The sequence below is a fragment of the Paenibacillus sp. R-74696 genome (assembly GCF_055814915.1).
In genome coordinates, this window is the sequence record NZ_JBPULM010000018.1 from 230,686 (window position 1) to 285,955 (window position 55,270).

Sequence of the window (55,270 nt, forward strand, 5' to 3'; positions counted from 1 at the left end):
TCGTTGGCGAAATTCGCGATGAATTTGATGCTGACGAGCGCAAGGATATTGAGAAGCTGGATGACAACTCCTACCTGCTTGACGGTAAAGTATCGCTCGACGAATTAAGCGAGCTGACAGGCATCAACCTAGAGCATGAGGAAGTCGATACGGTAGGCGGCTGGCTGTACAGCGAAATTCAAGATCCACGCATTGGCAAGGAGCTCCATCACCTGAATATGCGCTTTATTATTCGTGAGATCGGCAAGCATAGAATCAAGAAGGTCGAGCTGATTATCGAAGCCGATGATATAGATGCACAGGTTGTAACAACCGCATAAGACTCATAAGTTAAAATCGGGGCGCTTCTCTTTAAAATAGAGAGGCTCCCCGATTTATTTGTATCCCCTACATGCTCCGTCGTCCTAATATTAGTTTGCTGTCTGCTCCCGCTTGAACAACTGCTTCATCAGCGGCGGCGTAACCAGCGTTGTCACCATTATTACGAGTACAACCGGAGTAAAATAAGCCTGCGGCAGCAGGGCCGACTGCAAGCCGGCTGCAGCGATAATAAGCGCTACCTCGCCTCTGGAGATCATCCCCGCACCAATTCCTATGGAAGAACGCATATTGAAGCCTGTGAGCCTTGCTCCGGCTGCAGCGCCGAACAGCTTTGTCAGTATAGCCACAATGGAAAGCAAGGCGATAAACAGCAGCTGCTCGCCGATTCCGGCAAAAGTAACATTAAGTCCGATGCTGATGAAAAAAACAGGCACAAACAACGAATAGGCTATAGGCTCGATCTTCGTTTCGACCGTATGGCGAAGCGGTGTTTGCCCAATCGCAATTCCCGCAGCAAAGGCACCGATAATACCAGCTACGCCCATTGCATCTGCGAAGTAGGCAAACCCAAAGCAGATAACAAGCGCAGTGCTTATCGCCGCCTCTGTAACCGGAAAGCGGGACAGCCGCTTCATGACGAAGGGCACCAGCCACCAGCTCGCAGCGATGACAACAGCAAAGAACAGAACTTTTTTCCCGAGCAGCAGTGGAATAGATACATCTCCTCCTGAACCGAGCACGCTCATGACAACAGCCAGCAAAACAACGACCACCACGTCATCTACAACCGCTGCTCCGAGTATGGTCGTGCCCTCTCTGGAGCTGAGCTTGTTCATCTCCTTCAACGTTTGAACCGAAATGCTGACCGAGGTCGCCGAGAGCAGCAGCCCGAGAAAGATCGCCTGCCCAGAGGATAAACCGAACAAGACAGCTGCCCCGTATCCACCGGCAAATGGCAAAATAATGCCCCCCAGCGCCACCGAAAATGACGCTTTCCAGTCTTTACGCAGCTGCTCCAGATCCGTCTCAAGCCCAGCGATAAACATGAGCAGCAGCACGCCTATTTCTGAGAAATGAGCGAGCCAGTCGCTATTGTCGACCCAGCCAAGCAAAGCAGGACCGACGACTATTCCTGCAAGCAGCTTTCCGAGTACAGCAGGCTGACCGAGCTTAACGGAGATCGCCCCTGCGATTTTGGACACCGCAATAATTAGCATTAACGTTAAAATAAATTCCATTTCATCCTCCTCCTTTTGCAGCAAAAAAACGTAAAGAAGGAGCCCGCATATATACGGGCTCCTTACAAGCAGACAGAGAAATCCCGTTGTTGACAGACTCCTCCAAAAAACATCTTTTTATTCAATTACAAGCTCAATGCTTTTATTATACCTGAAATGAGCCTCTAAAACCATACTTTCAGCCCATTAACTTCCGCTCAAGCTCTCGCGTACCGCCTTCGGAAGCGACTTCACCACCAGCTCATAGGAGTGGGTGATCATGCTTTCGACCTCTTCCGGCTCCAAGCTGCCGTCCAGCAGCACCGTATTCCAGTGCTTCTTGTTCATATGGTAGCCGGGAATAACCGCCGCATGCTGCTCGCGTAAATTTTCTGCAATGATGGGGTCGCATTTGAGCGATATCGATTTCCGGTCGTCTGAAATCAGGGCAAACATCTTTCCTTCTACCTTCATAACCAGCGCTTCCGGCCCGAAAGGATAATCTTCAAAAGCGCCCTTCTTGCCCAGGCAATATTCAACATAATGCTCCATAGCCGTTGTCCCCCTTTCTTCTTATCGTACCATCTTCCGTTGAAAAAAATAAAGTTCCCGCCCAAACAGCTGCTGCCGTTTAAACGAGAACTTATTATGGTTATTCATAATTAAATTAGTAAACGAGCGAGAACAAGCCGTTAACATGCGTCAAGTAACGAACGTTACTTGCTTCCTTCATCAGGGAAGCTGCAGTGCCTCTCAGACGAAGCTGGCTTGCGCCAATTGTTCCGATTGCATCTTTGCGGCCAAGGCTCGCAAGAACGCCGGAGTTAACGAATTCAAACGATTTTTGCGGCAAGCCTTTGGATTGCGCGAACAAGTTATAGCCGATTGCTTCGCCCATTTGCCATGCGATTTGTGCACTTGGCGGATATGGACGACCATCCGGGCTAAATACAACTGCGTTGTCGCCAGCCAGGTAAACTTCAGGATGCGAAGTCGATTGCAGGAACTCATTCACAGTCGCACGGCCACGGTTCACTTCGATACCGCAGTTTGCTACGACAGGGTTGCCTGTAACGCCGCCAGTCCATACGAATGTGTTAGCCACAAGCGTTTGACCGTCTTTCAAAATAACTTCGTTGCCTTTTACTTCTGTAACCGCAATACCCATCAGCAATTGAACGCCGCGTTTCTCAAGGCTTGCTTTCGCACGGTCAACAAGCTCTGCAGGGAAACCAGCCAGGATCGACGGGCCTGCTTCAACATTGTATACCGATACTTCGCTGATGTTTACGCCGCTTTGCTCACACCATTTTGGCAGCATGTCGGCAATTTCACCGATCAGCTCAATACCAGTCAGGCCGCCGCCGCCAACAACGATCGTTGCGTCAGCTTTGTTTTTCGATTTTGCATACGCAGCAAGGCGCTCTTGAATGTGCGCGCTCACGCGGTTAGCTTCCTCAACCGATTTCAGCGTCAGGCTGTTCTCTTCAAGGCCTGGAATGCCGAAAAATGCCGTTTCGCCACCAAGAGCGATAACAAGCGTATCGTAGGAAGTTTTTGCACCGCTGGAAAGGTGAACTTGCTTCTGGTCCGGATCAATTTTGTCGACAGTGTCGATAACCAAATTGATGGATTTATCTTTGAACAGCTTCGTCAGCGGCAAAGCAACGTTGTTCTCATGAACGCCGCCAACAGCCAGACGATGCAATTCAGTTACGATTTGGTGCGATGGAATACGGTTAACAACGGTAATGCTTGCTTCCTCGGGGGATAAATGTTTGCGAGTTGTCAATGCGCTCAGCAAACCACCATATCCGCCACCCAAAATCAAAATATGCTTAGACATACTGTTCCTCCGTTCTCATTCTGATCCGATCTTAACGTTGTTTGTTGCGCTCAGCCAATACATCCAGGAACGATTGCGCGAAACGCAATGTTTGTTGAACCTGAGGATCTTTCAGCATTTTGAGAATGCCGAACAGACCGATTGTCGTAGGCTCTGCTTGTGCACGATCATTTGCTTCTACAGCAGCCGATGCAATGCCTTTAGCCTTGTCCGTAATCGGCTTAACGAATTCCTCAATACCATGCTTCATGTCGCCCATAAGTACTTGATCATTCGCCACAGTTGTTGCTACATCATAAGCTTTGGTCATCAAAGTAACCATTTCAGCAAGCTTAGGCAAGCTTTCTACCAGCTGATTCAGCGAGCTTTGGATTTCCGGTTTAAGCAATTGCTCCAGAACGTCCAGTTCACTACGTACAGATCCCGTCTGTACTTCTTGCTCTGTTAATGTTTCCGACATACGAAAAATGCCTCCCTTGCGTTGTTTGTTGCATGATTAGTTAAACGCCGTTACAACGGCAAGCCGCCTCTGAAAAAAGCCTGAAATTGTGAAATGTTTCACAATAAGGGCGCATTATTAGAGGGACTTGACCACACTCATGTTCATTTTATTCCTTTGCGACAAAAACTGCAATTACAACTTTTAGATCCTTTATTATATTTTAATAAAAGGACTGCTTATGCCAGCAGTCCTCCGTTTTATAATGCTTATATTATAGCTTAAAATCATTATCCGCATTCACTTCCTCCGCTGCGTAAAGCGGGGAACGCGCCTGCAGCCAGTGGAAGAAATTCGTTGCGATAACCTTCAGCACAGCATAGCCTGGGACGGCTAAAATAATGCCCCCTAATCCAAACAAATTTCCAGCGGTCAAAATGACGAAAATAATCGTAATGGGATGAATCTTCATGCTTTTCCCCATAATTTGCGGAGAAATAAACTTTCCTTCAATCAGCTGGACAATCGTCCAGATCACAATCATTTTAAGCAGCATGACGGGTGAGGTTACCATCGCTACAATGAGAGCGGGCGTAATCGCGATAGCTGGACCCAGATACGGAATAATAGCTGTACAAGCAGCGATCAGCGCCAGCACTAGCGAGTACTCGAGCCCAATAATCAAATAACCGATATACAGCAGCAGGCCAATACAGAAGCTCACAATAATCTGCCCTCTTATGTAGCTGCTGATTTGGCCGTTCATTTCGCCCATAATACGCTTCGTGTGTGCTCTCATGTTCGTTGGCAGTATAGCAGCAATATAATTCGGCAGCTTCTTGCCATCCTTCAGTAAGTAGAACAGAATAAATGGCAGTGTAATGACCGCAAGCACAACATCTTTAAGCGCTCCCACGAAAGACCCTACACTTTGCCACACGCCATTTAGCAGCTCCGTTCCCCGCTTCGTAATATTGCCGCTCAAATCTGACGGATTTATATTGAGCCACCGCCCAATTTCCCGCAGGTCGCCGCTGTGCATCAGCTCATCAAACTTCGTTCGCAGCTGATCCGCATAACCCGGTAAATTTTCGACCAGACTTACGACCTGTGTGCTTACAATTGGAATAACCACCGTCAGCAAAATCGTCAGCAAGCCCAAAATGACCGCAAAGATTACAAAAATAGAGTAAATGCGCGGAGCCTTCTTCGTCTCCAAATAGTCAACAATCGGATTTAGCAAATAATAAGCTACACCAGCTAAAATAATCGGCAGCAGCACCGTCTTGAACAATACGGTGAGCGGCGTGAACACGTAGGAGATTTTGCTCATGACGAAAATATTCAAACTTACCAGGAGCAGCACGAGCAGAAATATAACAAATTTATTATTTAAAATAAATTGTACAAACCGCTCTGTTCCTGTTTTAAAATGGTTCATCCGCTGTTCCTTCTTCCTGCTTTTGATGTTCTCAGCTTTCCGCGGTAATTTCCCCGGTACGGGTTAAATCATACCCTTCGATAGCTCCCAGCTCCTGCTTGAAGCTTTGCGACTGTAAAATGCGAATGACCGCATGAATAAAAACTTGATTGTCCGGCTTCTTCAACATAACCAAGTCATATTGCTCCTGAACAAGCGGAATATAGGTAACGCGGGAAACGTTCGCTGCAGCCCTCTCCGTTCCAATACCCACATCGGCCTCGCCTGACGCAACCTGCGCAGCTACTCCAAGATGATTCGTCTGCTCCTGGTCATAGCCCGTTATGGAAGCTGCCGGAATATGGTGCAGCCTCAGCTGCTCATCGAGCAGCACGCGTGCGCCGGCACCGCGCTCGCGGTTGATAAGGCGCAGTCCCGGCTTCGCCAAATCGGCCCAGCTTGCCAGCTTAAGCGGATTTCCCTTTTGCACGAACAAGCCCGCGCTTCTCGTCAGCAAATGCACAACGATATAAGGTGCTCCAATCAATAGTTTACGAATATAGGGAACGTTATATTCCCCTGTATCGCCATCCAGCAAATGCGTGCTGACAATGTCAGATTCTCCTCTATACATCGATACTAGGCTGTCCATACTGCCGACGTAGGAGCGCAGCGGGCGCAGCCCCAAGCCCTCCCGCTCGATATGCTTGGCTAGAATATCTAGGCTCATATCTTGTCCGGTAATGACGATAGGACGTCCCCCGCCAGCAGCTGCTGAGGCAGCGCTTCTGTCCGATAAATCCTGTGCGTACACGTGTGGAGTACCTTGATGCTGGGAAGCTGTTGACTTGCTGGCAGGCATATTAGCCTGGAGGCCTTTAGCCCGCAGCTTGTATGCTTCCAGATCGGAAGCATCAATTCGCATCTGCTTCCCTACCCGGTAGGACGGCAGCTCTCCTTTTTTAATTAAATCGTATACCGTGAGCTTGGAAATTTTTAATAGCTTGGCGATTTCTTCAGTTGTATATGAGATGTCAGCGGACATATTGGATCTCCTTAGCCTCGCTCAGCCTAGGTTGCGGGCTGAATTTGGTCATTATTTTCATACCTTTAATTGTAGCATAATATATTTCAAACATCCCATCTCCCTTTACAGTAGAATTGACACCAGTCTATAATGATATTTAGATATAAATAGATATAACAAACCATATTTGGAGGAGAGTTTATGTTTACACATTTCAAGAAACCTGCTGTACTATTTTTCATGTTGGCTGTGCTGCTAGTATGCGCGGCGTGTGGCGCGAACAATACCGGAACGGCTGCAACGGATACAAGCACAAGCAGTCCTAGCCCTGCTGTTGTAGAATCGGCATCGCCGCAAGCGAGCGAAGCTGCCGCACCTATCGAAAACGTAGCTTTAACGATTTCCGCTGCTGCCAGCTTGACGGATGCCCTGCAAGAAATCAAGCAAGCTTATGAAGCTGCAAATCCATCTATTTCCTTAAACTTTAACTTCGGCGCTTCTGGCGCATTGCAGCAGCAAATCGAGCAAGGAGCTCCCGCTGATTTGTTCCTTTCGGCTTCTTCCAAAAACCTGAAGGCGCTCGTTGAAGGCGGCTTTATTGGCGAAGATCAGCAAAAGAAGCTGCTGGCCAATGAACTCGTTATTGTAACGGGAGCTGACAGCAAAGTTCAAGTAGCAGCTATTGCTGATCTCAGCCAGGATACCCTTGGCAAAATCGCAATCGGTATTCCAGAAAGCGTTCCTGCCGGCAACTATGCAATGGAAGCTTTGACGAACGCTAAGCTGTGGGATAGCTTGCAATCCAAGCTTGTCCAAGCGAAAGATGTGCGCCAAGTACTGCAATATGTAGAAACAGGCAATGTAGACGCTGGTTTCGTCTATCGTACAGATGCTTTGACTTCCGATAAAGTCACAATCGCTGCTGCTGTTGACCCGGCAACTTACACACCCATTGTATATCCAATCGGTATTGTAAAAGAAACAAAGCATCAAAGCGAAGCAGAAGCTTTTTACGCTTACCTGCAAACAGCCGATGCGATGAACGTATTCACTAAATACGGGTTCTCCGCAGCGCAATGATTGGGGCAGGCATAGATTGGCCCGCATTTTGGACGCCGATCCGGCTTTCTCTTCAGGTTGCCTTACTATCGAGTGTTGTAACCCTTTTGCTTGGAGTCGTCATTGCAAAATGGATGTCGAAAGCAAAGTTCAAAGGCAAGCTGCTGCTTGAAACGCTATTCATGCTGCCGCTCGTGCTGCCGCCTACAGTCATTGGTTTCCTGCTGCTTGTGTTGCTGGGCCGCAGGGGCTGGATGGGCAAGCTGATTGAATGGGTATTTCATGCACCGGTCATTTTTACCTGGTGGGCGGCGGTTATCGCTTCCATTGTCGTTGCCTTCCCCCTCGTCTACCAGACGATGAAGGTTGGCTTCTCAGGAGTAGATCATCATCTTGAGGATGCGGGCCGCTCCATGGGCGGCCACGAATGGCAGATTTTTCGCTATATTACGCTGCCGCTTGTATGGCCATCACTTATCAGCGCTTATATACTCGGCTTCGCCAGAGCGCTCGGTGAGTTTGGCGCTACGCTCATGATTGCTGGCAACATTCCAGGTGTTACGCAGACGGTACCAACCGCGATCTACGTCGCCGTAGACGGGGGAAATATGACGATGGCCTGGGCATGGACGATGGCCATTGTTCTAATTTCCTTCCTTATGCTGGCGTTCACCCGAAGAAAGACCGAATAGCCGTATAGAAAAAATACACATAAAACAAGCCGTGCTTCTCTTCAGTAGAGAAACACGGCTTATCTTACTGTTAACTGGTAACCGTTCACTGTTTATCAGGTATCCGTATCCCTCTGTATCCCGTAAGCAGTTAGGGCTAGCGTATAAAATGCTCCAGCGCCTTATTCAAATCCTCCAGCGTTTTCTTCTCCCCATGGTGAATCGCATCCACCACACAGCTTTCCAAATGATCCTTAAGCAGCAGCTTGGCCGCATTATCGAGCGCCTTGCGCACCGCCGCGATCTGCAGCAAAATATCCGAGCAGTCGCGTCCATCAGTCGTCATTTCCTTCACCGATCGAACATGCCCTTCAATACGAGCCAAGCGATTAATAATTTGTTTGCGATGCTTATGTTCATGCGTATGTGTATGCGTGTGTGTATGATCCTGCTCCAATGTACATCCTCCTCTACTCACCTCGAGGGATCGCCTGCTCCGCATGCAGTCGAGACTTGAAACGCTGCATCAAATAAACAGATCGCATCAGTTGATCAATCGCGCTGACCAGCCAGACGCCTGCAATACCCATCTGAAAATGCAAGCACAGCACATAAATGCCCAGCACTCGTATTCCCCATATACCAATGATTGTACTATACATGGGGCTCTTCGTGTCGCCTGCCCCTTGCAGAGCTCCTGCAATGACTAGGCTTATCGCCAGAAACGGCTGAGCAAACGCATCAATTCCGAGGGCAGTACGAACCATCTCAACGATGACGATGTCGCCTGTAAACCAACTTGCAGCTATTCCTGAGCCAAGCCAGAATACAATGCCTATTAAGGTCATGAACACAACGGCTATCCATGCAGTCAGCAGCCCATATTCATAGCTATCCCGCGCTCGCCCCGCTCCCAATTGCTGACCGACAAGCGTTGTAGCCGCTACCGCCAAGCCATAACCGGGCAAATAAGATAGCGCAATGACATTGCCTGCTATCAAATGCGCAGCATATACTTCGGTACTAATCCGAATAACGAGTCCTAAATAAAACATTTGTCCGACGCGCATAATCAGCCGTTCTGCAGCGGCGGGCAAGGCTAAGGCTAATAGCGGATACGTGTAGCTCTGCGCAGATTGTTTTTTAAATAGGGAAAAAGAAAGCTTTGATTTCTGTATGTATTTGTACAACACCACTGTTCCAATAACGCGGACTATGGAGGTCGCCCAGCCTGCACCGGCAATTCCCCAGCCTTGCCAGCTCCCAATGCCAAATATGAGCACATAATCCAGCACAATATGAATGAGATTGACCCATATGCCAACGATCATCGGTGTTCTCGTATCGCCCGCAGAACGCAAAATGCTGCCGAAGATCGCCATAAGTGATATAAACAAGGAAGGCACCGCGACAATTTGAAAATAGATGACCCCCTGTGCCAGAACATCCGGTGCCGCTCCCATTAAACGCAAAATAGACTCCGCGAAAAATAAACTAACGAGCCCTAACGCTAGGCCTGTACACGCCGATATCCATGTCGACTGCCTTGCAATGGCCTTCGCTTTGGCGAAATCCCCTGCTCCTACTGCTCGGGCTATTAGAGAGGAGGTGCCAATTCCCAAAGCTATAAATAACGCTATATAGACGGCTATAACGGTGTTGCCAACCCCAACGGCAGCCACCTCATTCAGACCGATTCTAGATACAAACAACGTATCGATAAATCCAACTATAGTGAGCAAAAAATTCTCAATCATCGTCGGCACAGCAAGCGCCAATATGATCTTTATTTTTTCCCGCCGTGTCGTTATTCCGGTCTGATGAGCATCCAGCATCACATCTCAAGCCTCCCGTTTGTTTCGCATATTCTCCTCATCTTATCCCCCTAGGGGGGTTATTGTAAAGAAAATCCCACCTCACTCCTTCTTAAAATTAAAGCTTTACTTATTACTTGCCAATATGATAGCCTTATTTCTACAGATATAGAAATACTATTGGAGGAGGGGCTAGACCGTGGAGGAACAGGAAGCGGCGCAAGCCGCCGTAAAAGTTTATAAAGCGCTCGGAGAGCCGACTCGGTTTAAAATCGCTCAACTGCTCGCCAAGCAGCCTGACCAGTGCTGCAGCATGCTTGGACAGCAATTAGAGATGGTTGCAAGCTCTACGCTTTCTCATCATTTGAAGCAGCTGTCCGAATGCGGCCTGTTAAAGATGCGCAAGGAAGGTACGTTTATTTACTACAGCCCGGATATGGACGTTATACAGAAATACGCTCCTTATTTGCTGGCTTAATTTCTTTGATTTTAATTTCTATATTTTTAGAAATATAAAAATATAAGTGGAGAGGACTATCATCATGCTGTCAAACACATGGAAAATTTATTTGCTTGCTTTAATTAGTTTTTTGGTTGGAACTTCGGAATACGTCATTGCGGGGATACTGGATAAAATCGCGGAGGATATTGGCGTATCAGTCAGTGCCGCAGGCCAGCTCATCACCTTCTTCTCACTTACTTACGCGCTTGGCACCCCTATTCTGATGGCCATGACGGGACGGATTGAACGCCGCAAGCTGCTCATGTATGCGATGGTCGTCTTCGTGCTTGGCAACTTGCTTGCCATCGCTCTTCCAGGCTTCGGCTATTTCATTGCCGCACGCATCATTATGGCGCTTGGGGCAGGCGTCGTCGTTGTAACATCACTAACACTTGCTACAAAAATGGCACCGCCAGGCAAACAGGCCAGCGCACTCGCTACCGTCGTAACGGGGTTTACTGCCGCGCTTATCATCGGCATTCCAATTGGCCGTATGGTAGCAGCCTCTTATGACTGGAAAAGCGTCTTCGGTGGCATCGGCGTACTCGGTTTGCTTGCCATCCTTGTTATTGCATTTGCTATTCCAAGATATGATGGCGAGCCTTCTGTACCGCTTCGCGAGCAGCTGGCTCTGCTCAAAACTCCAAAAATAGCCGCTGCTCTAGGTGTCACTTTTTTATGGATAACCGGCTACTCGATTCCCTATACGTACATTTCGCCCTACCTTCTGCAAGTCACTTCTATGAGCGAAAAAACACTCAGCATCGCCTTGTTCGGTTTTGGGGTAGCCAGCCTGATTGGCTCCAAGCTAGGCGGCTTCAGCACAGATAAATGGGGCGTGAAGCGTACGTTAATGGGCGGCATGCTCGTTCATGCTGCTGCTCTGCTGCTCATTTCCTTCAGTTCCAGCTCTTCTGTTATTGTTTTCCCGCTGCTTATGCTGTGGTCATTTGCTGCTTGGTCATCCGGACCTACACAGCAATACAATTTACTGACCCTTGCTCCGGGCGCATCGAGCATCATGCTCAGCCTGAATACTTCCGTACTGCAGCTGGCGATGGCTGTCGGTGCAAGCGCAGGCGGACTAATCGTCGCCAAAGTCTCCTTGCCTAGCATTACGTGGATTGGCGCATTGGGCGTGTTGCTTGCTGTGATTTTGATTGTGCTTTCACGCAAGCTGTCCAGCAGCCACGAGCAAGCATCCGTTCCCAGTGTCGCCCCACAGGCTTGAAATAACGTGAAATGACTTGCAATGATTAGTAATGTATTTGCAAAGTTCTCTTCATCTTGTTTTAATAAACAACCTCTATACTAGTACTCAACCCCCCTTTTAATTAATATAAATGCCTAGACCCACAGCCCGTTGCTGTGGGTCTCTTTTTTTCTTTTATTCATCATACACGAATCACCCATCGTAAATAGGCACAAGGTGAAATGGCTGTCGCCGTCCTCTGGCGGCGCGGCGCGTTTCATTCCGAGAAATATAGAGAAAGGATGGGAAGATCATATGCTTTCCTATATTTAAAAAAAAGAAGCCTGCCGAGACGAATCTCAGGCAGACTTCTTTTGAATAGAAAAATCTATTCTGTAGTGTACGGCAGCAATGCTACTTGACGCGAACGTTTGATCGCAACAGTCAGCAGGCGTTGGTACTTCGCGCTTGTTCCAGTTACACGACGTGGCAAAATTTTGCCGCGCTCGCTGATAAACTTTTTAAGCAGGTCCGTGTCTTTATAATCAACTTTAGTGATTTTGTTCACGGTGAAGAAGCAAACTTTACGGCGTTTGTTACGTCCACCTTTGCGGCCACCGAATTTGCGTTCTGGACGCTCTCCGTCTCCGCCATCTCTTGGCAGTTTAAAACATTAACAGTTGCAAGTGTGCAATCTATCTATATTAAACTACCTTTATAGCCCTTGTATTTCGTTAGCCAGATCGTTATATTTCACACTCGGACCGATGCAAGCACATCTTAAAAATAAAGTCCCAAGACGTTTGATGAAACAAAAAAGTCCCGTGGAACTTTTGGCGTTGTAAAAACGGCGTATGTGCTAAAGGGATATGTTTTGCAACACTTTCGGTCGGAGTATTGTCGAAGCTTGTAACCTCGATTCCCAAAAGATATTGGAAGCCTCCGTCCCCCTTTCAATCATGGCATATACAAGGACAAACGCCTCTTCCTGACATACTCCATGTATGAAGAAAAGGAGAGTCTAGTAGCAATAAGTTCCAAAGAAAGCTGTTCGCAAAGATTTTTTCACTGTTATTCCTAATGTAAATGTAACTATCCCATAATTCACCTCTTGTTTAGAATATTAGAGTACTGTGAGAATTGTCCTGATTATTCTTGTTGAATTGCTGCTCTTCACGATTGAGATGGTCTATCACTTCGACTATGGCAACAACCAGTTTAATAAAAACGAACGTCACTCACGATAGTATCGTTGATTTCATGTTGAATTCGACGTTCCCGAGCGCAACGCAAAAAAGTACACCGCCACATTAGCGATGTACTTCAAGTTACATACTATTATACCGATTAAGCCTTCTCTTCGTTCCCCCCACCGCCACCGGATTCCCTCTATCCGGGCTCCAATCACTCTAGCTGTCGGTTATACTCTGAAAATGGTTTCAGATCTGGAACTTTGTGCATGTACAGAGCAACGGGATTCCTGAGTTTCATTGCTGATTACTTTTCTTGAAGGTGTTTTGATCTATTCCAAATCAAATTATGGAGTCGGTTGATCCTCACTTCGCCTTTAGCAGATTCATAATCATTGTGATTGCTTCTGCTCTCGTAGCAGTCGCACCAGGCGAGAACACGTTATTACCAATGCCCGTAACAATTCCCGCTTCTCTAACCGCTAGAATGGCTGGCTTTGCCCATGCCGGAATATCCTTGTCATCTACAAAACCTGTAGAATCTACGGGTGCCAGGCTTGCTCCAAATGCCCGAGCAATCATGACCGCCAATTCCAAACGTGTGATGTTAGCGGATGGACGGAATGATTCATCGTTATAACCGGCCACGATCCCTGCAGCTACAGATTGAGCTACCGCATGTTGTGCCCATGCGCCAATCTTGTCGTTATCACTAAAGTTGAGCGCTGCGCCGTCTCCTGTCGATTTGAGGGCATTCATTAACATCACTGTAAATTCGGCACGCGTAATTCGTGCATTCGGTTTGAACGTTTTATCTACATAACCAGTAACAATTCCCTGGCGTGCAGCTTGCTGAATTTGCTCTTCGGCCCAATGGCCAGCGATATCAGAAAACTGCACCTCATCAGTCGAAGCATCTGTCGGTGTTGGTGTTGGTGTTGGTGTTGGTGTCGGTGTCGGTGTTGGTGTTGGTGTTGGTGTCGATGTTGATGTTGAGCCTCCACCACCGCCTGAAGCACCAGGAGATGTCGGTGTTGGTGTTGGTGTTGGTGTTGGTGTTGGTGTTGGTGTTGGTGTCGGTGTCGGTGTCGGTGTCGGGCCGCCACCATTATTGGTTGGTTCAGCAGCACGAGTAACGATGATCGTGTATACCTTTGGATTCCCCTTTTGTGAGGTTACGGTAACGGTATTTTCTCCTACCGCAAGATTGGAGTTCCCTTCCACTTGAACGGCAGCATCAGGATCGGATGTCGTGTACGTAATGGTTACTGATGTTTGAGCATATGGGATGCTTACAGGATAGGGACCGGTTTGTCCTGATGCAAAGTTTGTTACTGTCGTTCCATTCACTTGGAGATCAGTCAAGTTAGCATCATCTGGCGCGCTGTCATATATATTAATCGATAAGCTTTTCGATGCACTTGAGCCGAACAAAAAGGTCAAAGTTGCAGATGTGTCCTCTTCTAACGTACTCAAATATTCCTTTTTAATTGTGACGGTTGAGCCGTTTAATGTGTACTCGCTGTCTTCTTCTAATAAGGTTGATCCATTCATAATGCCTGTAAATGTATGACCATTCAATTGCATAGTTACCGTTATGTCTGCTTGCTCGGGTACATATTTATCAAAATAATCATAAACAGGGCTAATTCTACTGTCAATTGTGGAAAGCATGAGCGCGTGATCAGATCCAGCAGCTATTGCTGAAACCTTTCTTTGGAATTCAATTTTTTTAGGAAGGGTCTCGTCCATCGTGTTGCCATGCCCTAATTGCCCCACATACCCTGCACCAAAGGAATAAACATCACCGTCTGTCGTTAAGACGAGGGAAAAGGTTCCTCCGGCTGAGATCGCTGATACCTCCACATTGTCTAAAGCAGCTATTTTTTTCGGACTGAGCTCGTCAAGGGTATCGCCATGCCCCAATTGCCCATAGTTTCTGGCATACGTAGTATTGCCGCCGCCAAAGGAATAGACCTCGCCATCCTCTGTTAATATAAGAGAGTGAGTAAACCCGGCTGAAATCGCTTTTACCTTAATACCGTTTAAAGCAGCGATCTTTTTCGGACTGTACACGTTATCTGTATTGCCATGCCCTAATTGTCCATAGTTAATATTCGCACCGCCAAAGGAATAGACCTCGCCATCCTCTGTTAATATAAGGGAATGATATCCCCCAGCCGCGATTGCTGTTACCTTTATATTTTCTAATGCTTCAATTTTTTTCGGACTGAGCTCGCTCGTATAATCGCCATGCCCTAATTGCCCAAAGCCCCCCATACCAAAGGAATAGACCGCACCGGTAACCGTTAAAGCAAGAGAATGATTCGCACCTGCTGCAATTGCTGAAATCTCCGGTAATGCTTCGATTTTTGTTGGAGTTGTCTTGGCGTTACTATTACCATGCCCTAATTGCCCGTAGCCGTAACCGCCACCACCACCAAAGGAATAGACATCGCCCGTAGCCGTTAAGACGAGGGAGTGATATTGCCCAGCCGCAACTGCTTTAGCCTCAGGTAAACTTGTAATCATCGCTGGTCTGCTTCGATCATTCAAATCGCTGCCATGCCCTAATTGCCCACGATAACCACCACCAAAGGAATAGACATCTCCTTGTTCGGTTAAGACGAGGGAATGGTAATATCCCGCTGCGATTCCTTTAATATCGGCTACTTCCGCGATCTCTTGAGGGGAAGTATTTTTATAGCCCGCACGGCCTAATTGCCCATTACCAGAATTGCCAAAAGAATAGACACCTTGCACAGTTTGCTCCGTATCGGCAGAAACGTATGATGGTGTAATCAACATCGGTTGAATGATGCTGATCAGCAATGCGATGATGAGTAATTTTAAGAAAAGTCCCTTGCTAGATTGCTGTACTGCCTGATTGTCGAAAATAGACATACTTCTTAGACCTCCTGTGTCGAATAATGCGAATTGTGAATCGTACATAGTATATTGAAAAGAGGCTGGAGAGAAATCAACCGAAAGTTGTAGACAGCCAATAAATGCAGAAAACACAAGCATAAACGGCTATCGCCGTCCTTGGGGGAGTAAGCTAACGTTTCTTGGATGCACAAAAGCAGCCGCGGTGAACGGCTGCTTTCGGAGGTTTATTCAGATCAGACCCAATTCTTTCGCTCGAGCAATTGCCTGACTTCGGCGTTTGACTTCCATCTTTCCATAGAGGTTGACAATATGCGTCTTCACCGTAGCTTCGCTGATTCCTAGACGACCGCCAATCTCCTTGTTGGAGAGACCATCGGCTATCACGATGAGCACATCCATTTCACGAGGCGTAAGCGCTTCAACCAGCCCTCGTCTTCCCATCTCGCTTCGTGCGGAAGAGCGAGCTGCTTCCCGTTCATTCGCCTTACTTTGATTCAGGAATGACATATAAACGACGCGGCTGACCATCAATTCCAAAATAGTTAAACTTCTTTCCGAGAATACGCCCTGCATTTGCGTATTTTCTAAATACAGTAATTGCGGGCGCTGATCCACACCTATATGAACGGGCATGCATAGGATCGCTTGAGGTGTATTCTGCCTGATGTACGCATCTTTGGCGTAAGAGCTTGATGCCGCATGGCCAACGCGGATGGTCTGGCCGGATTGGAACACATGCCGAACGATAGATTCCGCAAAGAAGCCATCGCTGCCGGAAAAATCGTCTGCTCCGAACGTTTCCGCGACCTGGAAGCTGTCCTCTTTAGCATCTATGAGCATGCCTCGATCAGCGCCGACTTGCCGACAGGCAGTCTCCAGAAAACTCCGAATAAGCTCCGGATTATCTCCTTCGACTGTCCAAGCTGAAATCTGCTGAAGAATGATTTCCTCGCTGAGCGAAACGGCTTGATCCGTTAACGGGAGTGGACGTTTCTTGGTCTCAGATTCATTCCTCTCGATCGGCGATTGAGCTTGCATCCCATGCAGACCGACAGTCATACGCCATAGTTCCGGTCGTTTTGCTTGGAGTTGGTTGACCTTCGCAAGTATACCCCAATCCGAATACGTCATGCAGGCATTCATTAACGAGATAGCCGCGCCGATCGGGCTGCCGATCTCCTCATAAAAGCACGATAAGCGCTCGCTTGCTATCGCTTCCGACAACCCGTGGCCTTCCTCTTTGGCTTTCGTGATAGCTGCTTCATAGGCCAGTAGTGCGGCGCTGGTGCGACCGCTCAGCCGATTCCATTCCGCGTGAATCAAGCCATGCATGGCGGAGCTTCGACCAAAAATGCCTGTCCATTTTTTCATTTTTCGGGAAAGTTGTTCCAGCTTGCGCATGATGACGCGCCTTTTCTTCGGAGCTGCTTCCGTAGCTAGTCCGGCCAACGATAGCGCTTCATAGATGCGCAATTTGCGATTCTGTACCCAATCCAGCGGAAATTCGAGATCCCTACCCCGATTGGCCCAAAACAGTGCTTCCGCATGTTTTCCCGCTAAATAAGCCGCTTCCAGCTTGCAAATACACCTATAGTTATCGTCATTTACTCGATCCAAGCGTTCAGGCAGGCTCACGTAACGAAGAAGCGCTGATTCATCCTTTAATGCATCGGTGTACAATTTGGCTGCCGAGTGAAGTGCCAACGTTTTATCGTCAGGAATCGTCAGCGTCTCATCTTGGATGTAGGAAAGGAGTTCATCCAATTCCCGAACGCCCTCGTTATGCGTAATCATGCAAGTGATCATAGCTAGGTTGGCGGTGATCGCGTCGGAGCTTTCTACCGCTCTTCCCATCACCTTCCGTAAATCTTGCGCCGACTCTTTGGGATACTCCAATTGCTTGGATAGCCCTAAGAAAAAAGGGAGCCGATATTGCTGTACGGAACTGACGTCGCTAACCGAGTACAGCGGTTCCATTATTCTCGTTGGCAGCAAATTATACAGGTTAGGGATCGATCTTTGAATGATCATTTCATACATGCAAATCAGGCTGATCAAGGAATCGTTCAACCCTTTATTCAAGCCATAACGAATAAATCTGGTCATTAGCCAGATAAACTGCGCGGGATTGTGAATAAGCCATGGAAGGCTCACACTCAATATGATCTCGGCAGTCGTCAAATACGCTGCGTCATCTTGTCCGTTAGGTAATTGTTGCAGCTCGTTTCGGACGTTTCGCAGAGCGCGCTGCGTCCCGATGATCTCTTTCAGCAGACTAGCTTTAGAGACGGAGCGAGGAACCGTCCAGCCATAGCGAGTCAACGCTTCCAGGCCGCATTGCACCGCTTTCTCATTGTCGACAAGGGCGTTCATATTAATTTGAGAAATGGCAAGGAAAGATCGATCCTTGTCGTTTAACCGATGAGCAAAAGGCAATAGATTCAAATATTGCGCTCTCGATTGCTCAACCTCTGCGCAATAGTAAAGACACGCCGCGTATTGCATCATCATCCGGCTAGTGAACTCGTCGGGCTCCTCTTCTCCTGGACACGCCAGCTTCAAGCCCTGTTCATAAAACCGCTTTGCTTCTTGATACTTCTGCAGTTGTACCGCTTTCTCGCCGGCACATTCGTTCAACTTTGCCAGTTCTCGCTTTTCCGGGTCTGTCATCCGCTTCAAGCCCCGATTCAAATGATGAACCGCCGCGAGAAAAACGGCAGGCTCTTCATTGGATGACCGGCCGTGCATCGCTCTTCCAATCTTGAGATGCCACTTGTCTTGGTCTCCTTCGAGCGTCGTATAGAGAAACTGTTGAAAGGATGAATAAACAAAAGCGTATACGAAACCACTATGTGTGATTAACGGTGATCCGTCGTCGCGACTAATGATGCCTTGGCTCTCGGCCAGCTTCAAGTGATGTTCCGCTTCCGCCTCGGAGCACTCGCAAATCCGCGCAAGAAGCGACGAATGAAACCGCATGCCCATCACCGATGCAACGGCGAGTATCAGCTTCGTTTGTTCCGAATACGTTAGGTAACGAGCCTCGAATAGACGAATGACCTGCATTGATTCATCTGTCCGAACGATGATGATTTCTTCCTCCCACATCCATTGATGCCGTTTCGTATCATAGTACAGCTTTTTATCAAGATACCAACTAGTCAATAGCTCTTGGAGTCGTTCAGGATTACCCTCCGTCCTGTGATAGGCCGACCTCGCCAGTGTATGCACGCGATGTGAATCATCGCTGACGATCGCTGAAATCAGTTGTCTAACATCATCATATTGCAAGTTTTCCAGCACGATTCGTTCGGCAGGCGCGCCTTGCCCGAAACGTGAACGATCATCCTGGGAATCCTCGGAACGAGAAGCGGTTATTAGCATCATACCGTGTACAGTACGTTCCTTCGTAAGTCGGTCGACAAGCGCTAAGGACCAGAGATCCAGCCACTCGGCATCATCCAAAAATAAAATAAGCGGCGATCCGTTCTGCGCAATGCAGCGCATCAATGTATGCAATATGTCTTCCGTTCGGTTTTCGGATTCTCCCAGGGATAGAGAGACGTTTGTTTCATCCTTCCACAATAGGTTCGCCTCTGGCAGCAGCCCTGCCAATAGCGAAGTCTCATTCCCCAGTTCACGCTGAAGCCAGCTTTTTATCGCTTTAATCTCATCGGCCGGATAGTTCCACATTTGCTTGAACCATTCGGTTAATACGTGAAGAATAGGTTTAAAAGGGACGTTCTGTTGCTCCGTCTCGCACCGCGCTTGAATAAATACCCCACCAAGCTCATCCACTCTCCGCCGAAAATACGCTGCCAGTGAAGTTTTGCCCGTCCCTTTATCTCCCTTTATGGATAGCGAGACGTACTCGCCCTCAAATGCTCTTCGAAAAGCCGCTTCCAGCTGTCCGAGTTCCGAAGCGCGTCCAAATAGGCTCGCCGGATACTGAAATCGACTGACGAGATCGTATTTTCCAATATCGAAAGGGAGTGACGGTGCTTCATCGTTTATATAAGAAGCAAACTGCTTCAAATCCATGAGTAACCCGTAGGTTGTTTGATATCGATCATCCGGGTTCTTAGCTAACAATTTCCATATCATTAATTCCAATACCGATTCCCGCAAATGTGGAGCCGTTTCACGAAGCAAGACCGGTTTATATACGAGATGGACATAGTTCCAGTCTTCGTGTTGCAATGGTTCATAAGGTAAACGGCATGTCAGCATTTCATAGAAGATCATGCCGAGAGAGTACAGATCGCTTCGTCGGTCCGGCTTGCGAACAATCAGATTCGATTGCTCCGGGGACCGATACGCCTTGTTTTGTGACATGTTATCGGTGAGCTTCATTCTAAAAGGAGATGAAGCCACGGTGATCGTGGTGGGACTCAAATTTCCGATCGTTTCGTTGTGCTGATGAATTTGATGAACTAATTCGGTCATTTTGATGGATAATTTCATGAATTCTTCTATATGCAAAGGGCCGCCCGATAAAATAGCACTTAATTTCCGTTCATTATGAGTCGTCATGTTTGATGTCTCCAACCAACTATATTTATGTGGAACATAATGGGGTTAATATATTATATCTACAAGCCTGTTGAATAACCACTAAATGGTAGAAAAAGAGTCGCCGAATCGGTAAAATGTTTGTACTCCTACAAACAACCGAAAGGAGGCGACTTCATGAAAAAGTCTACCATTCTTTTATCCATCCTTCAATTCGTTTTAACGACAGAAGAAGTCGCTCCCATCGTACAAGCTGCAAACTACGAAGACAAAGCACGTAAATTTACGGTGTACCAACTGCTTCAATATTGGTCTGTGGCTGCGTTTGAGGAGTGGGGCAGCTATCGTTCGGGCGTTGACCACGCAGCTTCTATAGGCTTGACACCTGTACATTATTCGAGCTTTTCAGGTAAAGCTGCAGACGTTCCGTTTTCTGTATTTAAAGCTCTATTTCAATTCATAGTGAGCAAATGCAATCGAAAAACAAACCGAAAACTTGCGTTTCCTAAAGAGTCGCTACTTATTGACTTGACGACCGTAACGGTAGGAAAAACCCGTTTGCCTTGGGCACCCTATCGTGGTGAACGCGGGGATTAGGCTGCATGTGGCGTTACAGGCTGAAAATGAGCAACCACTGAACGTGATTGAAAGCGTTGGTTCTAAACAAGATGGATCGGTGAGCGAAGGATTGAACCACGCCGATTATATCATGGTGATGGATTGTTACAAAGAGAACGGACAGCCTTTCGTTATTCGTTTTCGAGACAATGTCCATTTCGAAAAACCACGTGCATTACGTCGACAAAAAGATGCAGCTTCGCCGATCGTTCGGGATATGACTTGCCGGCTTGGAACCACACAATGCCGTTCCAAGAACCGGCACCGTGTGGTTATATTCCAGGACTTTGAAGGCCGCGAAATCCGAGTTGTCACGGACTTGATGCAAGTCACTGCAGAGCAAGTTGCCCAGATGTACAAGGCTCGTTGGCAAATTGAAGTATTTTTCCGCTGGATCAAGCAACATCTAAATATTCCTACTTTATTTGGAACAACCACAAATGCAGTGTACGGTCAACTTTTTATGACTTCTTCGTTAACCGCATAAATGCCTCTATAAATAACCATGGATCAGATTTCACATTATAAGGATATACACCTTGTTTCGTATGCAAATATAAAATGCCCTCTCCCTGCCCTATACGGCGATAGGACATATCGTACACGTCATGAAGAGGGAACAGCCGATAGCTGGTCATAATTTCTGTTTCATACAAGAAGAGGGTGCGTTCATGGAAAATGATCACCTGCTCGGTAGCCGTCACTTGTCTCTCCATTTTAAAATAAGGATGAACCGCAATCGCTTCAGGCACTAGCAAGCCTCCCTATCGTTATTGTCCTTCCGCCCGCTCTTTGGCCATCGCTTGCTCCAGATCGTCCTGAACGCTCTTCTTCCATAGCGGCACTCCCGAACGATAAGCAGCCCTTCCATTTAAATGCCCCGCTACCGGAGAGGTCAAAAAGACGAATACGATGCCAAGCAGCAGCTTAACGCTGACATGCCCCTCATAAAACAAAAAATAGAGAAAGGCACCGACCAAAATAAACAAAACACCTAGCGTTGCACTTTTGGTCGCCGCATGTGATCGCAAATAAACATCAGGGAGTCGAATGAGGCCAAATGCGCTGATTAAGCTAATGATGGCTCCAAGTAAAATGACGATTCCAATCGCGATTTCCCCTGCCTCGCTAAGCAGCCCACTATTCAATGACCTCACCTCTTTCCATATATCGCGCAAATGCCGTCGTCCCAATAAAGCTTAATACGCCGATTAACAGAACAATATCAATATAGGCCGTCGTTCTAAGCAGGACGCAAAGGATCGCAACCATGGATAGCAAAATGACGCCAATCGTATCCAAGGCAGCAATTCTGTCCGGCAGGGAGGGCCCCTTCAGCAATCTGTACATACAGCCCATTATGGCCAAAGCCAATAGGGCCAACGATATAAGAAGCAGATAGGTGATCATGTCCTCGTCACCTCCATAATTGCTTTTTCAAACGTATCTTTAATTTGCACCGCTAGCAGCTCTGCATCGTGAATATCAATGGCATGGATGTACAAGGTTTGATTATCAGAGGATACATCTAAAGTAAGCGTACCAGGTGTCAGGCAAATGAGGCAGGAAAGCACCGTTATTTCCCAATCGGATTTCAGCTCCGTCCGAAAAGCGAAGATGCCAGGGCGTATGGCTAGCTTCGGCTTAACAATTTGCACCATCACAGCTAGGCTGGACAGGAGCAATTCTTTATTAAACAGGACGAACAGCTTGAAGATCGCCCACACTCTTTTCAGATAGAAGTCATGCGGCCAGAAGCGGCGGAGCAGTCCTATGCACCCTATGCCGATCAAATAACCGACGGTAAACTGCATCATGGACCATTCATTATTCAATAGCATCCAGACGAAAGCTATAATCAGATTTAATATGATTTGAAAGGCCATTCCATCTACTCCTTTAATACGGCATCAATATAGGTTGAAGGGTGAAGGAGCGTATATCCGGCGACGGACACCCATCCGTACACCACTTCTGAGCCCAGCCCCATTCCAATAACGAGGATGCTTAAGCCTGCGGCAGGCAGAAGCATCTTGTTGCTTAACAACGGCATTTGATTCAGCCCACGCTTCTCCTCTCCCCAAAAAGCAGCCATAAATATCCAAATCAAGGAGTAAAGCACGATCAAGCTCGAAGCTAGTGCAGCGCTATCGTTGGCCGGACTAGCTACGGAAGCAGCTCCGAAGAAATACCTTTACCGCTTCCGGTCTTTTGCGAAAAAACCAAGGCATCCTTGAGAATTTCATTCGCACGGTGCTGGATCATTTACATATAGAGAAGACGCACGTCATTGCAGTTTCAGCTGGTGGACCTACAGGCATATGTTTCTGTGCGCGATTTCCTGATCATATTACCAGTTTGACCTTCCAATGTGCGGTTACAAAACCCTGGCTGACAACAAAAGATAAAGCATACCTAATTGGACAATACCTTTTCAATCCTCGATTTGAAAAATGGACTTGGAAAATGCTCGCCTCGATGAATAACCTATTGCCACAACTGACGGTTAAAATGATGCTTTCTTCTTTTTCCACGCTTTCCTATACTGAAGCACGCGAAAAACTGGATAGGCATGGCGCAGAAGCTTTCCGTAAAATGAATAATAGACAACGCTCTTATAAAGGATTCATCATTGACCTCGATCATACTCTTAAAGACTATATGATTGAATTATCCTTAATAACCGCTCCAACACTATTAATGCATAGCAAAAACGATAGTTCGATCTCACTTGATCATGTTGAGTATGTCCAGAAATATGTTAAGAGTACGGAGGTTTTTGTTCTCGACTCATGGGGCCATCTGATTTGGATAGGTAAACACTCATTTGAATATGATCTTAAACAGGTTTCGTTCTTGTCTAAAAACCCTATCTAACTAATCCCTCTCTTGGCTTTGTGAATTAATTCTCGAATGCCCCATTCGCATTTCCTTTTGTGCCTCGCGATCAGATGAATTAATTTTGCACATAAAAAGGCCCTAATTAGATCAATACTTTGATCTAATTAGGGCCTTTGCTTATTCCGTACATAGAATATGAAAAGTCCAAAACTGAATATTAATAAAAGCCTGCCGAGACGAATCTCAGGCAGGCTTCTTTTGAATAGATAAATCTATTCTGTAGTGTACGGCAGCAATGCTACTTGACGCGAACGTTTGATCGCAACAGTCAGCAGGCGTTGGTACTTCGCACTTGTTCCAGTTACACGACGTGGCAAAATTTTGCCGCGCTCGCTGATAAACTTTTTAAGCAGGTCCGTGTCTTTATAATCAACTTTAGTGATCTTGTTCACGGTGAAGAAGCAAACTTTACGACGTTTGTTACGTCCGCCTTTGCGGCCGCCGAATTTGCGTTCTGGACGCTCTCCGTCTCCGCCATCTCTTGGCTTAAAGCTCATTCGAATCCATCCTTTCATTGAGAAATTTACACATATACACAACTATATTTTAAGATCAAAATAAGTTATATATCAGTGTTTGAAATTACACAATTATTACACAATCAAATCTTTATAAACCCAGCATTATCAAGGGTTATACAGTTTTTTATGCAATAAAAGTTGTAAAGTCCTAAAATGGCAAATCATCCTCAGATATATCGATCGGTCGACCATCATCCGAGAACGGATCACGGTTGTCGTTACGTGAGTTGTTACTGGAGCGGCCGCTATTGTTATTACTGTTGTTGTTGCTGTTATAGCCGCCTCCGCCTCCTCCACCGTTACCGTAGGAAGAACCGCCTCCGAAAGAACCGCCTCCGCCGCTCATGGCACCGCTCTCTTCACGCGCTCCGCCCGCATCCTTGTTGGATTCCAAGAAACGGACGTTGTCAGCGATTACTTCCGTCACATAGACGCGCTTGCCTTCGTTGTTCTCGTAGTTCCGAACCTGAATGCGACCTTCAACCGCCGTTAAGCGGCCTTTGCGTAAGTAGTTGGCGCATGTCTCGGCTAGCTGACGCCACGTGACTACCGGAATGAAATCCGCTTCACGCTCGCCCTGACCGCTCGTAAACGGACGGTCAACTGCTATTGTAAATTGCGCTACTGCAACGCCAGCAGGCGTGTAACGCAATTCTGGATCTCTCGTCAATCTACCAATAAGTATTACACGATTCAACATCGTCTCTGACCTCCCAATCGATCAATCCTTGGCTTCAACTAAGCTACGTCTCTGACGACCAAGAAGCGGATAATTTCATCCGTAATCTTCAGGATACGGTCAAGTTCGTTAACGACTTCCGTAGTTCCGTTGAAATGAACCAGAACGTAGTATCCCTCACGAATCTTGTTGATCTCATACGCAAGACGGCGTTTACCGCTAACATCTTGTTTCGTAACTTCTCCACCATTGGAGATGATGCCATTAAATTTCTCAACGACAGCTTGAAGAGCTTCTTGCTCAACATCAGGACGAACAATGTACATCACTTCGTATTTGCGCATTATGTTTCACCTCCTTTTGGACTAACGGCCCCATAAATGGAGCAAGGAGCGAGGTTCTTACTCGCATCCTCTAACTATACCAAATATATAGCCCAAAAACAAGCTTCTATTTCCTCCCGTTATCTGGTGTTCATGAACGTCCAGCCCTCGGCTCATATTAATGTAGCGGGCAGACGATTTCATTATGCTTGCAGGCTTATGTCATGACGTCATAACGGCTTCAATGGCAATCCACATCATGTACAGGAGGTTATTTACGATGGGCGAAGGAACATTGTTTTCCGCTGGCGATAAAGCGCCGAATGATGGCACTTACATCGAGGATGGCGTCAATTCCTTTCATCAAGGCATTCAGAACCCACAGAAGGTGAAGTTGAGCAAAGGCCAACGCTTCCCGGACAACTCGAACCACGAGCGCAAGTGGAAGCGAATGGGCCACTAAATTTCAAAAAGAATGTATAGCTTTCGCCCAGCGTGGGCATTCTAATTTATGACGGTGTGAAGAGAGGTGTGGTTCCGTTGGACTTCATAGTGCAAGGGCTGCTACAAGAGGAATTTGTCCACTGAGCTTTAGAAGCGGAGGGTTGTGCCAAAGACAATGTCCGTAACACACGCACACTTGTCCATTTCCAAAAGTAAAGCGGTATATGCCGCCAGCCAAAAGAATGGACAGGTCAGTTAACGAATACGCAGCAGCGGAAACGTTGGTACTGATTGAATAGTGATTGCTCCCATGTTTCTGTTGTAAAGTAGTGAGAAAATGTACTCAATCGATCAAACACCGTCAGGAGAAGGAGCTCGCAAGAGCTCCTTTTTCCTATGTTTATTTTATATTATAAAATGTCCGTTTCATGATAAAGTAATCAGAGTATGGCTTAATTGATTTGCACAAAGGTGGGTATTATCTTGCATTTTGTATCAGCGAAGCAGCATCCTTCCTCTGCTTCATTTATTCGCTTGTATGTTTTGGCCTTTTTCTTTTTTGCAGCCAATTCGGCTTTAACGATTATTTTGCCGCTCCGAAGCGAAGCGGTGGGCATGAATCAGGCGGAGATTGGCTTCATTATGGGAGCCTATATGTTTACATGCATGCTCCTCAGACCTTTTGCCGCACAGCTCATTGGCCGTTTTGGCCCGCTTGCCGTTATGAAATGGCTGCTTTGTGCCCATGCTGTCCTCCTGCTCATTTATACCGTTAGCGGAACGGAACAATACATTTGGCTCAGAGCGCTGCAGGGGGCTATCACGGCTTTTTTCTCCATGACGATGCAGGTAGGAATTGTTGAATCTTTGGAAAATAAAGATCGAGCTCAGGGGTTGTCCATGTACACCTTGTTTACAATGGTTCCGTCACTCGTTATTCCGATCGCCGCTTTACAAATATGGCAAAGCGACAGCCAGCTGCTATTCGCCCTGCTGATGATCGTGCTGGCTGTCGGTCCCCTGCTCGTCTTCTACCGCGCGGCGCTTCCGGAACGGACTGTACAGGATAAAACCTATACGCTTCGCGATATGGCTGCTTCCCTGGGCACGATTTGGACGAGTCCACCCTTGCTCATTAGCAGCATCATTATGCTGCTGGCTTCCTGCGTGTTTGGGGCTACCGCGACCTTTCTACCGCTGTTTATGTTAGCAGCCGGCTCAGGGGATGCCGGTGTATATTTAACGATACAGGGCCTGGTCGTCATCACTTGCCGCTTTGTTTTGCGCAAAAGAATCCCGTCCAATGGCAGCTGGAATACATGGCTCATGGCTGGAATGCTGCTGTCTGCTGCGCTGGGGAGCCAACTGCTGGCCATGCTGGACATCGTAGGTGCTTTTGTATACGTGTCTGCCGTATTTAATGGCTTCGCCGTTGCGCTGCTCTATCCAACGCTGACAACCTATCTCTCTTTTATTTTGCCGGAGAAAACCCGATATGTGCTGATGGCGATTTTTTTATCGTCCTACGACCTCGGTTTTTCCCTTGGTGGATTTGCAATGGGCATTCTACTGCAAAGCAGCTCTTACCCTGCCATGTTTACGTGCTGTACCCTGTTATCCGTAGCAGCTGCAACTATTATTATTCTGTCCAAAAAAACGATGGAAGCGAAGCCAGCTCCTTAAGGGACTGGCTTCATTTGATAATAAGCACAACAAAAAATCTGATTCCCTTTTGAAGCAGGAATCAGATTTTTCATAGATAACTCTATAGTATTACAATCGCCGTAACAGCGCATATATGCGAGAATGGCGGAGAAGGTGGGATTCGAACCCACGCACGCTTTGACACGCCTAGCTGATTTCGAGTCAGCCCCCTTGGGCCTCTTGGGTACCTCTCCGCATATAAGAAGATTTTATCATATTTGCCGACTCGATGCAACTAAAACCTCTTATATTTTTATGCCGTTTGCATGCAACCGATTCGTGCCTATTTGCAGCTGCTGCGTGCGAGCTTTCCCAAAGGAATATTGACCAATAAAAGTGGAATGCCATACTGCGAATATATAAAGCGCCCACAGCTTCCGCGAGTAATCACCCTTGCCCTCCCGGTGCTGCATCAGCATTAGACGGGCGGCATGGACATTAAACCACTGCGGCACAAAGCTAATTTGCTCCAGCATTTGATCTCCAATCTTTCCATGCAGCCACTTGCGGAGCGGGATCGGAAATCCAAGCTTGGGCCGCTGCAATAGCGGCTCAGGAAGAATGCCTCGCATCGCTTCCCTCAGCACGTATTTGGTCGTGCCGTTCGCCAGCTTGTATTCGGCTGGAATTTTGCGAGCCACCTCAAACACCTCTTTATCGAGAAAAGGAACGCGCAGCTCCAGCGAATGCGCCATGCTCATTTTATCCGCCTTCATCAAAATATCGCCCGGCAGCCAGAAGTTCATATCAATCAACTGCATACGAGTTACATCATCTAGATGGCGGCTATTATAATAAACGTCGCTTGTTAATGAAGCCGAAGGCTGCATCGCCTCAAAACGTTCCGGATTAAGCAGCGTGATTTGTTGTTTATCTTTTTCATTAAACAGCTTGGCATTTCCGTAAAAACGCTGCTCAATCGGCGAGAAACCGCGTAACAAATAGTTTTTCCCGCGAAAAGCGAGCGGAACCCGCTCCACCATTCGATGCAGCCGCGACTTCATGCCGTCCGGCAGCCATGAGACAGGCCGCAACGAGCGTGGCTCGCCATAGATCCCATAACCGCCGAACAGCTCATCTGCCCCCTCTCCCGACATGACGACCGTTACCTGCTTTCCTGCCAGCTGAGATAGGCTGTATAACGCAATAGCTGACGGATCGGCAACGGGCTCGTCCATATGCCATACTGCTTTTTGCGTATTTTCAAAAAATTGCTCAGGCGTTATTTCCTCTTCATAATGTTTGGAGCCAATTACATCGGCCGCTGCCCGGGCATATTCATTTTCATTTCGCTCTCCTGCAAAGCCTACCGAGAAGGTCTTCGTTAGCTGCTCCTGCATCGATAACGCTGCAATCGCCGACGAGTCGATTCCGCCTGATAAAAAACTGCCAAGCGGCACATCACCCTGACGATGCAGCTTCACCGAATCGCGAAGCACAGCTCTAATTTCCTCTATAAAGGTGCCTATCGGCCGCTGCTCCGGTTCAAAAGCAGGCTCCCAGTAACGCCGCTTGGTTATCCTGCCTTCCCGATCAACAAGCATAAAATGCCCCGGCTCCAGCTTCTGAACCCCTTTAAACATCGTCTGCGGCTGCGGTACGTACTGAAAGGTCAAATAGTGCATCATGCTGGCATAATCCACATGCGTAGCTTGCCCGCTAACAGCCAGAAGCCCCTTTATTTCTGATGAAAAAAGAAACTGATGCTCCTCCTGCGAATAATAGAACGGCTTTATCCCAAAATGGTCCCGCGCCGCAAACAGGTGCTGTTCCTTCCTATCCCAAATCGCGAAGCTGAACATGCCTCTTAAATGGTGCACGCAATCTATTCCATATTCCTCATAGAGATGCACGATGATCTCTGAATCGGTACGATTGCGAAACTGATGACCTTTGCTTTGCAGCTGTTGTCTCAGCTCTTTATAATTGTATATTTCTCCATTAAAAATAAGCCAAACCTGTCCATTTTCATTGGTCATTGGCTGGGCTCCATCTTCAATATCAACAATAGAAAGCCTGTTAAAGCCTAATGCTGCTCTATCCATAAGCTGAATGCCGGATTGATTAGGACCTCGATGTCCCATCTGCTCCATCATGCTGCTAATCTCTCTATCCGTTGGATCACTTCCATTGCCGTATCGGATGATTCCGGAAATTCCACACATCGGCTTCTTTCCTCCACTCTCTCCTGATCGCTAAGACATAGTATTTCTAATGTCAAAACATACTATACGGAGCAAAAGTATCTGAAAGACGTCCACGTTGTTTCCAGGCTGTAAACAATGGAAAAGCCGAGAAACAAAAAAACCTCCATCGCCTTTACATAAAAGGCTGGAGGTCACTCATTGCTGTAATCATTTATTCCGTCAATGATTTTTACTCAGAGCCCGGCTCAGACTGGGCCGGCGCTTGCCCACCATCAGCAGAAGCGGTGGAACGAAGCACTTTTTTCATATTTTTCTCAAACTTCGCCCGAGGTATTAATACACTGTGCTTGCACCCTACGCATTTAATACGGATATCCATGCCCATTCGAATAATTTCCATTTCATTCGAACCGCAAGGATGCTGCTTTTTCATCTGGACGACATCACCAAGCTCAAATTGCTTACGCTCCATTTCTTTCTCCGCTCCTCTCATCGCGATGATAGGTAACCATGCGTGGATACGGTGTATCCATACCGTTCTCAACCAGCGCTTTCTTCACCTGTAAATTAATCTTCCTGGCCAGCGCATGCTGGGTATTAGGCAAGCATTCCGCTATGATACGGATTTTGACATCTGTTGCGCCCATCAGCTGAATACCGAGCACCTCAGGCGGTTTCGCAAGATTTTCATCCTCCAGCTTATCTACGGTTGCTTGGATAATGCTTGTAGCCCGATCTACATCTTCATCATAGCCGATCGAAACGTCCACGACAGCTACAGAGTTGCGCAAGGAGAAGTTCGTCACCTCATTAATCATTCCGTTTGGAATGATGAATATTTCCCCTGTCCAGCTCAGCAGTCTAGTTGTACGCAATCCGATAACCTCGACCGTTCCTTTAAACTGTCCAGCCTGAATGACATCGCCCACGGCAAACTGATCCTCCAAAATAATAAAGAATCCGGTAATAATGTCCTTTACCAAGCTCTGTGCGCCAAAACCAATAGCCAAACCTACGATTCCGGCACCTGCGAGCAGCGGCCCCAGCTGAATGCCCAGCTCCGACATTAACAGCATGCCGCCAATTAAATAGCAAGCGTACATAACGATATTTTTGAGCAGCCGTCCTACCGTAACCATTCTTCTAGCCTGCATCGGCAACCGGCTTGTTTGTTTATTTGATAATATACGATCAATCGATTTATTGACAATCCATATAAGCAAATGCGTAATAACAATAATGAGCGCTATCCGAAGCGCTGATTCACCGAAGCGCTGCCAAGTTTCCATATTGGTCAACCACTCCATGAAGTTTTTGTACATGTTTAGTGTATTCAAGAGCTATTTCCTCCTACAGATTCACTTGTTCATATCCCGAATGAATAGGTTTAAAAATCCCTCTTATTTCAACGTTCTCAGACACAATGACCTGCTGCACCGTCTCCAAATCGTCCTCTGGAAAATGAATAGACAAGGCACACCCAGCCGTAATCTCTTTAGGGGTTGGACAAATATCTATTTCAATCTCCGCATATTCGAGCAGCATTTCCGCGCGCAACGCCTGCTGTGTGGAATCAAAGGCAATCAACATAAGCCAGTTTTCTCCTCTCCCTCTTTTTACGCAACGTAATCAGTGGGTTTATGACGTATAAAATGGTTGTCCCATCCATATACTAGATAACATATTAGCTATAACGGAGGGATTCTATGAAACTTTCTTTTTTGAAGGATGTACCGTTGAAAGTTCCGCATACCGATACCAACGCCATGACGTTAATCGTAAACAGACTCTCCCTGATGCTCAATGAGCTTTCAGGTGCCAGGCCGCTCATCATCGTATGCGTGGGTACCGACCGTTCAACGGGCGATTCGCTTGGCCCCATCATCGGAACCTCTCTCGCAAAATACAACAGCCCTTACTTTGCTTTATACGGCACGCTGGAAGAGCCGGTTCACGCGATGAACCTGACCGATACGTTGGCACTTATTCATCAAAACCACCACAATCCATTTATCATTGGCATTGATGCTTGTTTAGGACAAGTATCCAGCATTGGCTCCGTTCATATTGGAACGGGTCCGGTACGCCCTGGAGCCGGTGTTAATAAGGAGCTCCCGCCTGTCGGTGATATGCATATTACCGGCATCGTGAATGTGGGTGGTTTTATGGAATACTTCGTGCTGCAAAATACCCGTCTGCATCTTGTTATCAAGATGGCCGACCTTATTGCCTTTGGCCTTTTCTCCGCTATAATGGGCAGTAATCGCGTCATGCTTCAGGCTAGAGAGCAAGCCGCTTCAGCCGAATGATACAACCTACAGCTCTAGAATCGCCCTTTTTATTTTGCTTTCGCAATCGCCTGCAGCTCTTCCGGTGTTAACGGATAAGTTGATTGTCCGCCCTCTAACGGCTTGGCATACACATAAGCACTATCCCTGCTATGAATACTCGACACGACGACTCCGTCTTGCGCGGCATTTACAATTGCGATGGAGAAGCTAAGGTCGCTTCCTTGCTCCGAGAACGCATTATAGCGAATAATACCCAAGCGTCCCTTCTCCTCAAGCTGGCGCCGTTCCAGTTGCTCCAGCTGCGCCTCCACTGCTCTCGAATGCCTTGCATGCTCGGCTATTTCCTGCTTCAGACCAATAACGACTTCTTCAATATTCGTCACACCTGTATTGCCCATGACTTCAACATACTGCTTGCGCAGTTTTTTGAGCCTTCTCCCCAGAGAAATGACCCACATTAAAATAATAAAAAGCAGCAGTACCAGTAATGCCAACAAACCGTATAAAGGGTTGTTCATCCAATCATTCATGTAAACCTTTCCGCCCCCAGAAATAAATCAAATTTTATATTGCGTACGTATTTCACGCACCGCATCAACGAGAGCACTCACTTCCGCCTCTGTTGTAAAATAACCCACACTCGCTCTAACCGCTCCTGTAGCCATCGTACCTGCGCTGGCATGGGCAAGCGGCGTACAATGAAAGCCCGCACGCACAGCGATCTGGTAATGCTGGTCTAAAATAAAAGACATCTCCGAAGGATCGACGCCTTCCGCTACAAAGGAAACCATACCCGTCCGCTGCTGACCAAGCTTCGGCCCAAGCAGCCTGATTCCTTCTACCGCAGACAACCCCTCCATCATCTGCTGGGTAAGCGTCCATTCCTTAGTATGGATTTTATGAACCGTCTCATTCAGAACATACTCCACGCCAGCCTTCAAACCAGCCAGACCTGGCGTGTTTTGCGTCCCCGCTTCATAACGATCCGGACGCACACGAGGCTGCTCAGCCGCCTCAGATTGGCTCCCAGTACCGCCATGGAGCATTGGAACAAGGTCTAGCTCCGGATGGATGTACAAGCCCCCTGTGCCCTGTGGACCGAGCAGCCCTTTATGCCCTGGGAAAGCAAGCATATCAATCCCCATAGCTTCAACGTCAATTTCTAGAATCCCTGCACTTTGAGCAGCATCCACTAGCAGCTTCACACCTCTTTGTCGGGTCAGCTCGCCAATTTCAGCTAAAGGGACAATGGTTCCCAGCAGGTTTGAACTATGGCTCACGATAACTAGCGTCGTCTGCGGCACAAGAGCATCCCGCACTTGATCAACCGTTATATTACCCTGTTCGTCCGCCTCTACGTAGGTGACCTTTATTCCGAGTGACTGCTTTAAAAACTCCAACGGCCGTCTTACGGAATTATGTTCAATTCCAGTAGCAACTACATGGTCGCCTTCTTTGAGATAGCCTTTTATCGCCATATTCAAAGCGCCTGTCGTATTCCCTGCAAATGCAATATCATTAGGGTTTCTCACCCGAAACAGTTTAGCTAATTGCTTTCGTGTATCAAACAACACACGGCTTGCCCGAACAGCCATTCGATGACTGCCTCTCCCCGGATTAGCTGCATCATGCAGCATAGCATGATTTACAGCATCAATAACCGAGTTAGGTTTCGGCCATGAAGTTGCAGCATGATCTAAGTAAATGATTTTTTCACCATCAGTATTCATCATCCATCCACTCCCACCATCACTAACGTTTCTTCTCATAACAATAGCATACCTTAGTTTAATCTTCAGGATCAAAGATTACACCTCGGGTATGCTATCTTATCAAGACTACGCCATGTATTGAAGCATCTCCAGAAGCCGTTCCAAGTCCTGTTTATTATAATATTGAAGTTCGATTTTCCCTTTATCCTTTTGCTGCTTAATTTTCACTGTTGTTTTGAAGCGTTCTCTGAGCGACTCCTCTAAGCTTTCAATATAAGGGTCACGCTTCTTCGTTTTGCCTTTGGCCTGTTTGCCGTCATTGCTGTCCTCATCCTTAATCGACTCCAGCTTCTGAATCGCTTCCTCCAGTTCACGTACGCTCCAGCCCTGATTAATAATGAGTTCGGCCAATTCCAGCTGCACCTTCAAATCTTTAATGCCTGCCAGTGCACGGGCATGTCCCATGGAAATTGTTCCACGTGAAACATTGTCTTTAATAGATTCTGGCAAGGCCAGCAATCTCACGAAATTAGCAATATGCGATCTGGACTTGCCTACTTTCATAGAAAGCTCTTCTTGGGTCAGCTTGAACTTGTCCATGAGGTTCTGATAAGCTATCGCCACTTCTATCGCATTTAGATCTTCACGCTGCAAATTTTCAATCAGCGCAATTTCCATAACCTGTTGATCCGAGAACGATCTGACAACTGCCGGAACAGTCGCATTGCCGCAAAGCTGCGATGCTCTGAATCGACGTTCGCCCGCAATAATCTCATAGCCCTTCATTACAGTGCGAACAATAATAGGCTGAATGACACCATGCTGCTTAATCGATTCCGCCAATTCTTTTATCGACTGTTCATCAAATGTTTTCCGTGGTTGGTAAGGGTTTGGTCGCAATTGCGCAATTGCAACCTCAATGACTTTATCATCATCGTTTACCGAAAGCGATGGAATAAGTGCATCCAGACCTCTACCTAGCCGCTTGCTCATACGTAATCACTTCCTTCGCCAGTTCAAGATATACTTCTGCACCCTTCGATTTAGGATCATACGTAATGATCGCTTGTCCATGAGAAGGCGCTTCACTTAAGCGCACATTACGCGGAATAATCGTCTGGTATACCTTCTGTTGAAAGTATTTCTTCACTTCTTCAATAACCTGAATGCCCAGATTCGTTCTGGCATCAAGCATCGTAAGCAATACGCCTTCAATTTGCAGCGTTGTGTTTAAATGTTTTTGCACCAATCTCACCGTATTCAGAAGTTGGCTCAAGCCCTCCAGGGCGTAATATTCACATTGAATTGGAATAATGACCGAATCAGCAGCGGTTAAGGAATTAATGGTTAATAATCCCAAAGATGGTGGGCAGTCGATTAAAATATAATCGAACTGATCTTTTAATAAATGCAGCGCTTTCTTTAAACGAACTTCCCTGGAAATAGTTGGAACCAACTCAATCTCCGCCCCAGCAAGTTGAATGGTGGCAGGGATAATTTTCAAGCCCGGAATTTTCGTATCTGCCATCGCTTCATGTGGATCGATATCATTTACAAGCACATCATAAATACAGCTTTCAACATCTGCCTTATTAATACCTACTCCGCTAGTCGTATTGCCTTGCGGATCAATATCAACAAGCAGCACCCGTCTGCCAAGCGTCGCCAGACAAGCACCCAAATTAACTGATGTCGTCGTTTTGCCGACGCCACCCTTCTGATTCGCTATTGCTATAATTTTAGACAAGTCTTTCACCTCTATACTCTGTGTAAAAGCTATTAACAAAGAAGCAATATAAGCGGTAACCGTCCAGTAGCGGGACATCGCCTAGTAGTAATATTAGCATAAATGGATTCGCCGCCCTCAGCAAGCAGCGAGGACGGCAGCAGTTAAATCTATTATCGCATTTAATAGTATCTACATGCAAATGAGGATTTAAGAGTCCCTTTAACGAATCATACGCCTAACGTTTAGGAATGTGAATCACAATTTCATAATGATCCTCATGATCCTTCTCATTTGTCTTAATTTGCAAGCCAGAGCCTGACACCATCTCAATAGACTGTCTAATTGTATTAAGAGCAAGCCGAACATCTTTCGTAAAAGATACCCGTTTTACTTTTTTAGCTTTAACTGTTTCATTCAGAAAAGCAATTCGAATTTCCGTTTGCTTTACATTGAGTTCTTTGGTAATAATCTCTTCCAGCACTTGAAGCTGGAGCTCTTCAGTAGGCAGAGCCAACAATGCCCGTGCGTGACGTTCGGTAATTTTACGTTCCATTAACGCGCTTTTAACTACATCATTAAGTGCCAGCAATCTTAGCTTATTGGCAATCGTTGATTGGCTTTTCCCCAATCGCTGCGCCAAGCTTTCCTGCGTCAATTGATGCAGCTCGATCAGCTTCTGGTAAGCAACAGCCTCTTCAATAGCCGTTAGATTTTCCCGCTGCAAATTTTCGATTAACGCGATAGATGCCGTTTGTGAGTCATTAAACTCGCGAATAATGCCTGGTATCGTATCATAACCAAGCTTCGTTACAGCACGCCAGCGGCGTTCACCCGCAATGATTTCATAACGGTTATTCCGCATCCGCACAACGATAGGTTGAATAATGCCGTGCGTCTTAATCGTCTGGCATAATTCATCAATTCGATCATCATCAAATATGGACCTTGGTTGAAATGGACTCGTGTCGATTTCATTAACCGGAATTTGTTTAACCTCTTCATTGTTGTTACTGCGTTGGTCATTCAAACCAAACAAACGAGAAAGATGCTCTTTCATTTATCCACTACCACCCGATCAAGAAACGGCTCCATTATAGTAGCAGAGCCAGCTTCAAAGATGTGCTGCCAAATAACAGTCTTGCTTATATTCTGTTCCACTTCAATAGAGACTATCGGAAATGGTTACAGAAGGCTACAAATGATTTTGAATACAAGCGTAAACGGTTGTCACCGTCCTCTGGCGGCAAAGCTACCGTTTAACAATGAGATATGCGCCGATTATAAGAGGATAACTTGTACATTCTTATATTTAAAAATATGTGTGCTGTTCTGCAAAAATAAAGAGCTTCCTGCTATTTTGTTCTCTCTATTATTTCTACTTGCCCCTAAGTATTTCCTGCTTGACAGCCTTGAATGCTAAATAAAAATACAAGCAGAAATCTGGAAATAGCAAGCAATGTTTCACGTGAAACATCCCTAAACTTACCATTTCCATTTATCTGCCTCAAGCTTAAATTCTATAATAAGTAATCGTGTAGATCGTGTTTATAAAATAGGCTGTTTTAGTGGTGTTCCCGCTTTACGGGGATATTTGCGCGGAGTTGCTTCACGTTTCTCAATCAGCACAATATGCCGTTCGGATTGTTCGAATGGTAATGTGAAGCTGTGCTCGGAACGGACAGCAGCTTTCAGCTCCTTCAAGCTGGTCCCCGCTTCCCGAACCTCTTCCTCACTTTGCGAACCTTTCATCGCTGCGAACAGACCGCTCTTGCGTACAAAGGGCAAACAAAACTCATTCAGTACATTTAGCCTGGCAACAGCTCTTGCTGTTACCAAGTCATAGGCATCACGATGACCTTGCAGTCTGCCGATATCCTCAGCACGTCCATGAACACAGCTGACATCGTCAGCAATACCCAGCTGCTCTGCCAAAGCATTAAGAAACTGGATACGTTTATTCAAGGAATCAACAATCACTATTTTCAAATGCGGGAAGCAGATTTTTAGTGGAATGCTTGGAAAGCCTGCACCAGAACCAATATCCGCTATTTTATTGACTGCTTTCATATCGATAAAAAAAGAAAGGGAAACCGAATCATAAAAATGCTTTTCATAGACGGCTTCACGTTCTGTTATACCGGTCAAATTCATGCGTTCATTCCATTCGACCAATAAGCGATAATACGTATCGAACTGATCAAGCTGATGCTGGGATAAGGCAATTCCCCGCTCTTGCATCAGCTTTGGAAACCACTCTATCGTCTGTTCCATCGTTTGTTCTTCTATCCTCTCGCCGCTACAACGCGGTTATAATGCTCTAAATAAACGAGCAGTATGGAAATATCAGCTGGCGTTACGCCAGCTACCCTGGAAGCCTGACCGATGGACAACGGTCTGATGTCCGACAGCTTTTGCTTCGCTTCAGAAGCAAGCCCCTGCACATCGAAATAATCGATATCATCCGGTATCCGTTTTTTCTCCATTTTGCTCAGTCGTTCAACCTGCAACAGCTGCTTCTCAATGTATCCGGCATACTTAATTTGAATTTCAACCTGCTCCTTCATTTCCTCTGTCAAAGCAAGCTCTGAAGGCGTAATGCTTTCCAGCATCGCATACGTAATTTCTGGACGGCGCAGCAGCGATAACGCATCTACCGTAAACGGAATTTCAGCTGATTCCGCAGCTTTTAATACGGGTAGCGCTTCCTCTGGTTTCACTTTTGTCGTGCGCAATCTTTCAATTTCTTGTTCAACCAATGCTTTTTTATTCAAAAAGCTTTCATAACGCTCTTCCGAAATCAAACCAATTTCATAGCCAATTGGAGTCAGACGCAGGTCAGCATTGTCATGGCGAAGCAGTAAGCGATATTCTGCACGGGAAGTTAGCAACCGATAAGGATCACTAGTCCCCTTCGTTACAAGGTCATCGATCATTACGCCAATATAGCCTTGGGAACGCGCAATAATGACCGGTTCTTTCCCTTGCACTTTACGAGCAGCGTTTATTCCTGCAATAACACCTTGGCCAGCCGCTTCCTCATAACCGGAAGTACCGTTGATTTGTCCAGCTGTGAATAACCCGTCAACGACCTTTGTCTCCAATGATGGCCATAGCTGCGTCGGCACGACTGCATCATATTCAATCGCATAGCCATTGCGCATCATTTCAACTTTTTCCAAACCTGGGATTGATCGTAAAATGCCCAATTGGACATCTTCCGGCATGCTTGTGGAAAGTCCTTGTACATAATACTCCGACGTATGCAGACCTTCCGGCTCCAGAAAAATCTGATGCTTTGGCTTATCGGCAAAACGCACAATTTTATCTTCGATCGACGGACAATATCTTGGGCCTGTGCCTTCAATTGCTCCCGAAAACATCGGTGCGCGATGCAAATTATCGTTAATGATTTTGTGTGTTTGCTCCGACGTATAAGTCAACCAGCATGGAAGCTGCTCATTATTGGAGGAAATCGTCTCATGTGAGAAAAATTTCGGCTGCTCATCGCCCGGTTGAATTTCTGTCTTTGTAAAATCAATGGTATCCTTGTGCACGCGTGGCGGCGTACCGGTTTTGAAACGCACCAGCTCGAAGCCATGCTCCTTCAGACTTGCTGACAGCTTCAGCGAAGGCTGCTGGTTATTCGGGCCGCTCTCATACATCAGCTCACCCATAATGATTTTGCCGCGCAAATAGGTGCCTGTTGTCAGGACGATCGTCTTCGACCGATAGATCGCGCCTGTTTTCGTCACAAGCCCCACTATTTTGCCTTCCTCCACCATCAGTTCTTCTGCCATTCCTTGGCGCAGCGTCAGCTTTGGCGTCTCCTCAATCGTCTTTTTCATTTCATGCTGGTAGGCAAACTTATCCGCCTGTGCGCGAAGCGCGTGAACCGCAGGCCCTTTACCTGTATTCAGCATCCGCATTTGAATAAAGGTTTTATCAATATTACGGCCCATTTCGCCGCCTAAAGCGTCTAGCTCACGAACGACATGCCCTTTGGCCGGTCCGCCAATCGACGGATTGCATGGCATGAAGGCCACCATATCCAAATTTATCGTCAGTAATAGCGTCTCACAGCCCATACGCGCTGCCGCAAGCGCAGCTTCGCTGCCCGCATGTCCCGCACCGATAACGATAACATCATATTGCCCTGCTTCGTATCCCATTCCAAGTACCTCCCAAAGCGCTGCTAGCCTGATGGATGTTCGTCCGGAGGCTATTGATCGCTTATTATTTGCCCAAACAAAATTGTGAAAAGATTTGATCAATCAATGAATCGTGGGCCGCATCCCCGAGAATCTCACCAAGCGACTCCCAAGCTGAACGCACGTCAATTTGCATCACATCAATCGGGATGCCCGCCTCCGCTGCCTCGATACCATCAAGCAGCGAACGCTGCGCCCTCTTTAATAAAGCAATATGCCGCACATTGCTGACGTAGGTCAAATCGCCGGAATCCAGCTTGCCTTCGAAAAACATTCCGCTAATTGCCTTCTCCAAATAATCCAGGCCCGCTTCCTGCAGCACCGACATGCGGACAATCGCTTCTGGGCTGAAACGCTTCTCGATTTCTTCCATGTCGAGCTTGCCTGGCAGGTCGGTTTTATTAATGACCAATACCACTTGGCGACCCGCCATTCGGTCCAGCAGCTCACGGTCATCGGCATGCAGCGGCTCATTATAATTCAGCACGAATAAAATAAGATCGGCTTCCGCAAGTGCCGTATGCGACCGCTCCACCCCAAGCTGCTCGACGAGATCGCTCGTCTCGCGAATGCCTGCCGTATCAAGCAGCCGCAGCGGAATGTTATTAAGCGTGACATATTCCTCTATGACATCACGCGTTGTGCCGGGAATATCGGTCACAATCGCTTTATTTTCCTGCGCCAGCATATTAAGCAATGATGACTTGCCTACGTTCGGCCTGCCGACGATTGCCGTCATAATACCTTCTCTTAATATTTTGCCTTCATTTGCTGTTTTTAAAAGCTTAGCGATTTCATCCAGCGCAATTTGGCTTTGATCACGAATATAAGCCGTCGTCATTTCCTCGACATCATGCTCAGGATAATCAATATTCACTTCAATATGCGCCAGCAGCTCAATGACCGTCTGCCTGAGCGCTTTAATCCGCTTAGACAGCAAGCCTTCTGCTTGCTTGCGCGCGATGGAGAAAGCGCGATCCGACTTTGAACGAATAAGATCGATGACCGCTTCCGCCTGCATTAAATCGATGCGCCCGTTCAGAAAGGCCCGCTTCGTAAACTCGCCAGGCTCAGCTAATCGCATATCTTCCTGCATCAGCACCACATCGAGCACCTTCTTAACCGCGACTACGCCGCCATGAGCATTAATTTCCACAACATCCTCGGCTGTAAAAGAACGCGGCCCACGCATTAGCGTCACCAGCACCTCTTCAATCTGCTCGCCTGTAGCTGGATGAACGATATGTCCATAATGCACCGTATGGCTGTCTGCTTCGCGCAGATCGGTTCGGCTTTGAAATAGTGCAGCTGTCCCGGCAACTGCATTCGGACCGCTTATGCGGATAATGGCAATACCGCCCTCTCCAACAGCGGTTGAAATCGCGGCTATCGTATCTTGTATCATTGTGTTCAGCACCTCTCAAATGGAAAAACAGCAATGACCATGGGAGCCATTGCTGCGAATCTGTTCTACCTTTATGACTTCAGGGCAATGACAATCCGTCGATGCGGCTCATCACCTTTGCTGTATGTCTTCACACGAGGATGATTTTGCAGCTGGGAATGAATGACCTTCCGCTCATGGGAAGACATCGGCTCCAGCACAACCTCTTTTTTCGTGCGAATTACTCTGCCCGCAAGGCGCTCCGACAGCTCTTCCAGCGTCTTGCGCCGGCGCTCGCGAAAATCCTCTGCATCAAGTACGATACGAAGATGACTGTCCGAATAGCGGTTTGCCACAATATTAACCAAGTACTGCAATGCATCGAGCGTTTGCCCGCGCCTTCCGATTAACATGCCGAGATCTCCCCCGCCTGAAATCGAAAGCTGCGTGCCTTCCCTCGTCTGCTTGCGTTCAACGGATACAGCTAGTCCCATTGTGCTCGCTACTTCCAGAAGGAACTGCTCAGCTTCACTTGTTGGATCAGGAATAAGCTCCAGTTCTACTTTCGCTTCTTTCACGCCGATCAAACCGAGGAATCCTTTGGACGGCTGCTCAAGAACAGCTACCCTCACACGATCCTCAGCCACATTTAATTGTGTCAAACCACTCTGTACAGCCTCTTCTATCGTTTTCCCTGATGCAACGATTTTCTTCATTTCGCGAGGGCCCCCTTACGTTTACCCTTACCTTTAGATTGTTTATCGTTGGTACCTGTATCGTCATTGCCTTTTTTCTCAGCATTGCGCACATACAAGAAATAGTTTTGAACAATTGTGTAGATGTTACTGTAAATCCAGTAAAGCGGCAGAGCTGCTGGGAAATTAATCGCCATGACGAAAATCAATACTGGGAAAATGGCGAGCATAGCTCCCATACCAGGCATTGTTTGCGTCTGCTGCTTCTGCATCATCTTCGATTGGATGAAAGTTGTCGCCGCGGCGATAACGGGAAGAATGTAATAAGGGTCCTTCTCCCCTAGCTGCAACCACAAGAAAGCATGCGTACGCACCTCAGGGTTCATATAAATCGCATTATAGAGCGCGATAAATACAGGCATCTGTATAATGAGTGGCAAACATCCTGCCATCGGATTTACCTGATTGGCCTGGAACAGTTTCATTGTCTCTTCCTGCTGCTTTTTAGGGTCATCCTTGTATTTCTTCTTCATCTCTGCGATTTGCGGCTGCAAAGCCTGCATAGCCTTCGAGCTGCGATATTGCTTAATCGTCAGCGGCAAAATGGCTGTTCTTACAATAATGGTAATGAGCAGGATGGCCAAGCCATACGATCCGGCAAACCAATCTGCGAATGTATCTAGGGTAATCGCGAAATAGTAAACGACATTACGCTGCCAGAAACCGCCTTTCAGCAAGTCCTCCGTGCTCGTCGTTTGAGCTATCTCCGTCCCGCAGCCTGCAATGATTACCATAGTCATTAGCATGCCAAAAACAAAAAGCCATTTACGGTTTTCTTTCCGAAACAACATGAAAACTCCTCTCTTGAGAGCCGATGCTTCGCCTATCCAGCATTAAACGGTTTCGTCGCCATTCAGCACAAACTACGCAGTTTCGCATGAGATAAATCTGCATCGTTACAGACATATTTCCTATACCTTCTCATCCTTTAAACTATACCATAATTGGTAGGACAAAAGAAAGGAATGGCATAAGGTAATTTCGTCACCTATGTAACCGTTTTTAATATTAATGGGGATAGCCAATTCTATTATCCGCACACCTCTTACGTCTAAACGAAACGAACTGTCCCCAATGGGCATAAAGCGGTCTCCGCTTAACGCTTGAGGAGCCCGGCCTTCCTTAGCACATGCATAATGCTTTTTTCCATCTGGCTCGTCTCCATCGCCACCGCAGGCTTTCTAACAATAATGATGAAATCGACCTTTGGAACGATCCTTGCCTCATTCAACCTGATGATTTCTTTAATGACGCGGCGCATCCGATTGCGAACAACCGCATTGCCGATTTTTTTGCTTGCTGAAATGCCCAGTCGGAAAGGCTCCGCCACAGGCTGCTTCGACCAATATACGACGAACTGCCCGTTGGCGAACGATCTGCCTCCCCGGTAGACCCGGCCAAAGTCGCTACGGTTACGCAGACGCAATCTTCTTTGCACGACTCCATTTCACCGTTCTTTCCTATATTATGTTCAAAAGTATCGCCGGCAAGGCAAAAAAAAAGACCACCCGACGTGGTCTTTTGCTTATGCGCTAAGAACTTTTCTGCCTCTTTGACGACGCGCCGCCAAAACTTTACGTCCGTTTTTCGTGCTCATCCGCTTGCGGAATCCATGCACTTTTTTACGTTTGCTAACATTCGGTCTAAATGTAGGTCTCATTTACTCTGCACCTCCCGTACTTCTTCATAAAAAAAACAGGTAGTTCAATTAAAGCACGTACCCTTCGGAAAGTCAACTCACCCTGCGTCTTACAAACAATAAATCGAAAGCTGTGGATAAATGAATGAAATCGGCGATTTTGCAGAAAATGAATAAGCTGTGCACAACTTTTTCAGCGAACTTACGAACTTTGTCGAAATCTTAACAAGATATAAACAATATCTAGTGTTGTGCGCAACTTTTATACACAAGCTATTGAATATGTGGATAAAATCTTCGAATCCGTTGAAATACAAGGGATCTTTTGCTATGATAGTTATGTTTTATATGTGGATACCTTCCCTTTATCCTCAATCTTATTAACAGGCTGTGGATAAAAATGTGAACAAGTTAATCACCTATTTATAACTCAACCGTTTTCATTTCTTCATATTGTGGATGTTTTCCTTGGAAAAATGACATTCATTCGACAGAATATGGCTTAATTGCGCCGTTTCGGCGATTTTGATAAGGAGTGACGTCTGTGGACAGCCATGCTTATGATATATGGCAGCAAGTGTTGTCAATTATTCAGACGAAGCTGAGCAAGCCAAGTTTTGATACTTGGTTTAAGGCAACCAAAGCTTCGTTCGTGAATGATACTTTGCTTGAAGTTACGGCACCGACAACATTTGCAGCTGAATGGCTGGAAGGCCGTTATACAAAACTAATTCGCACAACCCTGTTTGAATTTCTAGGCAGACAGGTCGATGTGCGTTTTTCCATTGAAGAGGCGCGAAGCGCCGAGCCGGCAGCTATGATGCCGCCTAGAGCAATGGATGTGCCCGTCGTACAGGAAGAAAGCCATACCCATGTGCTGAATTCCAAATATACGTTCGAGACATTCGTTATCGGCGCCAACAATCGCTTTGCCCATGCGGCATCACTTGCGGTAGCTGAAGCGCCGGCGAAAGCCTACAATCCGCTGTTTCTCTACGGCGGTGTTGGCCTTGGAAAAACGCATCTGATGCATGCAATCGGCCACTATATTAAGGATCACAATCCCAATACGAAGATCATGTATATTTCGTCGGAGAAATTCACCAATGAATTTATTAACGCGATTCGTGACAACCGTGGGGAAAGCTTCCGCAATAAGTACCGGAATATCGACGTTTTGCTCATTGACGATATTCAATTTTTGGCCGGTAAAGACGGGACGCAGGAGGAGTTTTTCCATACCTTCAATGCGCTTCATGAAGAGCGCAAGCAAATCGTCATTTCCAGCGACCGTACGCCGAAGGAAATTCCGACGCTGGAGGAGCGCCTTCGTTCCCGCTTTGAATGGGGTCTAATTACCGATATCCAGGCGCCTGATCTGGAGACGAGGATTGCTATTTTGCGCAAGAAGGCTAAGGCCGAAAATCTCGATATTCCCAATGAAGCGATGGTTTATATCGCTAACCAGATCGATACGAATATTCGTGAGCTGGAAGGCGCCCTGATCAGGGTTGTCGCTTACTCCTCGCTCATTAATCAGGATATCTCCTCCCATTTGGCAGCTGAAGCGCTCAAGGATATTATTCCTTCAAGCCGGCCGAAGCTGATTACCATTAACGAGATCCAGCAGAAGGTCGGGGAGTTTTATGGGCTGCGGCTTGAGGAGTTTAAGGCGCGCAAACGGACGAAAGCTGTGGCATATCCGCGGCAAATCGCCATGTACCTCTCTCGAGAGCTTACGGACCACTCACTGCCAAAGATCGGCGAAGCTTTTGGCGGGCGGGACCATACAACAGTCATTCATGCCCATGAGAAAATTACGCAGCAGCTTAAAATCGATCAGGACTTGTACAAAATATTGCAAAACCTGACTGAAAAAATCAAAAATCATACGTAAGCCGTTATGCAGAGCAAATTGTGCTGAAAAGTTATCCACTTTTATACGGAAAACGAACACAAGCCTATACACAGTCTATACACATGTGGATAGGCTTGATCTATCAGCGCTTGTCCCACTTATCCACATATTCAGGCCCCCTACTACTACGACTACTAAAAAATCTTTAAAAAAACATCATCCATAAGCGGAATAAGACATTCGTGGAACATCCACTATGATTCGCGATGTCTCCCTGCGGATATAGGAGAGAAATTATGAAATTAACGATTTCAAAAAATGAACTTAACGATGCGATCCAGCAGGTAGCGAAAGCAATCTCCTCCAGACCAGCCATACCGATTCTTGGCGGAATCAAAATAGATGTTACCCATCAAGGTGTGACCTTAACGGCAAGCGATACTGAAATATCTATTCAGAGCTTCATCCCGGTAGAACGCGATAATTTATTTATTGCACATGTGGATAAACCGGGAAGCGTTGTACTCCCAGCTAAATTTTTTGTCGAGATTATAAAAAAACTGCCATCCGATAATGTTGAAATTCAAGTTGGCGCCCAGTTTCAAACGATGATCCGCTCCGGCTCCTCCGACATCCAGATGGTTGGTCTTGATCCAGAGGAATTCCCAATTTTGCCGTCTATTGAAGAGAACGGTTTATTTCAAATGCCAGGCGATTTGTTGAAAACGATGATCCGCCAAACGGTGCTAGCCGCATCCACCAATGAGCAAACGGCTGTATTAACCGGCGTATTATGGACGCTTAACAACCAGCAGCTGAAATTTATAGCAACAGACCGCCACCGTTTGGCGAGCCGCAATGCGCATACCGAAACCGATCCTGAATATCGTTTCTCCAATGTCATTATTGCTGCAAAAACATTGGTCGAGCTGTCGAAGCTTGTCCCTGAGCATAATGCGCTCGTGGATATTGTCGTAGCTGACAACCAAGTGATGTTCAAGCTCGGCAATGTGCTGTTCTACACACGTATGCTTGATGGCATGTACCCAGATACTTCAAAGATTATTCCGCAGACGTACAAAACAGAACTTGTCGTCGATACAAAAAATTTGATGGATGCGATCGACCGCGCTTATTTGATGTCGCGTGAGGAGAAGACGAATATTGTGCGTCTGATTACGCTTGATGACAATTCGATCGAAATTTCCTCAAGCTCAACCGAGCTTGGCCGCGTAACGGAGCAGATCGATGCCAAAAAATTTGAAGGCGAGCCGCTGCGCATCTCATTCAACTCCAAATTTATGCTTGATGTGCTCAAAGTAATTGACAGCGAGCAAATTTTCATCGGCTTTACAGGTGCTATGAGCCCGATTATCATTAAGCCGACAGATCATTCGTACAACATGTACGTTATTTTGCCTTACCGGACAACAACGTAGCAGCCTCGCGAGAGTGCTTGCGGAAATTTTAGATAGAGCTCGAGAAGAGGAAGGTGGGCAAGCCACGATGAAGGAAGTTGCCATTCGCACCGAATATATTCCGTTGGGGCAGTTTTTAAAGCTATCGGATTGTATATCCACAGGTGGACAAGCTAAATTTTTTCTGCAGGAGAACAAGATTACGATTAACGACGAGACGGATAACAGACGTGGACGCAAGTTGTATGTCGGGGACCGTGTCGAAGTAGAAGGCTTCGGCATCTTTACTGTTACCGGTTCATAATGATTAGCTAAGGACCGGGAGGGGCAGCAGACGTGTTTTTAAAAAATATTCATTTGCAAAATTACCGCAACTACGGACAGCTTGAGCTGGAGACGAGTAATCAGGTCAATCTGTTCGTCGGTCCGAACGCCCAGGGCAAGACGAATTTGCTGGAAGCAATATTTGCGCTTGCCCTCACCAAATCGCACCGTACGTCCAAGGACAAGGAGCTGATTGGCTGGGAAGCGGATTCGGCTCGCTTGCAAGGCACGGTAGATAAGCGTTATGGCACGGCGCAGCTTGAGCTGCTGCTGTCTACACAGGGCAAGAAAGCGAAAATTAACGGGCTCGAGCAGCGCAAGCTGAGCAACTTCATCGGGTCGCTGAATGTAGTTATGTTCGCGCCGGAGGATCTCGAAATTGTAAAAGGCACGCCGGGTGTACGCAGACGGTTTCTGGATATGGAAATCGGTCAGGTGCAGCCCGGTTATTTGCATACCCTTCAGCAATACGGCAAGGTGCTTGTACAGCGCAATAACTACCTGAAGTCTGCTTCTCCTGGCTCCATGCAGCAGACGATGCTGGATGTATGGAATACACAGCTCGCTGAGCTAGGTGTTAAAATTATGAAAAAAAGGGAACACTTCATACATAAACTGCAGCGCTGGGCTGAGCAGATCCATTCTGGCATCACGGCTGGCAGCGAACAGCTCACAATTACCTACTGCCCATCGCTTGGCAGCGGCGAGCCGGAAGATGAATCTGTTTTATTTGAGCAATTTATGATAAAGTTAACACAAGTGAAAGAGCAGGAGATTCGCAGAGGGATGTCGCTCGTTGGGCCGCATCGCGATGATTTGGCCTTTTTTATTAACGGCAAAGAGGCATCTGTATATGGTTCCCAGGGACAGCAGCGCACAACCGCACTCTCGCTAAAGCTGGCAGAAATTGAGCTGATTGCTGAGGAGATTGGGGAATATCCGCTGCTGCTTCTTGATGATGTTCTGTCTGAGCTTGACCAGCACCGGCAGACGCAGCTCATAGAAACATTTCAGAGCAAGGTGCAGACGTTCATCACGACAACCGGGCTTGAGAGCGTCAATATTAGCAAGCTGCAGGACGCTTGTATCTATAATGTGCGTGAAGGCCAAGTGACGCGCGGATAAGCGCAAACGATCGGGAGGCGGGGGAGCATGTATATCCATTTGGGCGGCGAGAAAATTATTCGGGCTGCCGAGCTGGTAGCCATTTTCGATATATCCATAGAGCAATCCTCCAAGTTATCCAAGCAGTTCGTTGCAGGCGCTCGCAAGCGCAAGGACGTGGAGACGATTGGCGAAGAGGAGCCGAAATCCATCGTTGTGACGAAGCAGAAAATCTATTATTCGCCAATTTCATCCTCTACCTTGAAGAAGCGAGCTCATCATTTTGTAGCGAATGGCTGACAAGGGCTAGAATAACGTGTAGCAAGAGCAGTTGAGAGGAGCAGTGAGCATTAATGTCTTTGAATCCGCAGCATACGTATGACGAGAGTCAGATCCAGGTGCTAGAGGGACTGGAAGCAGTCCGCAAGCGCCCTGGTATGTATATTGGCTCCACAAGCAGCAAGGGACTCCACCATCTCGTATGGGAAGTTGTCGATAACAGTATCGATGAAGCGCTTGCTGGCTATTGTACTGAAATAAATGTGACGATTCATGAAGATAACAGTATTACCGTTGTCGATAACGGACGGGGTATCCCTGTCGGCGAGAACGCCAAGCTTAAGAAATCTACGCTTGAAGTCGTTATGACGGTGCTTCATGCCGGCGGTAAATTTGGCGGAGAAGGCTATAAAGTTTCCGGCGGTTTGCACGGGGTTGGTGTTTCTGTCGTCAACGCTTTGTCGGAGCATGTAGTTGCAACCGTCAAGCTGAAGGGGAAAATTCACCAGCAGGAATATCGCCGCGGAGCGCCGGAATCAGATATTAAGGTCATTGGAGAGACGTCGCCGGAGGATACAGGGACGACGATTCGCTTTAAGCCGGACCCGGAGATTTTTACCGAGACGACGGTTTATGAATACGATATTTTGCAGTCCCGGATTCGGGAGCTTGCTTTTCTAAATAAAGGAATTGAACTTACGCTGACTGACGAGCGTACGGGAATGACAAACACATTCAGATACGAAGGCGGCCTTAATGAGTTCGTTCAGTATTTGAACCGGAACAAGGAAGCGCTCCATGAATCGCCGATTTATGTTGAGGGCTCCAAGGATCATATTCAGGTAGAGCTGGGCCTCCAGTATAACGACGGCTATAGCGAAAATATTTATTCGTTCGCGAATAATATTAATACCCATGAGGGTGGAACGCATGAGTCCGGCTTCAAAAGTGCGCTCACGCGGGTTATTAATGACTACGCCCGCAAAACGAACTTGCTGAAGGACAATGATTCCAATTTCTCAGGTGATGATGTGCGCGAAGGCTTGACAGCGATTATTTCGGTCAAAATTCCTGAGCCGCAATTCGAAGGACAAACGAAAACTAAGCTAGGCAACAGCGAGGTTCGCGGTATCGTCGAATCGCTGCTTGCAGAGAAGCTTCAGGAGTTTCTCGATGAGAACCCGGCTGTATCTCGCAAAATTGTAGAAAAAGGCCTTCAAGCAGCTAGAGCACGTGAAGCAGCACGCAAAGCGCGTGAGCTGACGCGTCGTAAGAGTGCGCTTGAAGTCAGCTCGCTTCCAGGTAAGCTGGCGGATTGCTCCTCCAAGGATGCGGCAATCAGCGAGCTGTACATCGTAGAAGGTGACTCGGCCGGTGGTTCGGCTAAGCAAGGCCGTGACCGTCACTTCCAGGCGATATTGCCTCTGCGTGGTAAGATCCTGAACGTTGAGCGCGCAAGACTCGACCGAATTCTCGGCAATGCAGAAATTCGGGCGATTATTACAGCGCTTGGAACGGGCATCAGCGAGGACTTCGATTTGGCGAAGGCACGTTATCACAAGGTCATTATTATGACCGATGCCGATGTTGACGGCGCACATATTCGTACGCTGCTGCTGACGTTCTTCTATCGCTACATGCGCAAAATTCTCGAAGCGGGCTATATTTATATCGCCCAGCCGCCGCTCTATAAAGTCGAGCGCAACAAGGTCATTCGTTATGCGCAGAACGAGAAGGAACGTGATGCAATTATTGCGGAGTTCGGCCAAACCGGCAAAATTAACATTCAGCGGTATAAAGGCTTGGGCGAGATGGATGCTGTCCAGCTCTGGGAAACCACGATGGATCCGGAAAGCCGTTCCATGCTTCAAGTAACGATTGATGACGCCATTGAAGCTGATACGATTTTTGATACGCTGATGGGCGACAACGTTGAGCCGCGTCGTAACTTCATCCAGCAATATGCTTTAAGTGTTAAAAATCTCGACATTTAGCTTTTCTTTGATTCATTACTCGCTGAATCTTTTAAGTACAGCGGCATAACTTGCCGCTTTTAAATTATAAATAGCCGTTTCTAGAATGTGTTTTTATACGGAGCCTTGCGCGCAGTATGAGGATATGCACTAGCAGCGGCTATTTTCTTTTATACCGGCCATAGGCAACGGCGTAACGATATATTTTTCGAAACACGGACTTGTCGGGAAGCTTGCGGAAAATAAAAGGATCGGGGCAGGTATTGACCTCTAATATCCATGGGCGCAGCCTCGTATCGATTGCAATATCGACACCGATTTCTTTAATTCGCGGATAAGCCTGATGCAGCTGGTGGACGATGGATAGGCTTAGCTTGTTCAAACGCTGTCTATACGCTTGCTGCTCCGTTGCGGACAGATGACCATTCATGAGCTGTTCGAAAGGCATTGGCGTGCCACCACTATGGTAGTTGGTGACGATTTTTGCAGGATGGGCGAGACGACCGATGATGCCCGTTGCTTCCCAGCTGCCTTGCGGATTTTTCTGTACCATCACGCGGATATCAAAGCGCCGCTTCTGATGGCGAAGCAGGAATATTCCCCTTTGTACGAGGTAGCGTTTGCCCACTTGATAGGGATAAAGGCTGTTGTACAATTGGTCGAAGGTTGCGAACGTGCGGACACTGGTTTCAATCTGGTATCGGAAGCCTCGGCCTGGAGCGGCATATTGCTCGACTCGAATGACCCCTTTTCCAAATGTGCCATTGACGGGTTTTACATAAACCATGCTGTATTGGGTGAGCATAGCAAGCAGGCTTTCTTTGCTGAACAGCTCGGTAGCAGGCATGTATTCGCGTAAATGTTCGGAGCGCAGGAGCACCTGTGTTTTAGCCCATTTGCTAGTAACGCGTTGTATAGACAAGCTTGATTCCCCTTTCTTTGAATCACTGCCTGAGCCTATCGTTTCTTATTCCGGCAGGAGACAGAGTTTAGAATGAGTGGTATAATAAAAGTTGGATTTGTTTAGTTTATGGCAATCGGAGCGTTACGGAATACGGTATTTAACCTATTTTTTCGGCTATGTTCGTGGAATTTAGGTTTAGTATCGTCTTATTTGAGAAAGAACTAGAGAGACAATGATGTTTACAGGTTTGCAGATAGACGTCAGGGAGGTAAAGCATGGCGGAAGAACAATATTCGCAGATTAAAGACCGTGATATAGGCACGGAAATGCGCGATTCCTTTATGGACTATGCAATGAGTATTATCGTAAGTCGCGCATTGCCCGATGTAAGGGATGGACTCAAGCCTGTTCATCGCCGGATTTTATTCGCAATGTCGGAGCTTGGGATGTCACCGGACAAGCCTCACAAAAAATCCGCAAGGATTGTAGGCGAAGTCATCGGTAAGTATCATCCTCACGGTGATTCGGCTGTGTATGAGTCTATGGTGCGTATGGCACAGGATTTCTCAATGAGGTACATGATGGTAGATGGTCACGGCAACTTCGGTTCGGTTGATGGCGACATGGCAGCAGCTATGCGTTACACGGAAGCTCGTCTATCGAAGATTGCAATGGAGCTGCTGCGTGACCTTAACAAGGAAACAGTGAATTTCATTCCGAACTATGACGGTGAAGAGAAGGAGCCTGCGGTATTGCCGGCGCGTTTTCCTAACCTGCTAGTCAATGGTGTAACAGGGATAGCTGTAGGTATGGCCACGAACATTCCTCCGCATAATTTGGGGGAAGTTATTGACGGTGTACAGGCATTGATTGCGAATCCGGATATTACACCGCTTGAATTAATCGATTTTGTAAAAGGACCTGATTTCCCAACGGCAGGTATTGTTATGGGACTAAGCGGCATTCGTCAAGCTTATTTGACGGGTCGTGGAACGGTGACTATGCGAGCGCGCGCAATGATTGAAGAGAATGGCAACAAAGCGCGTATTATCGTGTATGAGCTGCCTTATCAAGTAAATAAAGCCCGTCTCGTTGAGAAAATTGCTGAGCTCGTTCGGGAGAAGAAGATCGACGGCATTACGGATTTGCGTGATGAGTCTGATCGTAATGGTATGCGGGTCGTTATCGAGCTTCGCCGCGACGTGAATCCTAGCGTAGTGCTCAACAACTTATACAAACAGACGCAAATGCAATCCAACTTCGGTATTAATATGCTTGCTCTCGTAAATGGCGAGCCGAAGACGTTGAATTTGCGCGAAGTACTCTATCATTATTTGCAGCATCAAATCGAGGTTATTCGTCGCCGTACGGAATACGATTTGAAGAAAGCCGAAGCACGCGCTCATATTTTGGAGGGCTATCGGATTGCGCTTGATCATCTGGATGAGGTTATTGCGTTGATACGCGGTTCCCAAACAGCGGAAATAGCACGTGAAGGCTTGATCACTCGATTCGATCTAAGCCACGAGCAGGCACAAGCCATTCTCGATATGCGTTTGCAGCGCCTTACAGGTCTGGAACGCGATAAGATTGAAGCAGAATATACAGAGCTTCTATTGAAAATTGCCGAGTTCAAAGCGATTCTCGCTGATGAGCAGCTCGTGCTTGCTATTATTAGCACAGAGCTCAATGAGATTAGAGATCGTTTTGGCGATGAGCGTCGTACGGAAATTACGGCTAGTGATGAGGAGATTCTGGATGAGGATTTGATTCCTCGCGAGGATGTTATTATTTCCATTACGCACAGCGGCTATATCAAGCGCCTGCCGGTTACGACTTATCGGAGCCAGAAGCGGGGCGGAAAAGGTGTCGTTGGCATGGATACGAAGGACAATGACTTCGTCGAGCATCTTTTTGTATCCAATACGCATCACTACCTGCTCTTCTTTACTAATAAAGGCAAGGTGTACAAGCTGAAAGCTTATGAGATTCCTGATCTTAGCCGGACAGCACGCGGTACACCGATTATTAACTTAATTCAAATCGAGCAGGGCGAGACGATTAATGCGGTTATTCCTGTACAGGATTTTGACCCGAATCATTATCTGTTCTTCGCTACCCGTCAAGGTGTCGTGAAGAAAACGCCTCTCGATGACTATATCAACATTCGCAAAGTCGGCCTCATTGCCATCTCGCTGCGTGAAGATGATGATCTGATTGGCGTCAAGCTGACAGACGGTCAACAGGAGATTGTTATGGGAACTGCGGAAGGCATGTCGATTCGTTTCTCTGAAAATGACGTGCGCTCTATGGGCCGTTCGGCTACAGGCGTGAAGGGTATCCAGCTTGATGAGAGCGATGCTGTTATTGATATGGATATCGTCATGAATGATAATGATGTGCTGATTGTTACGTCCAAAGGGTATGGCAAACGGACGCCAATGAGCGAATATCGTATTCAAAACCGTGGCGGTAAAGGGATTAAGACGCTTAACGTTACGGATAAGAACGGACCGATTGTCAGCTTGAAGGTCGTTGTAAATGATGAGGATCTAATGATTATGACTGCATCAGGCACATTGATTCGGACAAGCATGGAAGGTATCTCTACGATGGGCCGCAATACGCAGGGCGTTAAATTGATTAATACCCGCGATGAAGATACAGTAGCAACGGTTACTCGTATTGCCCGCAGTGAAGAAGTAAGCGATGATCTGGAAGAAGGCGAAGCGACTGAATTTGATGCTGCACAGCCTTCAGACAGCGAAGAGAACGAATAGTTTTTATATCAGGGGAATCCAGGACATGGGGAGGGAACCGTTGTGCCAACGGTGACTTTATCACAAGTGAAGTTAGGCGATAAGATTAGTGAAGATGTCCTTACCCCGTTAGGTCGGGTACTACTTCAAAAAGGCAAGGTTATTGCTGGCCGCGAGCTAGAAATTTTGAGAGCTTTCATCATTTCAAACGTGGCCGTTGATGGACCAGCAGCTCCTGCTAAAGCGTCGGAAGATGCCAAAGCAGGCGCTGCCTCCAAGCAAGTGGACGATAAGCCGTTTGCTGCTTCTTCCCTGCATGATGAATATGACAAGATGCTGGTGCTGCTGAGACAAGTCTTTAATGATCATGCGGCGCCGCAAGGCATCCCTATTATGGATATTCGCAATCAGATGGAGAATTTGCTGCAGCATATTAAGAACTATCAGATTTTGACGTTTGTGCCGCGCAGTTTTATGGAGCGTGACTATTTGCTTCATAACAGCATTGCGTGTGCACTTACTTCTTATCTTATTGCGCAGTGGAACGGCTTTCCTCAAAAAGAATGGATGCAGGTTGCTCTTGGCGGCTTGCTTCATGATTTTGGGAACACGCGTATTGATCGTTCGATCCTTTCTAAACCGACTGCGTTAACCGTAGAAGAGCTGGAAGAGATGAAACGGCATACCGTGCTGGGCTACCAAATGCTCAAAAATGTAGCATCTCTTAACGATGGCGCCAAGCTCGCAGCTCTTCAGCATCATGAACGGGTAGACGGAACGGGTTACCCTCTTGGCATTGATGCAGCTAAAATCCATCCGTACGGGAAGATTGTAGCAATAGCTGATATTTTTCACGCTATGACCTTGAACAAGTCTTATCGTAAGGCAGTCTCGCCATATCTTGTTCTAGAGCAGATCCAGAGCGACGCTTTCGGCAAGCTTGATCCGACTTATGTTCGAGTGTTTGTCGAGAAGGTTACGCAGTTCCATAATGGAACGAAGGTTAGGCTTAGTGATGAACGGGTAGGAGAGATCGTGTTTTCTGATCATGTGCATCCAACTAGACCATGGGTTTCCATTGAGGGATCTATTATTAACTTAACGGTAGAACGGCATCTACATATCAATGAGGTTATTTCATCCTAAGTACAGATGGAATAGATAAAGCTTAATTAGCTACTATTATTGAGAGTATAGGTCGTCAAAACGTAAATGTAACAGTTAATTAAAGCCGTCCAGAGTAAGTGCTGGGCGGCTTTATCCCTTTATATATAAGGGATTCAAGGCTTGAAGCTGCAAGGAAAAACGCTATTTGAAAAAGAAATGATATTTTTTTAAAAAAACACTTGCATTGGTATAGGCACCCGTGATATATTATATGAGTCGCCGCTGAGACATACGGCAGACAAGAACGAAACGCAAGCAAGAGAAATTGTTCTTTGAAAACTGAACAACGAGTGAAACTGCCACATTAACTTCGGTTAATGTAAAGCGATA

The 55,270-nt window shown here is 46.9% G+C and carries 55 protein-coding genes and 1 tRNA gene (1 of these 56 cut by a window edge); 19 read left to right on the forward strand and 37 right to left on the reverse strand.

Annotated elements, in window-relative coordinates:
- Positions 1 to 320, forward strand: the 3' end of a protein-coding gene (locus ACSR9A_RS05360; protein WP_473756067.1) for a hemolysin family protein. It extends 1,003 nt beyond the left edge of the window; the window shows 320 of its 1,323 coding nt (coding positions 1,004-1,323); the start codon falls outside the window, past its left edge; the stop codon is at positions 318 to 320.
- 90 nt (positions 321 to 410) lie between these two features.
- Here the strand turns inward: ACSR9A_RS05360 and ACSR9A_RS05365 are convergent, their stop codons facing one another.
- The 6 genes from ACSR9A_RS05365 to ACSR9A_RS05390 form a co-directional block, all read right to left on the reverse strand.
- Entirely contained in the window at positions 411 to 1,559 is a 1,149-nt protein-coding gene (locus ACSR9A_RS05365) for a cation:proton antiporter (RefSeq protein ID WP_473756068.1), read from the reverse strand.
- A gap of 186 nt (positions 1,560 to 1,745) precedes the next feature.
- Positions 1,746 to 2,090, reverse strand: coding sequence for an MmcQ/YjbR family DNA-binding protein (locus tag ACSR9A_RS05370; protein WP_473756069.1), 345 nt, complete (start codon positions 2,088 to 2,090; stop codon positions 1,746 to 1,748).
- A 115-nt stretch (positions 2,091 to 2,205) separates the two neighbouring features.
- Positions 2,206 to 3,384, reverse strand: coding sequence for an NAD(P)/FAD-dependent oxidoreductase (locus tag ACSR9A_RS05375; protein ID WP_473756070.1), 1,179 nt, complete (start codon positions 3,382 to 3,384; stop codon positions 2,206 to 2,208).
- A 31-nt stretch (positions 3,385 to 3,415) separates the two neighbouring features.
- A complete protein-coding gene (locus ACSR9A_RS05380; protein WP_046234592.1) occupies positions 3,416 to 3,844 on the reverse strand; it encodes a DUF1641 domain-containing protein in 429 nt (142 codons plus the stop codon).
- A 253-nt stretch (positions 3,845 to 4,097) separates the two neighbouring features.
- On the reverse strand, positions 4,098 to 5,264 hold the full coding sequence (locus ACSR9A_RS05385) for an AI-2E family transporter (RefSeq protein WP_473756071.1): 1,167 nt from the start codon (positions 5,262 to 5,264) through the stop codon (positions 4,098 to 4,100).
- A 31-nt stretch (positions 5,265 to 5,295) separates the two neighbouring features.
- Complete coding sequence (locus ACSR9A_RS05390) at positions 5,296 to 6,288, reverse strand: substrate-binding domain-containing protein (protein ID WP_473756072.1); 993 nt, start codon at positions 6,286 to 6,288, stop codon at positions 5,296 to 5,298.
- Between the two features lie 183 nt (positions 6,289 to 6,471).
- Between ACSR9A_RS05390 and modA the strand changes: the two genes are divergently transcribed.
- Both modA and modB read left to right on the forward strand, forming a co-directional pair.
- On the forward strand, positions 6,472 to 7,350 hold the full coding sequence (modA, locus tag ACSR9A_RS05395; RefSeq protein ID WP_473756073.1) for a molybdate ABC transporter substrate-binding protein: 879 nt from the start codon (positions 6,472 to 6,474) through the stop codon (positions 7,348 to 7,350).
- Entirely contained in the window at positions 7,347 to 8,021 is a 675-nt protein-coding gene (gene modB / locus ACSR9A_RS05400) for a molybdate ABC transporter permease subunit (protein WP_473756074.1), read from the forward strand. Before modA ends, modB begins: the two co-directional genes overlap by 4 nt.
- 136 nt (positions 8,022 to 8,157) lie before the next feature.
- On the opposite strand, the gene ACSR9A_RS05405 is transcribed toward modB, so the two are convergent.
- Both ACSR9A_RS05405 and ACSR9A_RS05410 read right to left on the reverse strand, forming a co-directional pair.
- Positions 8,158 to 8,457, reverse strand: a complete 300-nt coding sequence (locus tag ACSR9A_RS05405; protein ID WP_473756075.1) for a metal-sensing transcriptional repressor — start codon at positions 8,455 to 8,457, stop codon at positions 8,158 to 8,160.
- Positions 8,458 to 8,470: 13 nt separating this feature from the next.
- Positions 8,471 to 9,835 carry an MATE family efflux transporter gene (locus tag ACSR9A_RS05410; RefSeq protein WP_473756114.1) on the reverse strand — a complete coding sequence of 455 codons (1,365 nt, stop codon included), beginning with the start codon at positions 9,833 to 9,835 and terminating at the stop codon, positions 8,471 to 8,473.
- Between the two features lie 178 nt (positions 9,836 to 10,013).
- On the opposite strand from ACSR9A_RS05410, the gene ACSR9A_RS05415 reads away from it, so the two are divergent.
- Both ACSR9A_RS05415 and ACSR9A_RS05420 read left to right on the forward strand, forming a co-directional pair.
- Positions 10,014 to 10,292: an ArsR/SmtB family transcription factor gene (locus ACSR9A_RS05415; RefSeq protein WP_473756076.1), complete on the forward strand. Its 279-nt coding sequence runs from the start codon at positions 10,014 to 10,016 to the stop codon at positions 10,290 to 10,292.
- Between the two features lie 67 nt (positions 10,293 to 10,359).
- Positions 10,360 to 11,547 (forward strand): MFS transporter, encoded by a 1,188-nt coding sequence (locus ACSR9A_RS05420; RefSeq protein WP_473756115.1) that lies wholly within the window; start codon positions 10,360 to 10,362, stop codon positions 11,545 to 11,547.
- Positions 11,548 to 11,896: 349 nt separating this feature from the next.
- Here ACSR9A_RS05420 and rpsR (ACSR9A_RS05425) read toward each other — a convergent pair whose 3' ends face one another.
- The 3 genes from rpsR (ACSR9A_RS05425) to ACSR9A_RS05435 all read right to left on the reverse strand — a co-directional run bounded on the left by rpsR (ACSR9A_RS05425) (position 11,897) and on the right by ACSR9A_RS05435 (position 20,120).
- Complete coding sequence (rpsR, locus tag ACSR9A_RS05425; RefSeq protein WP_473756116.1) at positions 11,897 to 12,172, reverse strand: 30S ribosomal protein S18; 276 nt, start codon at positions 12,170 to 12,172, stop codon at positions 11,897 to 11,899.
- Positions 12,173 to 13,064: 892 nt separating this feature from the next.
- Entirely contained in the window at positions 13,065 to 15,602 is a 2,538-nt protein-coding gene (locus ACSR9A_RS05430; RefSeq protein WP_473756077.1) for an RCC1 domain-containing protein, read from the reverse strand.
- 213 nt (positions 15,603 to 15,815) lie between these two features.
- Positions 15,816 to 20,120: an AAA family ATPase gene (locus ACSR9A_RS05435; RefSeq protein WP_473756078.1), complete on the reverse strand. Its 4,305-nt coding sequence runs from the start codon at positions 20,118 to 20,120 to the stop codon at positions 15,816 to 15,818.
- Positions 20,121 to 20,276: 156 nt separating this feature from the next.
- On the opposite strand from ACSR9A_RS05435, the gene ACSR9A_RS05440 reads away from it, so the two are divergent.
- On the forward strand, positions 20,277 to 20,696 hold the full coding sequence (locus ACSR9A_RS05440; protein WP_473756079.1) for a transposase: 420 nt from the start codon (positions 20,277 to 20,279) through the stop codon (positions 20,694 to 20,696).
- 7 nt (positions 20,697 to 20,703) lie between these two features.
- Positions 20,704 to 21,204, forward strand: a complete 501-nt coding sequence (locus tag ACSR9A_RS05445) for a transposase (RefSeq protein WP_473756080.1) — start codon at positions 20,704 to 20,706, stop codon at positions 21,202 to 21,204.
- Here the strand turns inward: ACSR9A_RS05445 and ACSR9A_RS05450 are convergent.
- The 5 genes from ACSR9A_RS05450 to ACSR9A_RS05470 are packed head-to-tail and all read right to left on the reverse strand — an operon-like array spanning position 21,179 to position 22,812.
- The gene (locus tag ACSR9A_RS05450; RefSeq protein WP_473756081.1) at positions 21,179 to 21,469 is read right to left on the reverse strand and encodes a hypothetical protein; all 291 of its coding nucleotides are present in this window, start codon (positions 21,467 to 21,469) and stop codon (positions 21,179 to 21,181) included. The two genes, ACSR9A_RS05445 and ACSR9A_RS05450, sit on opposite strands and share 26 nt — an antisense overlap.
- 18 nt (positions 21,470 to 21,487) lie before the next feature.
- Positions 21,488 to 21,865, reverse strand: coding sequence for a monovalent cation/H(+) antiporter subunit G (gene mnhG / locus ACSR9A_RS05455; RefSeq protein WP_473756082.1), 378 nt, complete (start codon positions 21,863 to 21,865; stop codon positions 21,488 to 21,490).
- Entirely contained in the window at positions 21,858 to 22,127 is a 270-nt protein-coding gene (locus ACSR9A_RS05460; protein ID WP_473756083.1) for a Na(+)/H(+) antiporter subunit F1, read from the reverse strand. Before ACSR9A_RS05460 ends, mnhG begins: the two co-directional genes overlap by 8 nt.
- The gene (locus ACSR9A_RS05465) at positions 22,124 to 22,603 is read right to left on the reverse strand and encodes a Na+/H+ antiporter subunit E (protein WP_473756084.1); all 480 of its coding nucleotides are present in this window, start codon (positions 22,601 to 22,603) and stop codon (positions 22,124 to 22,126) included. The genes ACSR9A_RS05460 and ACSR9A_RS05465 overlap by 4 nt, the downstream gene beginning before the upstream one ends.
- Positions 22,604 to 22,608: 5 nt before the next feature.
- Positions 22,609 to 22,812, reverse strand: coding sequence for a hypothetical protein (locus ACSR9A_RS05470; RefSeq protein WP_473756085.1), 204 nt, complete (start codon positions 22,810 to 22,812; stop codon positions 22,609 to 22,611).
- A gap of 116 nt (positions 22,813 to 22,928) precedes the next feature.
- Between ACSR9A_RS05470 and ACSR9A_RS05475 the strand changes: the two genes are divergently transcribed.
- The gene (locus ACSR9A_RS05475) at positions 22,929 to 23,594 is read left to right on the forward strand and encodes an alpha/beta fold hydrolase (RefSeq protein ID WP_473756086.1); all 666 of its coding nucleotides are present in this window, start codon (positions 22,929 to 22,931) and stop codon (positions 23,592 to 23,594) included.
- Positions 23,595 to 23,830: 236 nt separating this feature from the next.
- Here ACSR9A_RS05475 and rpsR (ACSR9A_RS05480) read toward each other — a convergent pair whose 3' ends face one another.
- The 3 genes from rpsR (ACSR9A_RS05480) to rpsF form a co-directional block, all read right to left on the reverse strand.
- Complete coding sequence (gene rpsR, locus ACSR9A_RS05480) at positions 23,831 to 24,115, reverse strand: 30S ribosomal protein S18 (protein ID WP_099517875.1); 285 nt, start codon at positions 24,113 to 24,115, stop codon at positions 23,831 to 23,833.
- A gap of 172 nt (positions 24,116 to 24,287) precedes the next feature.
- Positions 24,288 to 24,839 carry a single-stranded DNA-binding protein gene (ssb, locus tag ACSR9A_RS05485; RefSeq protein ID WP_473756087.1) on the reverse strand — a complete coding sequence of 184 codons (552 nt, stop codon included), beginning with the start codon at positions 24,837 to 24,839 and terminating at the stop codon, positions 24,288 to 24,290.
- A 38-nt stretch (positions 24,840 to 24,877) separates the two neighbouring features.
- Entirely contained in the window at positions 24,878 to 25,162 is a 285-nt protein-coding gene (gene rpsF, locus ACSR9A_RS05490) for a 30S ribosomal protein S6 (protein WP_099517873.1), read from the reverse strand.
- Positions 25,163 to 25,421: 259 nt separating this feature from the next.
- Between rpsF and ACSR9A_RS05495 the strand changes: the two genes are divergently transcribed.
- Both ACSR9A_RS05495 and cntE read left to right on the forward strand, forming a co-directional pair.
- A complete protein-coding gene (locus ACSR9A_RS05495; RefSeq protein WP_341280272.1) occupies positions 25,422 to 25,604 on the forward strand; it encodes a YjzC family protein in 183 nt (60 codons plus the stop codon).
- A 464-nt stretch (positions 25,605 to 26,068) separates the two neighbouring features.
- On the forward strand, positions 26,069 to 27,268 hold the full coding sequence (cntE, locus tag ACSR9A_RS05500) for a staphylopine family metallophore export MFS transporter CntE (protein WP_473756088.1): 1,200 nt from the start codon (positions 26,069 to 26,071) through the stop codon (positions 27,266 to 27,268).
- Between the two features lie 124 nt (positions 27,269 to 27,392).
- Here the strand turns inward: cntE and ACSR9A_RS05505 are convergent.
- From ACSR9A_RS05505 to ACSR9A_RS05525, 5 genes are all read right to left on the reverse strand, one after another.
- Positions 27,393 to 27,483 (reverse strand) — tRNA-Ser (locus ACSR9A_RS05505).
- Between the two features lie 51 nt (positions 27,484 to 27,534).
- Positions 27,535 to 29,454: an asparagine synthase (glutamine-hydrolyzing) gene (gene asnB / locus ACSR9A_RS05510; RefSeq protein WP_473756089.1), complete on the reverse strand. Its 1,920-nt coding sequence runs from the start codon at positions 29,452 to 29,454 to the stop codon at positions 27,535 to 27,537.
- 211 nt (positions 29,455 to 29,665) lie between these two features.
- Positions 29,666 to 29,908: a DUF951 domain-containing protein gene (locus ACSR9A_RS05515; RefSeq protein WP_473756090.1), complete on the reverse strand. Its 243-nt coding sequence runs from the start codon at positions 29,906 to 29,908 to the stop codon at positions 29,666 to 29,668.
- Positions 29,898 to 30,773 (reverse strand): mechanosensitive ion channel family protein, encoded by an 876-nt coding sequence (locus ACSR9A_RS05520; RefSeq protein WP_473756091.1) that lies wholly within the window; start codon positions 30,771 to 30,773, stop codon positions 29,898 to 29,900. The genes ACSR9A_RS05515 and ACSR9A_RS05520 overlap by 11 nt, the downstream gene beginning before the upstream one ends.
- 13 nt (positions 30,774 to 30,786) lie before the next feature.
- Entirely contained in the window at positions 30,787 to 31,026 is a 240-nt protein-coding gene (locus tag ACSR9A_RS05525; protein WP_341280278.1) for a putative Se/S carrier protein, read from the reverse strand.
- Between the two features lie 116 nt (positions 31,027 to 31,142).
- Between ACSR9A_RS05525 and yyaC the strand changes: the two genes are divergently transcribed.
- Positions 31,143 to 31,745, forward strand: coding sequence for a spore protease YyaC (gene yyaC / locus ACSR9A_RS05530; RefSeq protein WP_473756092.1), 603 nt, complete (start codon positions 31,143 to 31,145; stop codon positions 31,743 to 31,745).
- 29 nt (positions 31,746 to 31,774) lie between these two features.
- Here yyaC and ACSR9A_RS05535 read toward each other — a convergent pair whose 3' ends face one another.
- From ACSR9A_RS05535 to rpmH, 12 genes are all read right to left on the reverse strand, one after another.
- Positions 31,775 to 32,257, reverse strand: coding sequence for a DUF4446 family protein (locus ACSR9A_RS05535; RefSeq protein WP_473756093.1), 483 nt, complete (start codon positions 32,255 to 32,257; stop codon positions 31,775 to 31,777).
- A 27-nt stretch (positions 32,258 to 32,284) separates the two neighbouring features.
- Positions 32,285 to 33,460, reverse strand: a complete 1,176-nt coding sequence (locus ACSR9A_RS05540; protein WP_473756094.1) for an aminotransferase class V-fold PLP-dependent enzyme — start codon at positions 33,458 to 33,460, stop codon at positions 32,285 to 32,287.
- Between the two features lie 105 nt (positions 33,461 to 33,565).
- Positions 33,566 to 34,432, reverse strand: coding sequence for a ParB/RepB/Spo0J family partition protein (locus ACSR9A_RS05545; protein WP_473756095.1), 867 nt, complete (start codon positions 34,430 to 34,432; stop codon positions 33,566 to 33,568).
- Positions 34,413 to 35,186 carry a ParA family protein gene (locus tag ACSR9A_RS05550; protein ID WP_341280282.1) on the reverse strand — a complete coding sequence of 258 codons (774 nt, stop codon included), beginning with the start codon at positions 35,184 to 35,186 and terminating at the stop codon, positions 34,413 to 34,415. Before ACSR9A_RS05550 ends, ACSR9A_RS05545 begins: the two co-directional genes overlap by 20 nt.
- Before the next feature lie 217 nt (positions 35,187 to 35,403).
- Positions 35,404 to 36,225 (reverse strand): nucleoid occlusion protein, encoded by an 822-nt coding sequence (gene noc / locus ACSR9A_RS05555; RefSeq protein ID WP_473756097.1) that lies wholly within the window; start codon positions 36,223 to 36,225, stop codon positions 35,404 to 35,406.
- Positions 36,226 to 36,713: 488 nt separating this feature from the next.
- Positions 36,714 to 37,439 carry a 16S rRNA (guanine(527)-N(7))-methyltransferase RsmG gene (gene rsmG, locus ACSR9A_RS05560; RefSeq protein ID WP_473756098.1) on the reverse strand — a complete coding sequence of 242 codons (726 nt, stop codon included), beginning with the start codon at positions 37,437 to 37,439 and terminating at the stop codon, positions 36,714 to 36,716.
- Positions 37,440 to 37,450: 11 nt separating this feature from the next.
- Positions 37,451 to 39,337: a tRNA uridine-5-carboxymethylaminomethyl(34) synthesis enzyme MnmG gene (gene mnmG, locus ACSR9A_RS05565; protein WP_473756099.1), complete on the reverse strand. Its 1,887-nt coding sequence runs from the start codon at positions 39,335 to 39,337 to the stop codon at positions 37,451 to 37,453.
- 64 nt (positions 39,338 to 39,401) lie between these two features.
- Complete coding sequence (gene mnmE / locus ACSR9A_RS05570; RefSeq protein ID WP_473756100.1) at positions 39,402 to 40,781, reverse strand: tRNA uridine-5-carboxymethylaminomethyl(34) synthesis GTPase MnmE; 1,380 nt, start codon at positions 40,779 to 40,781, stop codon at positions 39,402 to 39,404.
- Between the two features lie 71 nt (positions 40,782 to 40,852).
- Positions 40,853 to 41,476 carry an RNA-binding cell elongation regulator Jag/EloR gene (gene jag / locus ACSR9A_RS05575; protein WP_473756101.1) on the reverse strand — a complete coding sequence of 208 codons (624 nt, stop codon included), beginning with the start codon at positions 41,474 to 41,476 and terminating at the stop codon, positions 40,853 to 40,855.
- On the reverse strand, positions 41,473 to 42,306 hold the full coding sequence (gene yidC, locus ACSR9A_RS05580) for a membrane protein insertase YidC (RefSeq protein WP_341280287.1): 834 nt from the start codon (positions 42,304 to 42,306) through the stop codon (positions 41,473 to 41,475). The genes jag and yidC overlap by 4 nt, the downstream gene beginning before the upstream one ends.
- 305 nt (positions 42,307 to 42,611) lie before the next feature.
- Positions 42,612 to 42,953, reverse strand: coding sequence for a ribonuclease P protein component (rnpA, locus tag ACSR9A_RS05585; protein ID WP_338553775.1), 342 nt, complete (start codon positions 42,951 to 42,953; stop codon positions 42,612 to 42,614).
- Positions 42,954 to 43,040: 87 nt separating this feature from the next.
- On the reverse strand, positions 43,041 to 43,175 hold the full coding sequence (gene rpmH, locus ACSR9A_RS05590) for a 50S ribosomal protein L34 (protein ID WP_074904820.1): 135 nt from the start codon (positions 43,173 to 43,175) through the stop codon (positions 43,041 to 43,043).
- A 523-nt stretch (positions 43,176 to 43,698) separates the two neighbouring features.
- On the opposite strand from rpmH, the gene dnaA reads away from it, so the two are divergent.
- The 6 genes from dnaA to gyrB all read left to right on the forward strand — a co-directional run bounded on the left by dnaA (position 43,699) and on the right by gyrB (position 50,131).
- Positions 43,699 to 45,051 (forward strand): chromosomal replication initiator protein DnaA, encoded by a 1,353-nt coding sequence (gene dnaA, locus ACSR9A_RS05595; RefSeq protein WP_056036004.1) that lies wholly within the window; start codon positions 43,699 to 43,701, stop codon positions 45,049 to 45,051.
- 257 nt (positions 45,052 to 45,308) lie between these two features.
- On the forward strand, positions 45,309 to 46,451 hold the full coding sequence (gene dnaN, locus ACSR9A_RS05600; protein ID WP_341280288.1) for a DNA polymerase III subunit beta: 1,143 nt from the start codon (positions 45,309 to 45,311) through the stop codon (positions 46,449 to 46,451).
- A 67-nt stretch (positions 46,452 to 46,518) separates the two neighbouring features.
- On the forward strand, positions 46,519 to 46,734 hold the full coding sequence (gene yaaA, locus ACSR9A_RS05605; RefSeq protein ID WP_473756102.1) for a S4 domain-containing protein YaaA: 216 nt from the start codon (positions 46,519 to 46,521) through the stop codon (positions 46,732 to 46,734).
- Positions 46,735 to 46,766: 32 nt separating this feature from the next.
- Positions 46,767 to 47,879, forward strand: coding sequence for a DNA replication/repair protein RecF (gene recF / locus ACSR9A_RS05610; RefSeq protein WP_341280290.1), 1,113 nt, complete (start codon positions 46,767 to 46,769; stop codon positions 47,877 to 47,879).
- A 27-nt stretch (positions 47,880 to 47,906) separates the two neighbouring features.
- Positions 47,907 to 48,158, forward strand: coding sequence for an extracellular matrix regulator RemB (gene remB / locus ACSR9A_RS05615; protein WP_028608695.1), 252 nt, complete (start codon positions 47,907 to 47,909; stop codon positions 48,156 to 48,158).
- A 53-nt stretch (positions 48,159 to 48,211) separates the two neighbouring features.
- The gene (gyrB, locus tag ACSR9A_RS05620; RefSeq protein ID WP_473756103.1) at positions 48,212 to 50,131 is read left to right on the forward strand and encodes a DNA topoisomerase (ATP-hydrolyzing) subunit B; all 1,920 of its coding nucleotides are present in this window, start codon (positions 48,212 to 48,214) and stop codon (positions 50,129 to 50,131) included.
- 139 nt (positions 50,132 to 50,270) lie between these two features.
- Here gyrB and ACSR9A_RS05625 read toward each other — a convergent pair whose 3' ends face one another.
- Positions 50,271 to 51,032, reverse strand: coding sequence for a YheC/YheD family protein (locus ACSR9A_RS05625; RefSeq protein ID WP_341280292.1), 762 nt, complete (start codon positions 51,030 to 51,032; stop codon positions 50,271 to 50,273).
- A gap of 257 nt (positions 51,033 to 51,289) precedes the next feature.
- Between ACSR9A_RS05625 and gyrA the strand changes: the two genes are divergently transcribed.
- Positions 51,290 to 53,794 carry a DNA gyrase subunit A gene (gene gyrA / locus ACSR9A_RS05630; protein ID WP_341280293.1) on the forward strand — a complete coding sequence of 835 codons (2,505 nt, stop codon included), beginning with the start codon at positions 51,290 to 51,292 and terminating at the stop codon, positions 53,792 to 53,794.
- Between the two features lie 42 nt (positions 53,795 to 53,836).
- The gene (locus ACSR9A_RS05635; RefSeq protein ID WP_473756104.1) at positions 53,837 to 54,919 is read left to right on the forward strand and encodes an HD-GYP domain-containing protein; all 1,083 of its coding nucleotides are present in this window, start codon (positions 53,837 to 53,839) and stop codon (positions 54,917 to 54,919) included.
- The last annotated feature ends 351 nt before the right edge of the window (positions 54,920 to 55,270 follow it).

Coding starts and splice junctions, on each gene's coding strand:
- rpsF (WP_099517873.1), bottom strand. CDS start 25,162: ATGCGCAAATACGAAGTGATGTACATTGTTCGTCCTGATGTTGAGCAA.
- ACSR9A_RS05540 (WP_473756094.1), bottom strand. CDS start 33,460: ATGATGAATACTGATGGTGAAAAAATCATTTACTTAGATCATGCTGCA.
- jag (WP_473756101.1), bottom strand. CDS start 41,476: ATGAAGAAAATCGTTGCATCAGGGAAAACGATAGAAGAGGCTGTACAG.
- ACSR9A_RS05465 (WP_473756084.1), bottom strand. CDS start 22,603: ATGGCCTTTCAAATCATATTAAATCTGATTATAGCTTTCGTCTGGATG.
- ACSR9A_RS05385 (WP_473756071.1), bottom strand. CDS start 5,264: ATGAACCATTTTAAAACAGGAACAGAGCGGTTTGTACAATTTATTTTA.
- ACSR9A_RS05380 (WP_046234592.1), bottom strand. CDS start 3,844: ATGTCGGAAACATTAACAGAGCAAGAAGTACAGACGGGATCTGTACGT.
- modA (WP_473756073.1), top strand. CDS start 6,472: ATGTTTACACATTTCAAGAAACCTGCTGTACTATTTTTCATGTTGGCT.
- ACSR9A_RS05470 (WP_473756085.1), bottom strand. CDS start 22,812: ATGGCTGCTTTTTGGGGAGAGGAGAAGCGTGGGCTGAATCAAATGCCG.
- ACSR9A_RS05430 (WP_473756077.1), bottom strand. CDS start 15,602: ATGTCTATTTTCGACAATCAGGCAGTACAGCAATCTAGCAAGGGACTT.
- ACSR9A_RS05440 (WP_473756079.1), top strand. CDS start 20,277: ATGAAAAAGTCTACCATTCTTTTATCCATCCTTCAATTCGTTTTAACG.
- ACSR9A_RS05365 (WP_473756068.1), bottom strand. CDS start 1,559: ATGGAATTTATTTTAACGTTAATGCTAATTATTGCGGTGTCCAAAATC.
- ACSR9A_RS05495 (WP_341280272.1), top strand. CDS start 25,422: ATGGGCGAAGGAACATTGTTTTCCGCTGGCGATAAAGCGCCGAATGAT.
- mnmG (WP_473756099.1), bottom strand. CDS start 39,337: ATGGGATACGAAGCAGGGCAATATGATGTTATCGTTATCGGTGCGGGA.
- ACSR9A_RS05435 (WP_473756078.1), bottom strand. CDS start 20,120: ATGACGACTCATAATGAACGGAAATTAAGTGCTATTTTATCGGGCGGC.
- remB (WP_028608695.1), top strand. CDS start 47,907: ATGTATATCCATTTGGGCGGCGAGAAAATTATTCGGGCTGCCGAGCTG.
- modB (WP_473756074.1), top strand. CDS start 7,347: ATGATTGGGGCAGGCATAGATTGGCCCGCATTTTGGACGCCGATCCGG.
- mnmE (WP_473756100.1), bottom strand. CDS start 40,781: ATGATACAAGATACGATAGCCGCGATTTCAACCGCTGTTGGAGAGGGC.
- ACSR9A_RS05460 (WP_473756083.1), bottom strand. CDS start 22,127: ATGATCACCTATCTGCTTCTTATATCGTTGGCCCTATTGGCTTTGGCC.
- gyrA (WP_341280293.1), top strand. CDS start 51,290: ATGGCGGAAGAACAATATTCGCAGATTAAAGACCGTGATATAGGCACG.
- dnaN (WP_341280288.1), top strand. CDS start 45,309: ATGAAATTAACGATTTCAAAAAATGAACTTAACGATGCGATCCAGCAG.
- rpsR (WP_099517875.1), bottom strand. CDS start 24,115: ATGAGCTTTAAGCCAAGAGATGGCGGAGACGGAGAGCGTCCAGAACGC.
- ACSR9A_RS05535 (WP_473756093.1), bottom strand. CDS start 32,257: ATGAATGATTGGATGAACAACCCTTTATACGGTTTGTTGGCATTACTG.
- ACSR9A_RS05515 (WP_473756090.1), bottom strand. CDS start 29,908: ATGGAGCGTAAGCAATTTGAGCTTGGTGATGTCGTCCAGATGAAAAAG.
- ssb (WP_473756087.1), bottom strand. CDS start 24,839: ATGTTGAATCGTGTAATACTTATTGGTAGATTGACGAGAGATCCAGAA.
- ACSR9A_RS05545 (WP_473756095.1), bottom strand. CDS start 34,432: ATGAGCAAGCGGCTAGGTAGAGGTCTGGATGCACTTATTCCATCGCTT.
- yidC (WP_341280287.1), bottom strand. CDS start 42,306: ATGTTGTTTCGGAAAGAAAACCGTAAATGGCTTTTTGTTTTTGGCATG.
- ACSR9A_RS05410 (WP_473756114.1), bottom strand. CDS start 9,835: ATGCTGGATGCTCATCAGACCGGAATAACGACACGGCGGGAAAAAATA.
- gyrB (WP_473756103.1), top strand. CDS start 48,212: ATGTCTTTGAATCCGCAGCATACGTATGACGAGAGTCAGATCCAGGTG.
- rsmG (WP_473756098.1), bottom strand. CDS start 37,439: ATGGAACAGACGATAGAGTGGTTTCCAAAGCTGATGCAAGAGCGGGGA.
- rpmH (WP_074904820.1), bottom strand. CDS start 43,175: ATGAGACCTACATTTAGACCGAATGTTAGCAAACGTAAAAAAGTGCAT.
- ACSR9A_RS05525 (WP_341280278.1), bottom strand. CDS start 31,026: ATGTTGATTGCCTTTGATTCCACACAGCAGGCGTTGCGCGCGGAAATG.
- yaaA (WP_473756102.1), top strand. CDS start 46,519: ATGAAGGAAGTTGCCATTCGCACCGAATATATTCCGTTGGGGCAGTTT.
- yyaC (WP_473756092.1), top strand. CDS start 31,143: ATGAAACTTTCTTTTTTGAAGGATGTACCGTTGAAAGTTCCGCATACC.
- ACSR9A_RS05375 (WP_473756070.1), bottom strand. CDS start 3,384: ATGTCTAAGCATATTTTGATTTTGGGTGGCGGATATGGTGGTTTGCTG.
- ACSR9A_RS05370 (WP_473756069.1), bottom strand. CDS start 2,090: ATGGAGCATTATGTTGAATATTGCCTGGGCAAGAAGGGCGCTTTTGAA.
- noc (WP_473756097.1), bottom strand. CDS start 36,225: ATGAAAGAGCATCTTTCTCGTTTGTTTGGTTTGAATGACCAACGCAGT.
- asnB (WP_473756089.1), bottom strand. CDS start 29,454: ATGTGTGGAATTTCCGGAATCATCCGATACGGCAATGGAAGTGATCCA.
- ACSR9A_RS05390 (WP_473756072.1), bottom strand. CDS start 6,288: ATGTCCGCTGACATCTCATATACAACTGAAGAAATCGCCAAGCTATTA.